The organism is Kaistia geumhonensis (assembly GCF_030815145.1).
Classification (GTDB): Bacteria; Pseudomonadota; Alphaproteobacteria; order Rhizobiales; family Kaistiaceae; genus Kaistia; species Kaistia geumhonensis.
Genome location: NZ_JAUSWJ010000001.1, coordinates 4,335,325 through 4,391,791, shown reverse-complemented (window position 1 = coordinate 4,391,791; position 56,467 = coordinate 4,335,325). Strand labels below are relative to the sequence as shown.

The 56,467-nt window shown below is 68.0% G+C and carries 50 protein-coding genes and 1 other RNA gene (2 of these 51 running past the window's edge); 15 read left to right on the top strand and 36 right to left on the bottom strand.

Going from position 1 to position 56,467, the window contains the following annotated elements; genetic code table 11:
* From ilvC to miaA, 6 genes are all read right to left on the bottom strand, one after another.
* A protein-coding gene (gene ilvC / locus QO015_RS20825) for a ketol-acid reductoisomerase (protein ID WP_266284075.1) crosses the window boundary here: on the bottom strand, positions 1-868 show its 5' portion. 152 nt of this gene lie to the left of the window's left edge; only the first 868 of its 1,020 coding nucleotides appear in the window; the start codon lies at positions 866-868; the stop codon falls past the left edge of the window.
* A 20-nt stretch (positions 869-888) separates the two neighbouring features.
* Positions 889-1,578, bottom strand: coding sequence for a TetR/AcrR family transcriptional regulator C-terminal domain-containing protein (locus tag QO015_RS20820; protein WP_370877477.1), 690 nt, complete (start codon positions 1,576-1,578; stop codon positions 889-891).
* Between the two features lie 302 nt (positions 1,579-1,880).
* The gene (gene ilvN / locus QO015_RS20815) at positions 1,881-2,420 is read right to left on the bottom strand and encodes an acetolactate synthase small subunit (RefSeq protein ID WP_370877440.1); all 540 of its coding nucleotides are present in this window, start codon (positions 2,418-2,420) and stop codon (positions 1,881-1,883) included.
* Between the two features lie 87 nt (positions 2,421-2,507).
* Entirely contained in the window at positions 2,508-4,274 is a 1,767-nt protein-coding gene (locus tag QO015_RS20810; protein WP_266284071.1) for an acetolactate synthase 3 large subunit, read from the bottom strand.
* Between the two features lie 355 nt (positions 4,275-4,629).
* Positions 4,630-4,899: a hypothetical protein gene (locus QO015_RS20805; RefSeq protein ID WP_266284070.1), complete on the bottom strand. Its 270-nt coding sequence runs from the start codon at positions 4,897-4,899 to the stop codon at positions 4,630-4,632.
* 107 nt (positions 4,900-5,006) lie between these two features.
* A complete protein-coding gene (gene miaA, locus QO015_RS20800; protein ID WP_266284069.1) occupies positions 5,007-5,921 on the bottom strand; it encodes a tRNA (adenosine(37)-N6)-dimethylallyltransferase MiaA in 915 nt (304 codons plus the stop codon).
* On the opposite strand from miaA, the gene serB reads away from it, so the two are divergent.
* Together serB and QO015_RS20790 are read left to right on the top strand one after the other, a co-directional pair.
* Positions 5,920-6,819, top strand: coding sequence for a phosphoserine phosphatase SerB (gene serB, locus QO015_RS20795; RefSeq protein WP_266284068.1), 900 nt, complete (start codon positions 5,920-5,922; stop codon positions 6,817-6,819). The two genes, miaA and serB, sit on opposite strands and share 2 nt — an antisense overlap.
* Positions 6,816-7,358 carry a GNAT family N-acetyltransferase gene (locus QO015_RS20790; RefSeq protein WP_266284067.1) on the top strand — a complete coding sequence of 181 codons (543 nt, stop codon included), beginning with the start codon at positions 6,816-6,818 and terminating at the stop codon, positions 7,356-7,358. The genes serB and QO015_RS20790 overlap by 4 nt, the downstream gene beginning before the upstream one ends.
* A gap of 34 nt (positions 7,359-7,392) precedes the next feature.
* On the opposite strand, the gene solA is transcribed toward QO015_RS20790, so the two are convergent.
* The 8 genes from solA to QO015_RS20750 all read right to left on the bottom strand — a co-directional run bounded on the left by solA (position 7,393) and on the right by QO015_RS20750 (position 15,124).
* Entirely contained in the window at positions 7,393-8,514 is a 1,122-nt protein-coding gene (gene solA, locus QO015_RS20785; RefSeq protein WP_266284066.1) for an N-methyl-L-tryptophan oxidase, read from the bottom strand.
* Positions 8,515-8,540: 26 nt separating this feature from the next.
* On the bottom strand, positions 8,541-10,061 hold the full coding sequence (locus QO015_RS20780) for a DegQ family serine endoprotease (RefSeq protein ID WP_266284065.1): 1,521 nt from the start codon (positions 10,059-10,061) through the stop codon (positions 8,541-8,543).
* Between the two features lie 90 nt (positions 10,062-10,151).
* Positions 10,152-10,337 carry a DUF2065 domain-containing protein gene (locus QO015_RS20775; RefSeq protein WP_266284064.1) on the bottom strand — a complete coding sequence of 62 codons (186 nt, stop codon included), beginning with the start codon at positions 10,335-10,337 and terminating at the stop codon, positions 10,152-10,154.
* Positions 10,338-10,351: 14 nt separating this feature from the next.
* Complete coding sequence (hflC, locus tag QO015_RS20770) at positions 10,352-11,338, bottom strand: protease modulator HflC (RefSeq protein WP_266284063.1); 987 nt, start codon at positions 11,336-11,338, stop codon at positions 10,352-10,354.
* Positions 11,338-12,495: an FtsH protease activity modulator HflK gene (gene hflK, locus QO015_RS20765; protein WP_266284062.1), complete on the bottom strand. Its 1,158-nt coding sequence runs from the start codon at positions 12,493-12,495 to the stop codon at positions 11,338-11,340. Before hflK ends, hflC begins: the two co-directional genes overlap by 1 nt.
* Positions 12,496-12,633: 138 nt before the next feature.
* Positions 12,634-13,182, bottom strand: coding sequence for a dihydrofolate reductase (locus QO015_RS20760; RefSeq protein WP_266284061.1), 549 nt, complete (start codon positions 13,180-13,182; stop codon positions 12,634-12,636).
* Positions 13,169-13,705 (bottom strand): TIGR00645 family protein, encoded by a 537-nt coding sequence (locus QO015_RS20755; protein ID WP_266284060.1) that lies wholly within the window; start codon positions 13,703-13,705, stop codon positions 13,169-13,171. The genes QO015_RS20760 and QO015_RS20755 overlap by 14 nt, the downstream gene beginning before the upstream one ends.
* Positions 13,706-13,777: 72 nt before the next feature.
* On the bottom strand, positions 13,778-15,124 hold the full coding sequence (locus QO015_RS20750) for an APC family permease (RefSeq protein ID WP_266284059.1): 1,347 nt from the start codon (positions 15,122-15,124) through the stop codon (positions 13,778-13,780).
* Positions 15,125-15,338: 214 nt separating this feature from the next.
* Between QO015_RS20750 and QO015_RS20745 the strand changes: the two genes are divergently transcribed.
* The gene (locus QO015_RS20745; RefSeq protein WP_266284058.1) at positions 15,339-16,181 is read left to right on the top strand and encodes a COG3904 family protein; all 843 of its coding nucleotides are present in this window, start codon (positions 15,339-15,341) and stop codon (positions 16,179-16,181) included.
* 5 nt (positions 16,182-16,186) lie between these two features.
* Here the strand turns inward: QO015_RS20745 and QO015_RS20740 are convergent, their stop codons facing one another.
* The 6 genes from QO015_RS20740 to QO015_RS20715 form a co-directional block, all read right to left on the bottom strand.
* Positions 16,187-16,600, bottom strand: a complete 414-nt coding sequence (locus tag QO015_RS20740) for a DUF1398 domain-containing protein (RefSeq protein WP_266284056.1) — start codon at positions 16,598-16,600, stop codon at positions 16,187-16,189.
* 44 nt (positions 16,601-16,644) lie between these two features.
* Complete coding sequence (locus QO015_RS20735; RefSeq protein ID WP_266284054.1) at positions 16,645-17,103, bottom strand: MarR family winged helix-turn-helix transcriptional regulator; 459 nt, start codon at positions 17,101-17,103, stop codon at positions 16,645-16,647.
* 97 nt (positions 17,104-17,200) lie between these two features.
* On the bottom strand, positions 17,201-17,686 hold the full coding sequence (locus QO015_RS20730; RefSeq protein WP_266284053.1) for a GNAT family N-acetyltransferase: 486 nt from the start codon (positions 17,684-17,686) through the stop codon (positions 17,201-17,203).
* A gap of 9 nt (positions 17,687-17,695) precedes the next feature.
* Positions 17,696-18,700, bottom strand: coding sequence for a DUF4424 domain-containing protein (locus tag QO015_RS20725; RefSeq protein WP_266284051.1), 1,005 nt, complete (start codon positions 18,698-18,700; stop codon positions 17,696-17,698).
* 23 nt (positions 18,701-18,723) lie between these two features.
* Positions 18,724-19,518, bottom strand: a complete 795-nt coding sequence (locus QO015_RS20720; protein WP_266284050.1) for a thymidylate synthase — start codon at positions 19,516-19,518, stop codon at positions 18,724-18,726.
* Between the two features lie 155 nt (positions 19,519-19,673).
* Positions 19,674-20,879, bottom strand: a complete 1,206-nt coding sequence (locus QO015_RS20715) for a multidrug effflux MFS transporter (RefSeq protein WP_266284048.1) — start codon at positions 20,877-20,879, stop codon at positions 19,674-19,676.
* 254 nt (positions 20,880-21,133) lie between these two features.
* Here QO015_RS20715 and ssrA point away from each other — a divergent pair.
* The 6 genes from ssrA (at position 21,134) to QO015_RS20685 (ending at position 26,000) form a co-directional block, all read left to right on the top strand.
* Positions 21,134-21,501, top strand: a transfer-messenger RNA (tmRNA) gene (ssrA, locus tag QO015_RS20710).
* Between the two features lie 46 nt (positions 21,502-21,547).
* Positions 21,548-22,057: an SspB family protein gene (locus QO015_RS20705; RefSeq protein WP_266284046.1), complete on the top strand. Its 510-nt coding sequence runs from the start codon at positions 21,548-21,550 to the stop codon at positions 22,055-22,057.
* A gap of 230 nt (positions 22,058-22,287) precedes the next feature.
* Positions 22,288-23,961 carry a Na/Pi symporter gene (locus tag QO015_RS20700; RefSeq protein ID WP_266284044.1) on the top strand — a complete coding sequence of 558 codons (1,674 nt, stop codon included), beginning with the start codon at positions 22,288-22,290 and terminating at the stop codon, positions 23,959-23,961.
* A gap of 161 nt (positions 23,962-24,122) precedes the next feature.
* Positions 24,123-25,511 (top strand): class II fumarate hydratase, encoded by a 1,389-nt coding sequence (gene fumC, locus QO015_RS20695; RefSeq protein ID WP_266284042.1) that lies wholly within the window; start codon positions 24,123-24,125, stop codon positions 25,509-25,511.
* A gap of 79 nt (positions 25,512-25,590) precedes the next feature.
* Positions 25,591-25,785 (top strand): DUF4169 family protein, encoded by a 195-nt coding sequence (locus QO015_RS20690; protein ID WP_266284040.1) that lies wholly within the window; start codon positions 25,591-25,593, stop codon positions 25,783-25,785.
* Positions 25,782-26,000, top strand: coding sequence for a ribbon-helix-helix domain-containing protein (locus QO015_RS20685; protein WP_266284038.1), 219 nt, complete (start codon positions 25,782-25,784; stop codon positions 25,998-26,000). Before QO015_RS20690 ends, QO015_RS20685 begins: the two co-directional genes overlap by 4 nt.
* A gap of 14 nt (positions 26,001-26,014) precedes the next feature.
* On the opposite strand, the gene QO015_RS20680 is transcribed toward QO015_RS20685, so the two are convergent.
* On the bottom strand, positions 26,015-29,974 hold the full coding sequence (locus tag QO015_RS20680; RefSeq protein WP_266284328.1) for an AsmA family protein: 3,960 nt from the start codon (positions 29,972-29,974) through the stop codon (positions 26,015-26,017).
* Between the two features lie 51 nt (positions 29,975-30,025).
* The gene (locus QO015_RS20675; protein ID WP_266284036.1) at positions 30,026-31,423 is read right to left on the bottom strand and encodes an FAD-binding oxidoreductase; all 1,398 of its coding nucleotides are present in this window, start codon (positions 31,421-31,423) and stop codon (positions 30,026-30,028) included.
* A 209-nt stretch (positions 31,424-31,632) separates the two neighbouring features.
* Here QO015_RS20675 and QO015_RS20670 point away from each other — a divergent pair, with 209 nt between their 5' ends.
* Positions 31,633-33,996: an ATP-dependent helicase gene (locus QO015_RS20670; protein ID WP_266284034.1), complete on the top strand. Its 2,364-nt coding sequence runs from the start codon at positions 31,633-31,635 to the stop codon at positions 33,994-33,996.
* 5 nt (positions 33,997-34,001) lie between these two features.
* On the opposite strand, the gene QO015_RS20665 is transcribed toward QO015_RS20670, so the two are convergent.
* Positions 34,002-34,400 carry a GNAT family N-acetyltransferase gene (locus QO015_RS20665; protein WP_266284033.1) on the bottom strand — a complete coding sequence of 133 codons (399 nt, stop codon included), beginning with the start codon at positions 34,398-34,400 and terminating at the stop codon, positions 34,002-34,004.
* A gap of 71 nt (positions 34,401-34,471) precedes the next feature.
* Between QO015_RS20665 and QO015_RS20660 the strand changes: the two genes are divergently transcribed.
* Positions 34,472-35,338: a 50S ribosomal protein L11 methyltransferase gene (locus tag QO015_RS20660; protein ID WP_266284032.1), complete on the top strand. Its 867-nt coding sequence runs from the start codon at positions 34,472-34,474 to the stop codon at positions 35,336-35,338.
* Between the two features lie 104 nt (positions 35,339-35,442).
* Here the strand turns inward: QO015_RS20660 and QO015_RS20655 are convergent, their stop codons facing one another.
* A complete protein-coding gene (locus tag QO015_RS20655; RefSeq protein ID WP_266284031.1) occupies positions 35,443-35,658 on the bottom strand; it encodes a hypothetical protein in 216 nt (71 codons plus the stop codon).
* A gap of 231 nt (positions 35,659-35,889) precedes the next feature.
* Between QO015_RS20655 and QO015_RS20650 the strand changes: the two genes are divergently transcribed.
* Complete coding sequence (locus QO015_RS20650) at positions 35,890-37,725, top strand: aminopeptidase P family protein (protein WP_266284030.1); 1,836 nt, start codon at positions 35,890-35,892, stop codon at positions 37,723-37,725.
* 127 nt (positions 37,726-37,852) lie between these two features.
* Positions 37,853-38,428, top strand: a complete 576-nt coding sequence (locus QO015_RS20645) for a PRC-barrel domain-containing protein (RefSeq protein WP_266284029.1) — start codon at positions 37,853-37,855, stop codon at positions 38,426-38,428.
* Between the two features lie 73 nt (positions 38,429-38,501).
* On the opposite strand, the gene ligA is transcribed toward QO015_RS20645, so the two are convergent.
* From ligA to aceA, 3 genes are all read right to left on the bottom strand, one after another.
* Positions 38,502-40,955, bottom strand: a complete 2,454-nt coding sequence (gene ligA, locus QO015_RS20640; protein ID WP_266284028.1) for an NAD-dependent DNA ligase LigA — start codon at positions 40,953-40,955, stop codon at positions 38,502-38,504.
* A gap of 108 nt (positions 40,956-41,063) precedes the next feature.
* Positions 41,064-41,252 (bottom strand): DUF4170 domain-containing protein, encoded by a 189-nt coding sequence (locus QO015_RS20635; protein ID WP_266284026.1) that lies wholly within the window; start codon positions 41,250-41,252, stop codon positions 41,064-41,066.
* A 15-nt stretch (positions 41,253-41,267) separates the two neighbouring features.
* The gene (gene aceA, locus QO015_RS20630; RefSeq protein ID WP_266284023.1) at positions 41,268-42,557 is read right to left on the bottom strand and encodes an isocitrate lyase; all 1,290 of its coding nucleotides are present in this window, start codon (positions 42,555-42,557) and stop codon (positions 41,268-41,270) included.
* 161 nt (positions 42,558-42,718) lie between these two features.
* Between aceA and QO015_RS20625 the strand changes: the two genes are divergently transcribed.
* Positions 42,719-44,149 (top strand): helix-turn-helix domain-containing protein, encoded by a 1,431-nt coding sequence (locus QO015_RS20625; RefSeq protein ID WP_266284021.1) that lies wholly within the window; start codon positions 42,719-42,721, stop codon positions 44,147-44,149.
* 9 nt (positions 44,150-44,158) lie between these two features.
* Here QO015_RS20625 and QO015_RS20620 read toward each other — a convergent pair whose 3' ends face one another.
* Positions 44,159-45,445: a multidrug effflux MFS transporter gene (locus QO015_RS20620; RefSeq protein ID WP_266284019.1), complete on the bottom strand. Its 1,287-nt coding sequence runs from the start codon at positions 45,443-45,445 to the stop codon at positions 44,159-44,161.
* Positions 45,446-45,764: 319 nt separating this feature from the next.
* Between QO015_RS20620 and QO015_RS20615 the strand changes: the two genes are divergently transcribed.
* On the top strand, positions 45,765-46,514 hold the full coding sequence (locus QO015_RS20615) for a class I SAM-dependent methyltransferase (RefSeq protein WP_266284017.1): 750 nt from the start codon (positions 45,765-45,767) through the stop codon (positions 46,512-46,514).
* A 4-nt stretch (positions 46,515-46,518) separates the two neighbouring features.
* Here QO015_RS20615 and recN read toward each other — a convergent pair whose 3' ends face one another.
* From recN to murB, 8 genes are all read right to left on the bottom strand, one after another.
* Positions 46,519-48,201 carry a DNA repair protein RecN gene (gene recN, locus QO015_RS20610; protein WP_266284015.1) on the bottom strand — a complete coding sequence of 561 codons (1,683 nt, stop codon included), beginning with the start codon at positions 48,199-48,201 and terminating at the stop codon, positions 46,519-46,521.
* A gap of 18 nt (positions 48,202-48,219) precedes the next feature.
* A complete protein-coding gene (locus QO015_RS20605; RefSeq protein WP_266284327.1) occupies positions 48,220-49,068 on the bottom strand; it encodes an outer membrane protein assembly factor BamD in 849 nt (282 codons plus the stop codon).
* 228 nt (positions 49,069-49,296) lie between these two features.
* Positions 49,297-50,253: a UDP-3-O-acyl-N-acetylglucosamine deacetylase gene (gene lpxC / locus QO015_RS20600; RefSeq protein ID WP_266284013.1), complete on the bottom strand. Its 957-nt coding sequence runs from the start codon at positions 50,251-50,253 to the stop codon at positions 49,297-49,299.
* A 276-nt stretch (positions 50,254-50,529) separates the two neighbouring features.
* Positions 50,530-52,251, bottom strand: a complete 1,722-nt coding sequence (ftsZ, locus tag QO015_RS20595; protein WP_266284011.1) for a cell division protein FtsZ — start codon at positions 52,249-52,251, stop codon at positions 50,530-50,532.
* A gap of 100 nt (positions 52,252-52,351) precedes the next feature.
* Positions 52,352-53,674 carry a cell division protein FtsA gene (ftsA, locus tag QO015_RS20590; protein ID WP_266284326.1) on the bottom strand — a complete coding sequence of 441 codons (1,323 nt, stop codon included), beginning with the start codon at positions 53,672-53,674 and terminating at the stop codon, positions 52,352-52,354.
* Entirely contained in the window at positions 53,674-54,591 is a 918-nt protein-coding gene (locus QO015_RS20585; protein ID WP_266284009.1) for a cell division protein FtsQ/DivIB, read from the bottom strand. Before QO015_RS20585 ends, ftsA begins: the two co-directional genes overlap by 1 nt.
* Positions 54,579-55,502 carry a D-alanine--D-alanine ligase gene (locus tag QO015_RS20580; RefSeq protein WP_266284007.1) on the bottom strand — a complete coding sequence of 308 codons (924 nt, stop codon included), beginning with the start codon at positions 55,500-55,502 and terminating at the stop codon, positions 54,579-54,581. Before QO015_RS20580 ends, QO015_RS20585 begins: the two co-directional genes overlap by 13 nt.
* A gap of 271 nt (positions 55,503-55,773) precedes the next feature.
* A protein-coding gene (murB, locus tag QO015_RS20575; protein WP_266284325.1) for a UDP-N-acetylmuramate dehydrogenase crosses the window boundary here: on the bottom strand, positions 55,774-56,467 show its 3' portion. 245 nt of this gene lie beyond the right edge of the window; the window shows 694 of its 939 coding nt (coding positions 246-939); its start codon lies off the right edge, out of view; the stop codon is at positions 55,774-55,776.

Here is a 56,467-nt window from a genome sequence, read left to right as displayed (position 1 = left end):
CCGAGGTGAACTTGCCGGTCTGGATGTCGGACAGGACCTTCTTCATCTCCGCCTTGGTCTCGGGGGTGATGATGCGCGGACCCGAGACATACTCGCCCCACTCGGCGGTGTTCGAGATCGAGTAGTTCATGTTGGCGATGCCGCCCTCATAGATGAGGTCGACGATCAGCTTCACTTCGTGCAGGCACTCGAAATAGGCCATCTCCGGCGCGTAGCCGGCCTCGACCAGCGTCTCGAAGCCGGCGCGGATCAGCTCGACGAGACCGCCGCAAAGGACGACCTGCTCGCCGAAGAGATCGGTCTCGCACTCCTCCTGGAACGTCGTCTCGATGATGCCGGACCGGCCGCCGCCGACGCCCGAGGCGTAGGAGAGCGCGATGTCGAGCGCATTGCCAGAAGCGTCCTGCGCGACAGCGACGAGGCACGGCACGCCGCCGCCCTTCTGGTATTCGCCGCGAACCGTGTGGCCGGGGCCCTTCGGGGCGATCATGATGACGTCGACGGTCTTCTTCGGCTCGATGAGCGAGAAGTGGACGTTGAGGCCGTGGGCGAAGGCGATCGCGGCGCCGTCGCGGATGTTCGGGGCGATCTCGTTCTTGTAGATATCGGCCTGAAGCTCGTCCGGGGTCGCCATCATCATGAGGTCGGCCCAGGCGGCAGCCTCGGCCACCGACATGACCTTGAAGCCGTCAGCCTCGGCCTTGAGCGCCGTGGTCGAGCCGGGACGCAGCGCGATGGCGACGTTCGGAACGCCCGAATCCTTCAGATTCAGCGCATGGGCGCGGCCCTGGCTGCCATAGCCGATGACGGCGACCTTCTTGCCCTTGACGAGGTTGAGATCGGCATCGCGATCGTAATAGACGCGCATCGTCTGTATCCTTTCCATCCCTATGGGGTGTTTGGAGCGTTGTTCGGTGAACCGGAACCGGTGCGCTCCCGCGCCGGACCGGTGGTTTCCTCCGCGCCGAAGAGGCGCAGGAACTGGTCGACCGCCTGCTCGGCCCGCGCAGCGGGCGAGAAGGGCTGCTTCGGCTCGCCGAGCAGCAGGCGGACATGCATGTCGCGCACGACGAGGCCGTAGAGTGTCGCATAGGCCTCGCGCGTGTCGTCGAAGGCGATGAGCCCGGCGTCGCGCCCGGCCTCAAGCAGGGCCGAAAGACGCGTCTCGATGGGGCGGCGGCCGTGATCGAGCACAAGCTGGCCGAGATCGGCGGCGTCGCGATGCGCCTTGCCGATGGCCAGACGATTGAGCGCGATCGAGACGTCGCCGGCGAGCACCCTCAGTAGATTGGTCGCGATTCCGACGAGCTGCGCGCGCAGAGCGGGCAGCCCCCTGGCGCCGACCGGCTGCGGCTCGGCACGCACCTTCGAGGCCTGGAAGGTGATCATCGCCGCGAGCAGCCCGTCGCGATCACCGAACCACTTGTAGAGGCTTTCCTTGGAGCAGTTGGCGGCGCGGGCGACGCCGGCCGTGGTCAGCGCGCGCTCCCCGCCCTCGACGAGCAGCGCGAGCGCGCTTTCGAGCACGGCATTGCGCCGCGCCGAATGGCCCTCTCCCTGCGTCTCGCTCGTCGCGATGAGATTCAAACGCCCACTCCCCGCCCCGCCCGCTGCCCTGAAGGCCACGCCGGAGCACCAATGCTGCGTTGCAGCGTACCGTACCGTACGGTTCGCGTCTTGGTATCGAGTTGCGGCCGCAAGGTCAAGTTTGACCGATCGGCCTTTGCTTCGCGCTCCTGTCGTGCGACGGAAACGGCGAGATGTGCGGGATTCTGGTGAAGGGGAACGACGGATTGGCCGTCCAGCCGGGCGAGCCCGACGATCCCCCGCGGATTTCGGCTAGAAATCCGAAGGGGACCAGATTCAGAACATAGGCGCTGTCAGGTCGCCTCGGGGCCGCGGGCGATGGCGGCGATGCCGGTGCGCGACACCTCCACGAGGCCAAGCGGCTGCATAAGCACGATGAACTGGTCGAGCTTGTCGGTCTTGCCGGTGAGCTCGAACACGAAGCTCTCCGTCGTCGCATCGATGACGCGCGCCCGGAAAGCCTCGGCGAGGCGCAGCGCTTCGGAGCGATGATCGCCCGAGCCGCGTACCTTGATGAGCATCAGCTCACGCTCGATAGCCTTGCCGTCGACCGTCAGGTCGATGACGCGGTGTACCGGGACGAGGCGGCCGAGCTGCGCCTTGATCTGGTCGATCACCTGCGCCGAGCCGGTCGTGACGATCGTGATGCGCGAGCGGTGCTTCTGGTGCTCCGTCTCGGAGACCGTGAGGCTCTCGATATTGTAGCCGCGGCCCGAGAAAAGGCCGATGACACGCGCCAGCACGCCCGGCTCGTTGTCGACCAGGATCGACAGCGTGTGCTGCTCCACGGCGTCCTTGCCCTCCTTGATCGCGTAGACGGATCCGGGCTGCATCGTCATTGCTCCTTTGCGTTCAATCCTCGGCCGGAAGGCCATCGCCCCTACCCTCTCCCGGAGGAGAAGGCAGAGCGACGAACTTCCTCAGACCAGGGCCTTGCCTTCCTCGTCGATCGCGGTGGCGATCGCCTCGTCGGTGGCATCCTCGGACAGCAGCATCTCGTTATGCGCCTTGCCCGAGGGGATCATCGGGAAGCAGTTGGCGAGATTGGCGACGCGGCAATCGAACAGCACCGGCCGCTTGACCGAGATCATCTCGTCGATCGCACCATCGAGATCGGAGACCTTCTCCGCCCGGATGCCGACCGCGCCATAGGCCTCGGCGAGCTTCACGAAATCGGGCAGCGCATCCGTATAGGAATGCGACAGCCGGTTGCCGTGCAGCAGCTGCTGCCACTGGCGCACCATGCCCATATACTGGTTGTTGAGGATGAAGGCCTTGACCGGCAGCTCGTGCTGGATGGCCGTCGACAGCTCCTGCATGTTCATGAGGATCGAGGCGTCGCCAGCGATGTCGATGACCAGCGCGTCGCGATGGGCGACCTGGACGCCGAGCGCCGCCGGCAGGCCATAGCCCATGGTGCCGAGACCGCCCGAGGTCATCCAGCGGTTCGGCTCCTCGAAGCCGAAATACTGCGCCGCCCACATCTGGTGCTGGCCGACCTCGGTCGTGATGTAGACGTCGCGGCCGAGCGTCTTCTTGTAGAGCTGCTCGATCGCATATTGCGGCATGATGGTCTGGCCGCTCTGGCGATAGCCGAGGCTCCGCCGGCCACGCCAGCGCTCGATCTCGCCCCACCAGGTCTTGAGCGCCGCCTGCTCGGCCGCGTGCTTGCCGGCCCGCCAGGCCGTCAGCATCTCCCCGAGCACGCTGGCGACATCGCCGATGATGCCGATATCGACATGCACGTTTTTGTTGATTGAAGATGGGTCGATGTCGATATGGATCTTCTTCGAGCCCGGCGAGAAGGCGTCGAGGCGGCCGGTGATGCGGTCGTCAAACCGCGCGCCGACGGCGATCATGACATCGCAATCATGCATCGCATTGTTGGCCTCGAAGGTGCCGTGCATGCCGAGCATGCCGAGCCACTGCCGGTCGGAGGCCGGGTAGGCGCCGAGGCCCATCAGCGTCGAGGTGATCGGGAAGCCGGTCTCGCGGACGAATTCGCGCAGCAGCCGCGTCGCGTCGGGGCCGGAATTGATGACGCCGCCACCGGTATAGAAGATCGGCCGCTTCGCCTTGGCGATCATCTCGACCGCGGCCCGGATGGCTCGATCGTCGCCCTTGGTCTGCGGATGATACGTCTTGTGCGCGACGCGGGCCGGACCCTCATAGGTGCCGGTCGCGAACTGGACGTCCTTGGGGATGTCGACGACGACCGGGCCGGGACGGCCGGAGCGCGCGACATAGAAGGCCTCGTGCAGGATGCGCGAGAGGTCGTTGACGTCCTTGACCAGCCAGTTGTGCTTGGTGCAGGGCCGCGTGATGCCGACCGTATCGGCCTCCTGGAAGGCGTCCGAGCCGATGAGATGGGTCGCGACCTGGCCGGTGATGCAGACCATCGGGATGGAGTCCATCAGCGCGTCGGTCAGCGGCGTCACCATGTTGGTGGCGCCGGGGCCGGAGGTCACCAGCGCGACGCCGACCTTGCCGGTCGAGCGCGCATAGCCCTCGGCCGCATGGCCGGCCGCCTGCTCGTGGCGGACGAGGATGTGCTCGAGCTTGTCCTGCTGGAAGATCTCGTCATAGATCGGGAGTACGGCGCCGCCCGGATAGCCGAAAAGATGCTCGACGCCCTGGTCGATCAGCGCCTGGACGACCATTTCCGCGCCCGTCATCTGCCGTGTCATCTCGTTTGCTCCGTGCCGGACCGCGTCTCGATCGGGTCCGTTTCTAGGGTCTTCTGGTGTTCATTCGGCCAATAAAAAAGGCCCCGAAAGGGCCCCGATTTCGCGCACTCGCTATCGTGACGGCTTTCAGGCCATCAGCAAGTGCGCTCCATAAGTACTACGATGCTGGCGCGGATCATGTCCGGCGGTCTCCCATTCGAAGTTCGTGACGATTACGCGCATCCGCCGCCGCCGTCAAGCGGGCGCGAGAAAGGAAATTGCGCGAAAGCCCGGCAGGCTTGCGGTTTGTTGTCTGACGACGCCATAGCGGTCCGCGAGATCGCGGTTGCTACCCGCGCAAATGTGCGGGCGTGGTCTATCGCTCTTCCCGCGAGCGAATGACGAGCCGGTCGACGGTCAGCGTTCCGACAGAAAGGGAATCGATCCGCGCGGCGCGGATCCGCAGCCGCCCTATGGCGAGCGCCCCGATGGCAACGGCCCCGATCGCCAGCGCGCCAATCGCGAATGCCCCCAGCGCGGAGGCACCAATGGCGGCGGAACCGACAGCCGTGGCGCCTGTCGCCTTGGCACCCAAGGCTTTGGCGCCTGTGGCGGATGCGAGGCGTGTGTGTGTCAGCGATTTCATTGCGTTATGCTCCCAAGGCCAGCGTTCCCGTTAAGCGTAACGTCGCGATGGTCAGCCACCAGAACAAGATGGACGAGCGCAGATTGGCACCGACATTTCAGTGCCCGTCAGCCGCCCCGCCCCCATCCTCCCATCTGGTTCCTGAACCACGTCCCCTGACGCTTGGCGTAACGCCGCGACTCCATTTTGGCCCTGGCGATCGCGTCTTCGAGCGAGAGCGTGCCTTCTAGATAGGCGGAGAATTCGCGGATTCCGATCGCCTTCATCGCGGGAAGCGACGGGTCGAGGCCGCGGGCGATGAGCGCGCGGGTCTCCTCCAGGGCGCCGGTGGCGACCATGAGGTCGAAGCGGCGGTCGATGCGGGCATAGAGTTCGGCGCGATCCGGCTCGAGGACGATAGCGCGCGCCTCGGCGAGATCGATCACCGGCGGCGAGCCGGCGTCCCTCTGCCAGTCGGCAAGCGGCCGCCCGGTCGCCTCGATCACTTCCAGCGCGCGGAGAACACGCGTCGTGTCATTTGGCGAGAGGCGCGTAGCAGCTTCTGCATCCAGCAGCGCAAGGCGGGCATGCAGCGCAGGGATGCCGCTCTCCGCCGCTTCCGCCGCGAGGCGGGTCCGCAACTCATCGGGAATCGGCGGGACGGCGGCGATACCTTCGGTCAGCGCCTTGAAATAGAGCCCGGTGCCACCGACGACGATCGGCACCCGCTCTTCCGCCCGCGCCGCCGCGATCGCCACCGTCGCGTCGGCAAGCCAGCGCGCCACCGTATAGCGCTCGGAGGGCGGCACATGGCCATAGAGGCGATGAGGCGCACGCGCCTCTTCTTCCGGAGTCGGCCGCGCGGAGAGGATCCTGAGCCCGTCATAGACCTGCATGGAATCGGCGTTGATGATCGTGCCCTCGAGCTCTTCCGCGAGCGCAAGGGCCAGCGCCGACTTGCCGCTCGCGGTCGGCCCCGCTATCAGGACGGCGCGCCGGCCGCCGCCGGTTTCCGCCCCTTCAGCGATGCCAAGGTCCTGCATGAGCGCTCCCGTCGCCTCCGATCCGCTGGTCGCCACGTTCATAGCACGGCCGGAAGCGGGCGCAGCCCTCGCCGCCCTCGTCGCCGAGGCGTCGCGCCTTCCCGGCGCCGGCTGGCCGGACTGGCTCGCCGAGGGTGAAGCCGCCGACGTCTCGTTCCCGCCCGAGCCGGGCCTCGCGGCGCGACTGGAGGCGATGGCCGGCGACCGGCCGGTCGACATCGTCGTGCAGCCGGCGGCCTACCGCCGCAAGCGGCTGATTGTCGCCGACATGGATTCGACCATGATCGGCCAGGAATGCATCGACGAGCTCGCCGACATGGTGGGGCTCAAGCCGCATGTCGCCGCGATCACCGAGCGGGCAATGCGCGGCGAGATCGAATTCGAGCCGGCCCTGCGCGAGCGCGTCGCGCTGCTGAAGGGCCTGCCGCTCTCGGTGATCGACGAGGTGCTGGCGACACGCATTCGCCTGACGCCGGGCGGGCAGGCGCTGATCCGCACCATGCGCGCACATGGCGGGTATGGCGCGCTCGTCTCTGGCGGCTTCACGCTCTTCACGGGCCCGGTCGCGGCCATGATCGGCTTCGACGAGAACCGCGCCAACCGCCTCGTCGCAGAGGACGGCGTGCTGACCGGCCGCGTCGAGGAGCCGATCCTCGGCCAGGAGGCGAAGCTCTCCGCGCTGATGGAACTCGCCCGCCGTCTGAAGCTCGAGCGTCACGAGACGCTGGCGATCGGCGACGGCGCCAACGATCTCGCGATGATCCGCGCCGCCGGGCTCGGAGTCGCCTATCATGCGAAGCCGAAGGTCGCGGCCGAGGCCGACGCGCGCATCAACCATACGGACCTGACCGCGCTTCTGTTTGCGCAGGGGTATCGCAAAGCGGAGTTCGCAGCATGAGAGCCGAAACGGACCGGCTGATCCTCCGCCCTTGGGAGGCGCGCGATCTCGAACCCTTCGCGGCACTCAACGCCGACCCCGAGGTAATGCGCTTTTTTCCGGCGCGGTTCACGCGGGAGGAAACGGCAGCCTATATCGAGCGCGTCGCGGCGATGGCCGATACCGGGTTCGGCTTCCAGGCGGTGGAGGAAAAGGCCAGCGGCGATCTGGTCGGCGTGGTCGGCATGGCGCCGGTGAAGCCGGAATATCCATCCGCGCCAGCGGTCGAAGTCGGCTGGCGGCTCGCGAAGAACCATTGGGGCAAGGGCTATGCGCAGGAAGCCGCGCGCGGCTGGCTGGCCTATGGCTTCGGCACGTTGGCGCTGACCGAGATCGTCGCCTTCACCTATGTGAACAACATCCCTTCGCGCCGCGTCATGGAGCGGCTCGGCATGACCTACGACGCGTCGGGCGACTTCGAGCATCCGGGCCTCGCCGAAGGCCATCCGCTCCGCCCGCATGAGCTCTACCGCCTGAAGACCGAGGATTTCCGGGCTTAGGTCTCCCCTCGCGACGTGTGAGACAGAGTGAGCCCTACAGCCGGTCGAGCGAGAACAGCGAGAGATCGAAGGGCGGCGTCTTGCCGGTCGCGATGTCGGCAAGGATCTCGCCGACGACCGAAGCGAATTTGAAGCCGTGGCCGGAACAGGGCGAGGCGACGATGACCTCCTCGGCACCCGGGGCCGTGTCGATCACGAAATGCTCGTCCTCGACATTGGTGAAGAGGCAGACGCCGAGCCGCAGCAGCGGACCGTCGGCCTCGGGGAAATAGCGCCCGACGACCGAGCGGAGCAGCGCCTCGTCGCGTGCCGTTGGCTCGCGCGAGAGAGCGTCGGCGTGACCGCTCTCGTGGAGATGGTGATAAACGCCGATCTTGAAGCCGGGAATGCCCCAGATCGGGAACTGGTAGAGGTGTCCTTCCTCGGCGAGGAGGTTCGAGACCGGGAAGCGGTCCGGCATGAAGAGCTCCGGCCGCTTGGGCTGGAACCAGCCCAGCACCTGCCGCTCGGGCACCGCTTTGCCGGCCAGCGCCGGAACGAGATCGGCGATCCAGGCGCCGGCCGAGACAATGACGCGGCCCGCCTCGTATCGCGCCTGGTCGGTCACGACCGCGACGCCGCCGGCGCGCGGCTCGATGGCGATCACCCGCTCGCGGGCATGAAGCTCCGCGCCGGCCGCCGACGCCATCTGCAGATGGGCAAGGATCGCGCGCTCCGAAGCGACGAAGCCGCCGTCGCCCTGGTACACGGCGGAAAAGCCCGGCGGCAAACGATAGCCGGGGAAGCGCGTGTGGACGGTTCCGGCGTCGAGCAAGGCATGCTCGAGGCCATGTTCGGCGCACGACGCCAGCGAGCCCTCGACGACGCGCGAGCCCTCCGGACCGATATCGAGCGAGCCGGTGACGAAGAGAAGCTGCTCGCCGGAGAGCTGTTCCGCCTCACGCCACAACGAATAGGCGCGCCTCAGCAGCGGCACATAGGCGGGGTGCTCGAAATAGGCGAGGCGGATGATCCGGTTGAGCCCATGTGATGAGCCCATCTGGTGACCGATGTCGAAGCGCTCGATGCCGAGCACGCGGACATCCCGCCGGGCCAGTTGCCAGCAGGCGGCGGAGCCCATGCCGCCCAGCCCGACCACGATGACGTCATGCGCCACGCTCGCCCTCACCCGACGCGCTGCCGTCAGGGATCGATCGACAGCGAGACGAAGCGCAGCTCGCCGGCCGAATTCGCGATCAGGAATTGCGCGACCTTGCGCCCGTCCTTCCTCAGCGCATCGAGCCGCGCGGTGACATCCTCGGGCTTCGCGACCGGCTCCTGCGCCACCTCGACGATGACCTCTCCCGCGAGCACACCCTTGTCGGCCGCGTTGCTGCCGGGCGTAACAGCGGTGATCACGACGCCGCCCACATCCTTGCCGATCGTGTACTGGCTGCGGAGCGCGTCGGTGATCTCGGAGAGGGACAGGCCGAGCACGGGCGCCTCGGGCGCAGCCGGGGCCGCGGGCGGCGCCTCCTTCCCGGCTTCCTCCTCGGCGGCAGCCGCCGCTTCCTCCGCCTCGGCGAGCCGGCCGACCTTGATCTTCAGCGTCAGCTCGGCGCCCTTGCGGACCACGACGACATCGACGGTCTGATCGATCGAGGTGTCCGCCACGAGACGCGGCAGGTCGCGCATCTCGGTGATCGGCTTGCCGTTGAACGACACGATGACGTCGCCGGGCTCGATCTTCGCCTCGGCGGCAGGTCCCTTTTCAGTGACGCCCGCGACCAGCGCGCCGCGCGCCGGGCCCATGGAAAGGCTCTCGGCGATCTCGTCCGTCACCTGCTGGATGCGCACGCCGATCCAGCCGCGACGCGTCTCGCCGAACTGCCGCAGCTGGTCGATGACATGCATCGCCGCATCGGAGGGGATGGCGAAGCCGATGCCGATCGAGCCGCCGGAGGGCGAGATGATCGCCGTGTTGATGCCGATGACCTCGCCGTCCATGTTGAACAGCGGGCCGCCCGAATTGCCGCGATTGATGGCGGCGTCGGTCTGGATGAAGTTGTCGTAGGGGCCGGAATTGATGTCGCGATTGCGGGCCGAGACGATGCCGATCGTTACGGTTCCGCCGAGGCCGAACGGGTTGCCGATCGCCATCACCCAGTCGCCGACCCGCATCTTGTCGGAATCGCCGAAGCGCAGCGCCTTGAGCGGCTTGGACGGGTTCGGCTTGACCTGCAGGACGGCGATATCGGTCTTCTCGTCCTTGCCGATCAACGTCGCGGTCAACTTCGAGCCGTCGGAGAAGTTCGCGACGATTTCGTCGGCGTCCTCGATGACGTGGTTGTTTGTGATGATGATGCCGGAAGCATCGATCACGAAGCCTGAGCCGAGCGACTGCACGCGCCGCTTGGGGGGCTCGCTGTCGGCGCCGCCCTTCGGCTTCTTGAAGAAATCGTTGAAGAATTCCTGGAACGGCAGTCCGTCCGGCGTCGACGGCGCAGGCAGGCCGCGTGTCCCTTCGACAGTCTGCGAAGTCGAGATGTTGACGACGGAATCGAGCAGGCCCTCGGCAAGGTCGGCGACCGAGTCCGGACCGTTGGCGCGCGCGGGAAGTGCGCCGAGCGGCGCCGCGACCACCAGAAGGCCGAGCGCCAGGCGCGCGGCGAAGCCGATCACTCGATGCCGCCGGGCCTTTGCCGGATGGCGCTCATGTTCCATCGTCCCGGTCTCCCTGTCGGACCGCCGGCGCGCCGGAAGCCACAGCTCCATATGAGCCGCGTGCGCTGCGGCCCGCAACTCCCGCGGCGATCACGTCCGGGCGAGCCAGACGATGCCGACGCCCGCCGCGAGCAGAAAGAGTCCGAGCGCCCGCAACTGTCCGTCGGGGGCTTCGATCCCCCGTTTCATCATCGCCTTGGCCAGCGGGGGCGCGCTCGCATAGAGCACGCCCTCGATGACGAGCACGAGACCGAGGGCGGCCACGAGATCATCCATGGCCGCCCCGCCCGTTACGGCTGGGCCGGCTGCGGAGCGGCGGCCGGCGCCGCCGGAGCGGGCGGCGGAGGCGCGACCGAGGCAGCAGGCGCCGCCGCAGGCGCGGGAACAACCGCTCCGCCCAATCCGCTCGCCACAGGCGATTGCGTGAGGTAGCGGAAGAACGGCATATCCGGCGAAATCACGATGCGCGTGTTCTCACCCTTCAGGCCCTCCCGATACGCCTCCATCGAGCGGAAGAAGGCGAAGAAGTCGGGATCGCGATTGAAGGCCGTGGCGAAGATGCCGTTGGCCTGCGCCTCGCCCTCGCCGCGCAGCTCGTCGGCCTGACGGTTCGCTTCGGCGACGATGACGGTCGCCTGGCGGTCGGCCTGAGCGCGGATGGTGCGTGCCTCCTGCTCGCCGCGCGAACGGATATCCGTCGCCTCGCGCTGACGCTCGGTCTGCATGCGCTGGAACACCGCCTGGCTGTTTTCGGCCGGCAGGTCGGCGCGGCGGATCCGGACGTCGATGACGTCGACGCCGAGCTGGCGCCCTTCGGCGTTGACCTGCCGCGTGATGGACTCCATCAGCCCGGCGCGCCCCTCGCGCACGATATTGGCGAACTCCATCTGGCCGACCGCGCCGCGGATGGCCGAATTGAGGATCACCGAAAGGCGCGATTCCGCCGCTTCGATCGAGCCAGCGGCCTGGAAGAACAGCAGCGGATCGGTGATGCGATAGCGCCCGAACGCGTCGACCACCAGACGCTTCTGATCACGCGCGATGACCTCGATCGGCGGCGCGTCGATATCGAGCACGCGCTTGTCGATCATCACGACATTGTCGATCAGAGGCGCCTTCACATAGAGACCGGGCTCCGTGATCACGTTGATTGGGTTGCCGAAGCGCAGCACCAGAGCCTGCTGGGTCTGGCTGACGACGAACAGGCTCGACCAGGCGATGACCGCGAGGACGACGAGGATGACGAGGCCGAGGCCACCGAAGAAACCGCTTCTCATCACTGCGCCCCCTGGCCGCTCTGTCCGGTCTGGTTGGCCGCCGGAGCCGCGCCACTGAGCGCGGGCAACGGCAGATAGGGCACGACACCGCCTGATTTCTGGTCGATCACCACCTTGTCGGTGCTGCCGAAGATGTCCGCGAGCGTGTCGAGATAGATGCGCTCGCGCGTCACGGCGGGCGCCGCGGCGTAGGAGTCGTAGACCTTGGAGAAGCGGGCCGCCTGGCCCTGCGCCTCTGCGACGGTCTGGTCGCGATAGGCTGTCGCCGCCTGCACAACCTGCGCAGCCTGGCCGCGGGCATTCGGGATCACGCGGTTGGCATAGGTCTCGGCTTCGTTGCGCAGACGTTCCTGGTCCTGCGCAGCGGCCTGAACGTCGCGGAAGGCGTCGATGACTTCAGGCGGCGGTGCCACCGTCAGAAGCTGGACCTGCGTCACCTGGATGCCGGACTTGTACTGGTTCAGCTTCTCCTGCATCAGCGACTGCACCGTGTTCTGGATGCTGAGGCGGTCCTCGGTGAGGACGCGCTGGATATCGGAGCGGCCGATCACCTCGCGCATGGCGCTTTCGGCCACGGCGCGGACGGTCCCCTCAGGATTCTGGATGTTGAAGAGATAGTCGCGGGCATTGTTGATCACCCAGAACACCGCGAAATCGATATCCACGATGTTCTCGTCCCCGGTGAGCATGAGGCTCTCCTGCGGGATGGTCCGGCCGGCATTGGAGCCTTCCTGCGCCGAACCGATCGTGATGCGGTTCACGCGCGTGACCTGCGGGGTGTAGACGGTCTCGATCGGATACGGCCAGCGAAGGTTGAGGCCGGGGCGCGCATCGCGGACATATTTGCCGAAGCGCAGCACCACGCCCTGCTCGTCGGGTTCGACGCGGAAGGTGAAGAAGTTGTAGCCGACGAAGGCGACCACCAGCGCGGCCGCGATCAGCACCAGCACGGGATTGAAGGAACCGGATCCGGACCCGCCGCCCCTGCCTCCGCCGCCGGGGAGAACGCGACGAAGCTTGTCCTGGCTGCGGCGAAGGAGTTCCTCGAGATCAGGCGGATTGGGGCCGTTGCCGCGGGGACCCTGCCCCCATGGCCCGCCATTGTTGTTGTTGTTGCTCCCCCTCCATCCGCCGCCCGTCTGGTTGCTCCAGGGCATATCAGCTCCTTCGTCCATGGTTGAGCGGCAGGCATCGGCCGGCCGGGAGGGGCGTCGCGTGCGAAGCGAGCGGCAAGTCTGCCGCCGCGGTCCGCACGGCCACGCCGCCGCCAGAAGTGGGGTCAAGCACCAGCGCTGTCAACGTGAAGCTGCCGCGGGATCGGTGCGTTCGTAAACGACGAAACGCGTTGCCGCGCTGTCGGAAGGGCCCGCGGCGACCGCTTCCGACGACACTTCGTGCCATCTCGACGGATCGATCGCCGGAAAGGTCACGTCGCCTGCGGGCTCCAGGTCGACATGGGTGATGTAGAGCCGCTCCGCCCGAGGCAGCAGCGCGCGATAGATTTCACCGCCGCCGATGACGATCGCCTCGACCACGTCGGAAGCCGCCGCAGCAGCGATCGCAGCCGAAAGCGCCGCATCGAGCGTCGGCACGACGACAGCGCCCGGCGCCGCGAAACCAGGCTCGCGCGTCACGACAATGTTGACGCGCTGGGGCAGCGGCCGGCCGATCGACTGCCAGGTCCGCCGGCCCATGATGACGGGCTTGCCGGTGGTGATCGAGCGAAAGCGCTTGAGGTCGGTGGAAAGCTTCCACGGCATCGCGCCGTCATTGCCGATCACGCCGTTGCGGGCGACGGCGGCGATGAGCGAAAGGCGGAAGGGGTCGCCGTCAGGGCTGGCCATAGGCACCGCTCTTGCCGCCCTTGGCGGGATCGCTCTTGGCGGTGATCCGGTCGAGAACGCCGAGCAGAAGTGCCGATACGACGAAAGCCATGTGCATGATCGTGTACCACATGATCTTCATGTTGTCGTACTGGTTGGCATTCAGGAAGATCTGCAGCAGGTGGATCGACGAAATGGCGACGATGGACGACGCCACCTTGATCTTGAGACTGCCGGAATCGAGCTTGCCGAGCCATGAAAGCTGCACGTCGACATTGTCGAGGCGGCTGACATAGTTTTCGTAGCTCGAGATCATCACCATCACGAGCAGGCTGGCAACCAGCGCGGCGTCGATGAGGCCGAGCATGGCGAGGATCATGTCGCCGTCGTCGAGGGTGGTGACGCTGCCGACCAGCTTCGCGAACTTGTAGATGAACGCGAAGGCGTAGAGGACGAGAGCGGCCGCAAGGCCCAGATTGAACACGACGAGAACCCATCGACTCGCGAGAATCACGCGCTCGATGAAGCTTTCGAGGGATCGCAAGAACGGGCCTCCATCTCTCCGGCGGCGCCGACGCCGCACACCCCGCAATATAGGAAAGCGTCAGCGGCGCGGCTAGGGCTCGCTGCGACCGATCCCCGGTCTTGCGACCAGCAACGCCGCCCCGAGCGCGATCCAGCCGAGCACGATGTAGGGCCAGAGGTTGGCGGGGAATGCCGGCACCGGAAAGACAGCGTTGTAAAGCGGCCAGGCCATCGCGAGCGTGCCCAGGACGCCGAGCGCCAGCCAGAGCCGGCTGCCGCTGCGAAGAGCCTGGAGAGCCGCCGCGGCGGTGACGCCCATATAGGCGACGATCAGGGCCAGGACGCCGATCGTGCCGACGCTGTCGTAATAGTCGGTCGGCCCGATCAGCGGCGCCCAGCAAAGCAGCCCCGCCAGCATCAGCACGCCGACGATCCCGACCGAGACGGACGGCGTTCCGTGCACCGGGCTCACCGTGGCGGCGCGGGCGGAAAGTCCGGCCCGGCCCAGCACGAACAGCATGCGCGCTCCGGCCGAGACCGTGCCGATGACGCAGGAGAGCGCCGACACCGAGGTCGCGATATCAAGGGCCGTCGCCATCCTGAGCGTGCCGAACTTCAGCGCCAGCGTGTTGAGGGGCGCCTCGCTCGCGACGAGTGCCTTCACATTGTCGAGCCCGAAGCCGACGACCTGGATATAGGAGGCGAAGACGAAGAACACGCCGGCCAGCACCACCGACCCGACCAGCGCCAGCGGGATCGCCCGGCCGGGCAGCCGGGTCTCCTCGGCCAGGGTGGTGGCAGCTTCGAAACCGGCGAAGGACAGCACCGCGAACACTACGGCATAGCCGATGCCCCACCAGCCGATGCTCGGATCCGGCCGGAACGGTGCCGCGCTCAGCCCCTCGGCACCGCCCACGGCGATCAGGATGCGGATGCCGAGATAGACGATGACCGTGATCGAGGAGAGTTCCAGGATCAGCATCAGCCGGCTGGCGACGCTCATGTCGCGCCAGCCGAACAGAGTGGCGAGGCCCAGCGCGCCGACGCCGAGTGCGAGCCACCAGCCGCCGATGTCGACGCCATGATCCGCCAAAGCCGCGCGGAGGAAACTGCCGAACAGCGCCGCGCTTCCGGAGCCCCCGGCGATATAGAGCAGCAGCATGCACCAGCCGGCGATGAAGCCGGCCCGGGGACCGAATGTCTCGCCGATATAGGCATAGCTGGAGCCGGCGCTGGTGATGCGGCTGGAGAAGAAGACGAAGGAGAGGCCGACCACCGCGACGACAACCGTTCCGACCGCGAAGCCGAGCGGCGCCGCTGTGCCCGCAGCCCCGGCGGCGAGCGTGACGTTGAGCGCCATCCCCATCGTCGGGGCCATCACCGAGAGCGACAGGCCGATGGCCTCGATCGCGCCGAGATTCCGCTTGAGCTTGGCCATCCCCGTCCCCATGCCGCCTTGCCGCGGCCCTTATCGGGCCGACCGGACCGGCCCGCAATGGCGGAAATTTGCTACATGGCGCGGCTCGTGCTGGAATATGGCGACTTCGGGCGCCAAGCCTCCCGCCGGACCGCCGCCATGGCCGGACTGAGCCGTGACGAACCTTGTGGACAATCGCCTCCGGGTGCATTCTGCGGCCGCAGAGGGAAGGGCCATGGCGCGGCGGAAGACGAGACTGATCGGCCTGATCGCGTGTGCGCTGTGCATCGGACCCGGGTTGGCCCAGCCCGCGAGCCGGACATACGGCCCCTTCATCATTCAGGACGGCGCGACCGCGATCATCTTGCTCGACGGCGAGATCACGACCCGCTCCGCGCTCGATTTCCGGCGCGTGCTGGCCGCCGCGCCGAATGCGAAGACCCTTGCGCTGAACAGCCCCGGCGGCGACACGACGACGGCGCTGCTCATCGCGGACGACATCTACAACCGTTCGATGAAGACCATCATTCCGGCGGGGGCCGAGTGTCATTCGGCCTGCGCGTACATCTTCATGGCGGGTGCCGAACGGTCGGCCCTCGGCGAACTCGGCGTGCATCAGATCAGCGGCCCGGAAGACGACATGGCGTCCGCCCAGACGGCGATCGCCGATGTCATCGACTTCCTCGTCCGCTTCGGTACTCCGCCCGAAGTCATGTCGATCATGTTCAGGACGCCGCCGGACGACATGCACGCCTTCTCGGCCGATGAGATTGCGCGGCTTGGGATCGAACGCACAGGCGACAAGCAGGCGTCATCGCTGCGCGATCAGCCCTCCCCGGACGACGGAGCGGCGGCCGAGACAGCCGCCGAGGCCAAGGCAAGAGCAAGCGCCGAAGCCGAGGCGGCAGCGGAAGCAAGGCGGGCGGCAACTGATGTGGCGCCGCGCGCCGCTGCAGATGCCAAGGCCAACCGGGCGGCAAGATCAGCAGCCGAGGCTGAGGCGAGAGCGAATGCCGAGGCCATCAGGCGAGCCCAGGAGGTGCTGAAACTCTCTCCCGAGCATATCCAGGGGCAGTAGAGCCCTCAATCCACCTTCGCCGCGCCCGGAAACAGCTCGGTATGCGTCTCGGCGGTGCGGCCGAAGTAAAGCACGCGGCGGCCGGGGAAGGAAACGAGATAGCCGGCGCATCCCGCCTGCGCGACCTTGGCGCAGAAGCCGCGATAGGTGTATCCGGCCACGCCCGATTGCGCTTCGCGGATCGCCTCGCGGACGGTGGCGGCGTCGAAGCGCTCGGCGACGGGCTGCGTAGGCTCCGCCGCGAGTTCGAAGGTCTCGCCGTCGGGCCGGTAGTAGGTGCGGACGGAGCGGCGGAAATCGACGGTGTAGCCATCGAATCCGGCCTTGATGAGCAGCTTCACGCCTTCCGGGAAGCTCATGCTGTCGGTTTCGGAGCCCTCCAGCGCGGAGCGGGCAACAGTCTTCCAGTCGGCGCTCATGCGAGCCCTCCTCGTCTTCCATCAATGATCGGAATGTTCCGGCGCTAATCGACCGGAACGCGTGTCAGACCGCGCCGCTCGACGATCCCGCGCAGGATGCGGGTGATCGCGGCGCGTTCCTCAGGGGGCAGAGCCCCGAAGAACTCGTCGTCATTCGCGTCGGCGAGCGCAGCGAGCTCGGGCACCAGCGCCCTCCCCGCCGGCGTCAGCGCCAGCGTCTGGGCCCGGCCGTCGGCCGGATCGTCGGCGCGCGCCACGAGATCCTTGGCGATCAGCCGGTCGGCCAGCTTGGTGATCGCACCGCGCGTCATGCCGATACGCTCCGCCAGCCGGCTCGGCGCCATGGCCTCGATATCGAAAAGGTCGCGCATCACGACCCATTCCGCCACCGTGACGCCGCGCGCCTCGACCTTGCGCGCGAAGGCCTGCGATACATGATTGGAGACGAAGCGCAGCCAGTAGCCGAGATGCGCGGTCAGTTTTGATGCCTGGTCGTCGGACATGCGAGGCCTCTTTGTTGACTAGGAAACTAGTTCAGTCTTGTTTCCTAGTCAACAAGTTTGTCGCCCGAGCTGGCTGCGGCCCATACCGATTGGTCGTTCAGGTTCCGAGTGACCGGAGCGCCTCGCCGTCGACGCGGCAGCGCAGCCATTCGCGCATCACCGTCGCGCCCTGCGCCTCGTAGAAAGCGATCGAGGGCGCATTCCAGTCGAGGACCGACCACTCGAAGCGGGCGAGCCCGTCCTCGATGCAGCGGCGCGCGAGGTGCTTGAGCAGCGCCTTGCCGATGCCGCGCCCGCGGGCCTCGGGCAGCACGAAGAGATCTTCGAGATAGATGCCGTGCCGGCCCCGGAAGGTGGAGAAAGTGTGGAACCAGAGCGCGAAGCCGACCGGCTCGCCGTCCCATTTCGCGATCTCGCAGAACACACGCGGGCTCTCGCCGAACAGCGCGGTGTCGAAATCCGCGACGGTGGCTTCGGCCTCGTGCGACAGCTTCTCATAGGCGGCGAGCGCCGCGACGAAGCGATGGATCAGCGCCGCGTCGCCCGGCCGCGCGGCCCGAATCTGGCAGCGATCCTCACTCATCCGCGCGCCTCACTTCGTACTCTTGGCGCCCGCGAGAATCAGGATGTCGAGGTCGCGCTCGGGATAGAAATTCTCGGCGCTCATTTCGAAGGTGGTCGGCCCCGTCTTCTTGACGCCGGTCCCGCAGAAACTGATGAGATTGCCGGGCTTGCCCTTGTCGATCGTCACGTGAAAGCGATCGATCCCGCCGGCCCAGTTCGCCGCCGTCTTGAGGATATATTCGATGCGGAACTCCATCAGATAGTCGTCCTCGGCGCGGCCGGCCGCTGCCTTCCTGGCGCCCTTGATGAAGCTGTCCTCGATGCAGAAGCGGTCCTTGTATTGCTTGTCCCAATCGCTCGTACCGAACTGCGGCTGGGTGACCGACGTGCCGGCCGTCGTGCCGACGCTCGGGTGATAGCTGTGCTCGACGATCACCGTCTTTCCGGCCGGAAAGACCTGCTCCCAGTAGAAGGCGGTCGAAAGCATCCAGTTCGGCGCCAGGTGTTTTTCCCAGCCCTTGCCGGCGTCGAACTCGTCGGGAATCGCGAGGCCCCGGTCGATCAGGCCTTGCCACTGGTCCTGCGGCAGCTTGTCGAGCGCCGCGCGCGTCGCGTCGAGCTGGGGAGCAAGCGGAATGCCGAGCGCGGTGAGGAACGCGGTCTGGTCGATGCCGAGCGCCGAAGCCCGCTGCTGTACCTTTGCCTCGACCGGCTTGCCGTCGACCGTCGTCCGGAAGCCGAGGAAGTTCACCGGATCGTCGACCGGCACCGCCTCGATGAAATCGAGCGCGCCCTTGATGTCCGGCATCGGAAAGGCGACGAGCGTCGTCACGTCGCGGTCCGACTTGTTCTCGAAGGTGTAGCGGACGCGAACCTCGTCCATCGAGATGAAAAGATCCTCCGAGGTCATGGCGATCGCCTCGGTCGTCACATAGACGAGGCCGCCGGCCCCGAGTTCTGCGGTCGAATCGTTGGCGAGCGCGGGGCCCGCGGCCACCGCCAGCATGATGAACAGCAGTCCCCCGCGACGCATGGCCCCTCCCCCTCTCCCCGAAACTAGACCGCGACCGGCGCGCGGATGGCGGCGTCGGGCGCGTAGCCGACGAGCTCGAAATCCTCGTAGCGGAAGTCCTCGAGCCGCCTGACCGCCGGATTGAGCTTCATGACCGGAAGCGGCTTCGGCGTGCGCTCCAGCTGTTGCCGCGCCTGTTCCAGATGGTTCGAATAGAGATGCGCGTCGCCGAGCGTGTGTACGAAATCGCCGGGCACGAGATCCGTCACCTGCGCCACCATCATCGTCAGCAGCGCATAGGAGGCGATGTTGAACGGCACGCCGAGGAAGATATCGGCCGAGCGCTGGTAGAGCTGGCAGGAGAGACGCCCGTCGGCGACATAGAACTGGAACATCATGTGGCATGGCGGCAGCGCCATCGCCTCGATCTCTGCCGGGTTCCAGGCCGAGACGACGAGGCGACGCGAATCCGGCGTGCGGCGGATCATCTCGACCACCTTGCCGAGCTGGTCGATCGTGCTCCCATCCGGTGCCGGCCAGGAGCGCCACTGCTTGCCGTAGACGGGGCCGAGATCGCCGTTCTCGTCAGCCCACTCATCCCAGATCGTGACGCCGTTCTCGTTGAGATAGCGGATGTTGGTGTCGCCGGAGATGAACCACAGCAGCTCGTGGATGATCGAGCGCACATGCAACTTCTTGGTCGTCAGCAGCGGGAAGCCGTCGGCCAGATCGAAGCGCATCTGATGGCCGAACACGGACAGCGTGCCGGTGCCGGTCCGGTCGGTCTTGACCGCGCCCGTCGCGAGGACGAGCCGCATCAGGTCATGATATTGGCGCATCGCAACATCCCCTGTCAGCCAGCCCAGCGGCGTCGGGTATAGGACAGACCGGCACCGGCGCGCGACTCATCGTCCGGCGCCGATGTCGATTCGCACAGCTTATGCTGGCATCCTCGACCGCCGTCGGCCAGCCTTCGCCGAGCCGGAAGCCCGCCTTATTCGGCGGGCGCCCCGGCCAGCGCGGGCGACCGCTGCGGCGTCAGGAAGGCGAGCGCCAGCGCGATCACAGAGCAGGCGGCGATGCCAGCGAGCATCGGAACGGCTGTTCCGTCGAGGAACAGGCCCACCACCGCCATCATGACGATGCCGGCGCCGAACTGCAGCGTGCCCATCAACGCCGAGGCCGTGCCGGCGATGGCGCCGTGATCGTCGAGCGCGATGACGGCCGAACTCGGCACCACGAGACCGAGGAAGCCATAAGCGATGAAAAGCAGCACGATCATGACGGAGAGCTGGTCGAAGCCGGCGAGGAACAGCGCGACGAGCAGCACCATCGACGCTGCGTAGCCGGTAACGGCGAAGCGCATCAGCCGCATGAGCCCGAAGCGCGAGCCGAGCACGCCGTTCAATTGGGCGACGCCGAAGAAGGACACGGCGTTCACCGAGAAGGCGATGCTGTACTGCGTCGGCGTCAGTCCATAGTGGTCGATCAGCACGAAGGACGAATTCGCGAGATAGACGAAGAAGCTCGAGACACCGAACGCGCCGAGGAAGCAGAGCGCCAGGAAGCGCCGGTCGCGCAGCAGCAGCCCATAGGCGGCGAAGGCGCCGGCGATGCTGCTTTCGCGCCGCTCCTTGACCGGCCGCGTCTCCGGGAGCGCAAGCGCCAGAAGGATGAGTCCCAGCGCCGCGGCGACCAGCACCACCCAGAACACCGCGCGCCAGCCGCCGAGCGCGATCACGCCGCTTCCGGCGAGCGGGGCGAGGATCGGCGAGATGCTGAAGACGAGCATCAGCAGCGACATGAGCTTCGCCGCTTCGGGTCCGGTATGGAGGTCGCGCACGACGGCGCGCGGCACCACCGTGCCCGCGCAGGCGCCGAGCCCCTGGACGAAGCGGAAGGCGATGAGCGTCTCGATCGAGGGCGCCAGCGCGCAGCCGACGCTGCCGATCATGAACAGCACGAGGCCGATATAGAGCGGCAGCTTGCGGCCGAACATGTCCGAGAACGGACCATAGACGAGCTGGCCGGCGCCGAGCGCCACGAAGAAAACCATGAGGCTCATCTGCACCTGGCCGATGCCGGCGCCGAAGTCAGCGCCGATCGTCGGCAGGGCCGGAAGATACATGTCGATGGCAAAGGGGCCGATCGCGCTGAGCAAGCCCAGCACGACCGCGAAGCGGACGAGCGACGAGTTCATGGCCGAAAACTCTTGAATGCGAAAACCGCCGCTGACGTCAGGCGGTTCGGGAAACGGGTCTATGTGTGTGGAAGCTCCGCCGGCCCGCAGCAGGCGGACGGATGCGTTGATTGAATCGAATTTCCCCCTGCAACGCGCGTCGGTCAAGCCGGTTCATGCTGCATCTGCGAGATGACAGATTTCTGTGGCGATCCGGCATCATCGGCAAGGCGGACGTGGATAGCGCACGTCGCGGCGCTCGCCATCGGCCCCGCCACCTTCACAGCGCGGAGGCGATCCCCTATATCTTCATCGCCGGTGAAAGCCGGCTATGGCGATAAATGGTCATCGTAATAAACCCATCGGACCCGGGGGCGGTACCCGGCGCCTCCACCCAAGTCCATCGGCCAGCGCATCGCGCGGGTGGCCTTCGGCGGGGGCGAAATAGGATCGACGAGGGCGTAAAGGGTGCACTTTCGCTCGGCATGGTACCGCCGATATCGGACCAAACCTATAGTTGCGAATGACAACTATGCTCCGGTGGCCGTCGCCGCGTAATGCGGTGCTGGTACCGAAATCAAAGTCCTTGCGGGTAGCACTGTAAGGCGGGGTCCGGAGGCACCTGGCAACAGAAGCCTCCACTTTCATTCTCCCGTCCGGAAGCGGCCGGGATGCAAGGAACGGTGGGAATGCCTGAGGATCTGATCCGCTACGATATCCTTGCCCAGGACGCGCTCCGGGGCGTCGTGAGGAAGGTCCTTTCCGAGGTCGCGAAGACCGGGCTTCCCGGCGAGCATCACTTCTACATCACCTTCGAGACCCGCGCGCCCGGCGTGCGCATCTCGAGCCGCATGCTCGCGCAGTACCCGGAAGAGATGACGATCGTCCTCCAGCATCAGTTCTGGGACCTCACGGTCACCGAACATGCGTTCGAGGTCGGCCTTTCCTTCAATGGCGTTCCCGAGCGCCTGCTCGTCCCCTTCGCAGCCATCAAGGGCTTCGTCGACCCGTCCGTGCAGTTCGGCCTCCAGTTCGAGACGGCTCCGGCCGACGCGGGCGTCGAAGAGGCGAGCCGCGAGATGGACGAGGTCGAGGCCTCGGCGCTCGTGTTCGACCCGCCGGCCGCCGATGCCGCCGAGCCGGAGAAGACGGGCGAGGCGCAGGTCGTCCGCCTCGACGCATTCCGCAAGAAGACCTGACCACCTCGGCCACCTGACGGCACCCTGTATCGACCCCACACCGAGGCACACGTTCCGGTGCCCCGGTCGAGCGAGCCTGACGGTCAGCCTTGCAATGCGCTGCTGTCACACGCCTGTCATGTGGATCGCCGAAGCACGCTCGATGCGCCGCCCCGGCTGCGCTGCCGCTTCGCCGGGACAGGTCGACCGGCAGGCGGGCGCACTGCCTCGTGACCTCCGGATGGCGTGACGTGACGAGCCTTGGCGAACTGCTGGCCGGTCTCGGGCTGCTCTTTGTCGGACTGAAGCTGTTGTCCGCCAATCTGCAGCAGGCGCTCGGTGGCCGGCTCCGCGAGTTGCTCCAGCGCTCGACCGCCTCGCCGCTCGCCGGCTTCCTGGTCGGCTGTGTCGCCGGAATCGTCACGCAGTCCAGCAACGCGGTCGCGGTCATCTCGGGCAATCTAGTGCGCGGCCGCGCACTGACGACCCGCGACGCGATCCCGATCGTCGCCGGCGGCAATGTCGGCACCGCGGCGCTCGTCGTCATGGCCGCCATCGACTTCCACCTCGCGGCGCTGATGCTCGTCGGCTTCGTCGGTCTCGGCTATCAGGCCGGCCTCGACCGCAAGGGACGGCTGCGCGACTGGATGGGCGTCCTGCTCGGCCTCGCCCTGCTCTTTCTCGGCATCGACTTCATCAAGGCCGCGCCGCGGACTGTCGATATCGATGCGCTGGCCGCTTTCGCCGACACGCTGCCGCCCCTCGTCAGCCTCGCCATCGGCGTCGCGGTGGCGCTCGTGACGCAATCCTCGTCGACCGCCGCCATCCTGGCTCTCGCGGGCCTCCGCGCCGGCTTCGTCGAGCTGGACGACTGCTTCTTTCTCGTCGTGGGCGCCAATCTCGGCTCGGGCATCGCCAGCCTCGTCGCCGCCGGCGGTCTTTCCGGCGTCGGACGCCAGCTCTGCTATGTCCACATCCTGGTCAAGGCGATCGGCTCCGGTCTCCTGCTGTTGCTCTGGTACGCAGTGCCGGCCTTCGGGCTCGATCCCTCGCTGCTCTTCGTCGAGGCCGGAGCGGGCGAGGCGCCGGCCTCGGTCTCGATGCTGTTCCTCGTCCTGCAGCTCGCCGGGGCGCTGCCGGTGACGATGTTTCGGGACCTTGCGGAACGGTTCGCCGACCGCTTCAGCCCGCCCTCGCTGGAAGACAGCGTCTCGCGGCCGCGGTTCATCGATCCCGCCGCGACGGCCGATCCCGCCGGCGCGCTCGATCTTTCGTCGCGCGAGATCGGAGACCTCGTTGCCAGGCTCGGCGCGCTGTTGCCGGATCTCGACGTGGCTGATGTCGCAAGCCCGGCCGACATCCGCCTGCTGTGGCGCGGCGGCTCGGCCGTGGCAGCGACGACCGACGCCTTCCTCGTCCAGCTGATCGGCCGCGGGCTGTCGGGGGCGGATCTCGAAGCCGCGCTCGGCCAGCAGGCGCGGCTCGAAGGCGTGCGCTCGCTGCAGGATGCGCTCGCCGATTTCTCCGACGTGATCCTGTCCTTCGCCACGCTGCCGCGCCTCGCCTTCGATCTCTCCGAGAGCCTGCGCCTGATGGTCCTGCAACTCGCGGAAACCGGTGCAGCCGACGACGGCGACTACGAGTTCCTGATCGCCCTCACGGCCGACCGCAGCGAGCATCTGAACGCGCTGCGCGGATCGCTCGCAACGACCGCGCTGGGCGCAGAGCACGACGCGCAGCGCCTTCTTCTCGCGACGAGCCTGTTCGAGCGCGCGGTCTGGCTCATCCACCGCCTGGCCGTCGCGCTCCGTGCGGTCGAAACTCCGCTCGGCGCGCCGGTCTCGCGGCAGGCGGACGAACCAGCGCCGGCCGAGCGCGCCGGGCTCGGGGCGGGATTGGAGAGTGCCGGCCGGCAGACCGGCTGAACTCGATGCCGCATTGCGGCAGCAGCGCCGTCACGTCGCCTTGGCAGCCGGGAAAAGCGCATGCTAGACAGCCGCCATCCCCCGCCCGGCCGGGCCATCCTGCCTGCGGCGACGCCATTCGAGCCATGAAAGCGGCCAGCGCGTCTGGCCAGGAGCGCAGCATGACGACCCGGATCGAGACAGATACGTTCGGCCCCATCGAGGTTGCCTCGGACCGCTACTGGGGCGCGCAGGCGCAGCGCTCGCTCGGCAATTTCAAGATCGGCATCGAGAAGCAGCCGAAGCCGGTCGTCCGCGCCCTCGGCGTCGTCAAGCGCGCCGCGGCCGAGGTCAACATGGCGCTCGGCCGGCTCGATCCTGCGATCGGCACGGTCATCGTCGCCGCGGCGCAGGAAGTAATCGACGGCAAGCTCGACGATCATTTCCCGCTCGCGGTCTGGCAGACCGGTTCCGGCACGCAGTCGAACATGAACGCCAACGAGGTCATCTCGAACCGCGCGATCGAGATGCTTGGCGGCGTCATGGGATCGAAGAAGCCGGTCCATCCCAACGACCACGTCAATATGAGCCAGTCGTCGAACGATACCTATCCGACGGCGATGCATGTTGCGGCTGCCGAGGAAATCGTCGCGACGCTCATTCCGGCGCTGAAGCACCTCCACGCCGCCCTCGACGCCAAGGCGAAAGCCTGGTCGGATATCGTCAAGATCGGCCGCACCCATACGCAGGACGCCACCCCGCTGACGCTCGGCCAGGAATTCTCTGGCTATGCCAAGCAGGTCGAGAACGGCATCGCCCGGATCGAGCTGACGCTGCCGGCGCTGATGGAACTCGCCCAGGGCGGCACCGCGGTCGGCACGGGCCTCAACGCGCCGGTCGGCTTCGCCGAGCAGGTCGCCGACCGCATCGCCGCGATCACAGGACTCCCTTTCACGAGCGCGCCCAACAAGTTCGAGGCGCTCGCCGCCCATGACGCGATGGTGTTCAGCCATGGCGCGCTCAACACCGTCGCCGCTTCGCTGTTCAAGATCGCCAACGATATCCGCCTGCTCGGCTCCGGCCCGCGCGCCGGCCTCGGCGAGCTGTCGCTGCCCGAGAACGAACCCGGTTCGTCGATCATGCCCGGCAAGGTGAACCCGACGCAGTGCGAGGCGCTGACCCAGGTCTGCGTGCAGGTGTTCGGCAACAACGCCGCCCTCACCTTCGCCGACAGCCAGGGCCATTTCGAGCTCAACGTCTACAACCCGTTGATGGCGTACAACTTCCTGCAGTCCGTCCGCCTGCTCGCCGACGGCGCCGTCTCCTTCACCGACAACTGCGTCGTCGGAATCGAGCCTCGCCTCGACAATATCCGCCACGGAGTCGAGCGCTCGCTGATGCTCGTCACCGCGCTGGCGCCGAAGATCGGCTACGACAACGCCGCCAAGATCGCCAAGACCGCGCACAAGAACGGCACCACGCTGCGCGAGGAAGCCGTCGGCGGCGGCTATGTCACCGCAACAGAATTCGACACAATCGTGCGTCCAGAGGACATGATCGGACCAAAATGAACATTCGGAGGTTCGAGGCGACGACGACTGTGCCGATCACACGTGAGCGTGGCGATCGGCAACGCTTCGGCTTTTGACCATGCCCGACCCGATCAACCTGAACCGCTTCCGCAAGCAGAAGGCCCGCGCCGAGAAGGAGGCGCAGGCTGCCGAGAACCGTGTCCGCTTCGGCCGCACGAAGGCGGAGAAGGAAGCCGAAGCCGAGGAGGCTGCCCGCAAGGCGAGGCTGCTCGACGGCCATCGCCGTGACGGTGACGAGCCGGACCGATCATGAGGAAGCGCTCGATCGCGATCGCCGGACACCGGACTTCGATCTCGATCGAGGACCCCTTCTGGGAAGCGCTCGGCGAGATCGCCGCGGCGCGCGGTCTCTCCGTCGCTGCCCTCGTCGCCGAGATCGACGGCGCGCGAGCGCCCGGCGTCAACCTGTCATCCGCCCTTCGCCTCGCGGCGCTGGACTGGTTTCGCTCAGGTAGAGCCTCCGCCTGAACCCCGCCGCAGGATTACTGCCCCTGCAGATGTTCCGGCGAGAGCTTCAACACTTCCTGTGCCCGCCGGATCGCATCGGCATTGGCCTTGGCCTCCGCTTCGGCCGCGGCCTTGGCTGCTTCGGCATCCGCCTTGGCGGCATCGATGACCTTGGCGTCGGCGTCGCCCTGCTTCTTGGTCGCAGCCGACGCGGCGGCCGCGTCCTTCGCGCCCTGCGCTTTCTCCTTCACGAGGGCGTCGGCGGCAGCCTTCTTCTTCGCCGCATCCTCCGCCCGCGCCTTCGCCTCGGCCGCGGCCTTCTCGGCCGCTTCCGCCGCGATCCGCGCCTCTTCCGCCTTTCGCCGCGCTTCGTCGGCGGCCTGAGCCTCCTCCGCGGCCCGCGCCTCCGCCTGACGCTGAGCCTCGGCAGCGGCCTGCCGCTCGGCCTCGGCTCTCGCAAGCCGTTCCGCCTCCGCACGCACGGCCTCTTCCTCGGCGGCCTTGCGCTCCGCCTCTGCGGCAGCGGCGGCTGCCTCGGCGGCGCGCTTCTCTGCCTCGGCCTTTCGGCGATCCTCGTCGCGGCCGGCGCGCAGCAGGCGACCGAGCTTCTCCTTCTCGAGGATTTCGCTCTGCAGCTTCTCGATCCGCTGCATCTCGCGCTGCGCCGCCCGAAGCTGCAGGAAATTCTGCAACGGTGACACGTCGAGCGAGCGCTCGGGCGCCGAAAGCGGCCCGTCATAGGCGATCGAGACCTGTGGCAGCGCTCCGGTCGCCTCGTCGGCGCCCGAGACCGCCGCCAGCGTCCAGCGGCTGGCCAGCGACAGATCGTTCAAGTCGATCGTCAGGCCTCCGGCGACGGTGGCGCCGTCGGCCGTGATGTCGAGATTGGGCGCGCGAACGATGCCGGCAACGATCGAGAAGGCTCCGTCGACACGGCTGAAGGCCAACGGCGCGGCATCGAGGAAACCGGAGAACATCTTGCCGAGCGCAGCCTCGTCGAGATCGCGGCCGCTCTCGGCCGCGGCGACGGTGGCGGCGAAGGCGCCAGGATCGGTCTCGGCAGCGCTGCCGGCGCCGATGCCGATCGAGCCGCCGCCCGAGAGCGTCGCGACGACACCAGCCAGCGACCGGCCGCTGCCCTCGAACTGCGCCGAAAGGTCGAGCGGCCCCGAAAGCACCGGCTTGCCACCCGTCTGCCAGACGAAATCGCCAAGACGGCCACCCTTGATCGCGAACTGGCCCGAGATACCCGCGGCTCCGTCGGCGGGTGTGATCGACAACGCGCCGGTCGCCGCGCCGCCGGCGATCGTTCCGGCGGCCAGCGAAAGATCGAGGCGGCCATCGGACCGGTTGAGATTGCCGATGGCGTTCTCGACCGCGATGCCGCTTGCGATGGTCAGCGTCGCGGCCTTGAGCCCGATCGCCGCATCGAGGCCCGAAACAGCGGGGCTCGCGAAGGGCGCATCGGACCAGCCGCCGGCGACAGCTTCCGGAACGAGGCCGAGGCCGAAACCTGCGAGCGCGCCGAGATCGAGCGAAGCGAGGGTGAGATCGCCGTCGACACCCCAACGCTCGCCTGCCTTCGCCAGCACCAGCGATCCGGTCGCCTCGCCTGCGCCGAGCCGCCCCTTCTCCAGCGTGAGGGCAAGGCGCGTCGGCACGATGTCGAGCGGACCTCCGATCTCCAGGGCCGCGGGAGCACCGAGGCCCGGAACGGGGCCGGCGACCAACGCCACCAGCGTGGCCGCGTCGGCACCCGAGAGCGCGACTGTGCCGGCGAAGCGCGGCGTCTCGTCCTCCGCGACCGCGAACCGCCCCTCGAGATCGTAGTCGACACCGGCGATCGCGCCCTTGATGCTCAGCGGAACGCCCGAGGCGAGCGGACCGCCGCCTTCCACCGTCAGGCGTAGCGGACCCGGCGCATCGACGTCGCGCGCGGCGAAGCCCGCCTGGCGCAGCGCGACGCCTGCGTCCGGATTCTCGACCGCCGCCGAGAGCTTCACCGCGCCGTTGCGCCAGTCCGACACGGCGCCGGTGAGCCCGAGCGCGACATCGACCGAGCTGCCGCCCGCGATGCCGTTCAGAGTGATGTTCGCGTTCGTCCGCTCGTCGGTCGCCGCCGCATTGGCCACGGCGGTGAGCTTCGTGTCCCGCAGCGCCGGCGCGGCTGCAGACAGCCAGGCCGACAATGAACTTTCTGGCAGGACGCGCTCGACGACGGAGGCGAGCCCGGACATGTCACGGGCGTCGATGGTCGCCGAAAGCTGGCCGCTCGGCAGCGTTCCGAGATCCGCCAGCTTTCCGCTGGCCGAGATCGCTGCGCCGGCGAGATCGCCGACATGGAAGCGGTTGGCGACAAGCACGCCCTCGGCATAGGAGCCATCGGCCGAGACATCGGCGAGCGTGGTGTCGCCGATCACGAAGCTGCCCGCGGCGAGCTTCACCTTGAAACTGTCGGCAAGGCCGCCATTCTCGGTGACCGAGCGGCCGGCGAACAGCTCTGTCAGCGAGGCCGCCTGATCGTAGTCGAAGCGGTCGGCCTTGAGATCGATCGAGAAATCGCGGCGGCCGGATGCATCGCGCCGCCAGTCGAGCCCGCCGCGGATGTTCGATTCGTCCATCCGCGCCGTCATGCCGCTGATGCGGATCTCCTCGGGCGCGACATCGAGCTGTCCCGACATGTCGAAGGGTTGCAGCGGCAGCCGCGTCCCCGTCGGCGCGCCACGCCACCAGGCCGCGAAGATCGATGGCTGGTCGGAACGCAGGCGCACGCCGCCGACGAAACGGACGGTCGGTGTCGTCGTGACCGTGCCGTCGGCCGAAAGCCGCGTGCGCCCCGGCAGATCGGCGGCCAGTTCCTCGATCCGCCAGCCGTCGCGATCGGTGGCGGCATCGAACTGGAGGTTCTGCACCACCGAGCCACCCACCACGATGCCCGGCACATCGAAGCCGACTCGGCCCGGGATCGGCGGGCGCGGAAGCTGCGACAGAGCCGTCACGAGCGCGGCGCCCGCTGCGTTGACGTCGACCGGCTCGTTCGGCCCCTTTCCGAGCGAACGATCGAGATCGACCTGCCGCGACTTCAACACCGCGTCGAAGCGCATGTCGGCACCGAGCGCGATCGTCGCGGCCCCGGTCAGGCTGAACGGGCGGTCTTCCGGCCCCTCGGCGAGCGTCAGCTCGGGCAGGCGCAGCAGGTCCGGCCGCAGCTCGAAACTGCCGAGCGCCCGCCAGCCCGGCGGCGGCACCGGCTTGCCCTCCTCCGTCGGCGGGAGGACTTCGGCGAGGGTGAACGTGCCGCCCCAGAGCGGCCCTCTGCCGTCCTGGTTGAAGACGCCGTCGGCGCTGGCCGTGATGGGCAGCGACGTCGGGTAAAGGTCGAGCTTAGCGCGGATCGAGCCATCCGCCTCCTGCGTGCCGGTGGCGAGGCGGAAACCGGTCGGCTGGCCCTCGACGGCAAGATTGCCCTCGACCTTCCACGGGCCGAGCAGCGAGCGCGCATCGATCCCCGCCTCGATCGAGGTGAACGCCAGCACACGCCCCGAACGGCTGTCGAGATAGGAGACCGCGCCGTTGCGGACGGTGACATGCTGCAGCGTCACGGCCGCGGGGTCTAGGCTCTGCGACGCGGCGCTCCGCTTCAGCCAGTCGATCGCGCCGGTCTCGTCCACCGTCACCGCCGCCACCGGCCGGTCGATGGTCATCTCGGCGACGCGGATATCGCCGGTGAGCAGCGGGATGAGCTCGACCCTGGTGGAGAACCGCGCGATCTCGAGCATCGGCTGGTCGGCCGAGCCACCGACCCGGATATCCGTCACCTCGAGAAACGGCATCGGCAGGATGCGCAGCGTGACGTCGCCATCGACATGGACCGTCTGGCCCAGCACCTTTTCCGCTTCGCGCTCGAAGGTGGGGCGGAACGCGTTCCAGTCGATCACGAGCGGCACCACCAGCGCCGCGAACAGCACGGCGATGATCAAGCCACCGACGAACAGGTAGAGCCTGCTCAGGTCCGCCTCCCTCTCGTTCGACGCGCCATCGTCCCGTCAATCGGGCAGGATCTTGCCCGGATTGAGGATGCCCAGCGGGTCGAGCGCCGCCTTGATCGCCCGCATCGGCGCCAGCGCCGGGCCGTGCTCGAGCTCGAGATATCTGCGCTTGCCCTGGCCGACGCCATGCTCGCCCGTGCAGGTCCCTTCCATGCCGATCGCGCGCTTCGAAAGGCGCGCGAGGAAGCCCTCCGCGGCGCGGATCTCCTCGGCATTGTCGGTGTCGATCATGACCTGCACATGGAAGTTGCCGTCGCCCACATGGCCGACGATGGGCGCGATCAACCCGGTCTCGGCGATGTCCGCGATCGTCTCGTGCACGCATTCGGCGAGCCGCGAGATCGGCACGCAGGCGTCCGTCGCGATCACCTGCGCGCCGGGACGGAGGCCCCGCGCCGCGAAATAGGCGTCGTGGCGGGCCTGCCAGAGCTTGGTCCGCTCCTCCGGCCGGGTCGTCGACTGGTAGCCGCCGCCGCCGAACGAGGCGGCGATCTCGCCGAACAGCGCCGCCTGCTCCTCGACCGAAGCGGCCGAGCCGTGGAACTCGACGAAGAGATGTGGCGTCTCGGGCAGGCCGAGGCCGGCAAAGGCGTTGGTGGCACGGATCATCAGCGTGTCGAGCAGTTCGATGCGCGCGATCGGAATGCCGCTCTGGATGGTGAGGATCGTGGCGTTGCAGGCGTCGTCGACACTCGGGAAGGCGCAGACGCCCGCCGACATCGCCTCGGGAATGCCGGCAAGGCGCAGCGTGACCTCGGTGATGATGCCGAGCGTCCCCTCCGAGCCGACGAGAAGGCGCGTCAGGTCGTAGCCGGCCGAGGACTTGCGGGCACGGCTGGCCGTGCGGATGACGGAGCCGTCGGCCATGACGGCGGTGAGGTTGACGACATTGTCGCGCATCGTGCCGTAGCGCACGGCATTGGTGCCGGAGGCGCGCGTCGCGGCCATGCCGCCGAGGCTCGCATCGGCGCCGGGATCGATCGGGAAGAACAGGCCCTGGTCGCGCAGGTGCTCGTTGAGCTGGCGGCGCGTGACGCCGGCCTCGACGGTGCAGTCGAGGTCCTCCGGGCGAACGGCGACGATGCGGTTCATCTGCGAGAGATCGACCGAGATGCCGCCGAACGGCGCGTTCACATGACCTTCAAGCCCGGTGCCTGTGCCGAACGGGATCAGCGGCACGTGGTGCGCGACAGCGACGCGCACGATCTCCGCGACCTCTTCGGTCGACGTCACGAAGATCACGGCATCGGGCGGCTGATTCGCCATCCAGTTGACGGTGTTGGCATGCTGGCGCCGGATTTCGGCGCCGCGGCTGAAGCGGCTGCCGAAGCGGGCCGCCAAAATGTCCAGCGCCGCTGCGCGATCGCTCTCCATGCGCAACGCCGATACCGTCATTCCTGCCTCGCTCCTCACCCGTCGCATTCCCGCCGCAGCGCGGCTGGCGGCACCGTAGCAAAATGATGCTGCCGCGCCAAAGACTTCCTCGGAAAGTCGCCACCGCCGGCCCGCCGAGGCGCCCGATCCCCCTCCTTGCTGGAAAGGCGGGGCCCGAGGCGCCATATTCGCGCTATGTTCCAGTTTCCGAATCGCAGCCGGTTTCCGGCATGACCGAGCGTCCCGACCGCCATCCCGAACCCGCGCCGCCCGCCCCGCGCCCCGGCGGCATCGCCGCGCGCGCGCTCGGCGCCCGCCCCGTTCCGGACTATCTCGTCCGCCTCAACCCCGAGCAGCGGCTGGCGGTCGAGACGACTGAGGGGCCGGTCCTGGTGCTCGCCGGCGCGGGCACGGGCAAGACACGCGTGCTGACGACACGCATCGCCCATCTCCTCGCGACCGGCCGCGCCTATCCGAGCCAGATCCTCGCCGTCACCTTCACCAACAAGGCGGCACGCGAGATGCGCCATCGCATCGGCGACCTGATCGGGCCATCGGTCGAGGGCATGGCCTGGCTCGGCACGTTCCATTCGATCGGCGTGCGCATCCTGCGCCGCCATGCCGAACTGGTCGGCCTCAAGTCGAACTTCACCGTGCTCGACGCCGACGATGCCGTCCGCCTGATGAAGCAGCTGATCCAGGCCGAGGGCATCGACGAGAAGCGCTGGCCGGGCAAGCAGCTGGCGCTCTTGATCGACGGCTGGAAGAACCGCGGCCTGACGCCCAAGGACGTCCCGCCGGGGGAAGGCGGCGCCTTCGCCGGCGGCAAGGGCGTCAAGCTCTACACCGCCTACCAGGAGCGGCTGAAGGTTCTCAACGCCTGCGACTTCGGCGATCTGCTGCTCGAGACGATCCGCCTCTTCCGCGAGAATCCCGACGTGCTCGCCGAATACCAGCAGCGCTTCCAGTACATGCTGGTCGACGAGTACCAGGATACCAATGTCGCCCAGTATCTCTGGCTGCGCCTGCTCGCGCAGGGTCGGCGCAACATCTGCTGCGTCGGCGACGACGACCAGTCGATCTATGGCTGGCGCGGCGCCGAGGTCGACAACATCCTGCGCTTCGAGAAGGACTTTCCGGGCGCGGTCGTGATCCGCCTCGAGCGCAACTACCGCTCGACCAGCCACATCCTCGGCGCGGCCTCGCATCTCATCACCCATAACGAGGGCCGGCTCGGCAAGACGCTCTTCACCGACATCGCCGATCCAGAGGCCGCCAAGGTCCAGGTGGCCTCGTCCTGGGATTCGGAGGAGGAAGCACGGGCGATCGGCGAGGAGATCGAGGCGCTGCAGCGCCAGGGCCACAGCCTCGACGAGATGGCGATCCTGGTGCGCGCCTCGTTCCAGATGCGCTCCTTCGAGGAGCGCTTCATCCAGCTCGGCCTTTCCTACCGGGTGATCGGCGGTCCCCGCTTCTACGAGCGGGCCGAAATCCGCGACGCCCTCGCCTATCTGCGCGTCGTGATGCAGCCGGCCGACGACCTCGCCTTCGAGCGCATCGTCAACACGCCGCGCCGCGGCATCGGCGAGACCACGATCCGCCTCCTGCACGACCATGCCCGCGCCCGCCGAATCCCGATGATGGCGGCGGCCGAGGAACTCGTCCAGACGAGCGAGATCGGCGCCAAGGCGCGCACGGCGCTGCGCGATCTCGTCGCCGCCTTCGCCCGCTGGCGCGGACGGCTCGACGCCGTCAAGCATACCGAACTCGCCGAGATCATCCTCGACGAGAGCGGCTATACCGAGATGTGGCAGCAGGACCGTTCGGCCGATGCCCCCGGCCGGCTCGACAACCTCAAGGAGCTGATCCGCTCCATGGAGGAATTCGAGTCGCTCGAAGGATTCCTGGAGCACATCGCACTCGTCATGGACCGCGACAGCGCCGACACGACCGAGGCGGTGTCGATCATGACGCTGCATTCGGCGAAGGGGCTGGAATTCGAGACGGTCTTCCTGCCCGGCTGGGAGGAAGGCCTCTTCCCGAGCCAGCGCACGCTCGACGAGAGCGGCCGCGCCGGCCTCGAGGAGGAGCGGCGGCTCGCCTATGTCGGCATCACCCGCGCCAAGCGGCGGGCTCTCATCTGGTTCGCCTCCAACCGCCGCATCCACGGCCTTTGGCAATCGACCGTCCCGTCGCGCTTCCTCGACGAACTGCCGGAGAAGCATGTCGACGTGGTCGAGCAGACGTCGAGCTATGGCGGCTACAATGTCGGCGGCATCGGCAATTACGGCGCCAGCCGCTTCGACCGCGCCGATCCGTTCTCCAACACCTATTCGACGCCGGGCTGGCAGCGCGCCCAGAAGAACCGAGCCGCCAGCGCCGACAAGCCGACGGCGCGGCCGACCATGCGCGTCATCGAGGGCGAGCTCGTCGCGAAATCGACCGGCTCCGCCTCGGCCTATGCCATCGGCGAGCGGGTCTTCCACCAGAAATTCGGCTATGGCACCGTCTCGGCCATCGAAGGCAACAAGCTGACGGTCGACTTCACGACAGGCCCGAAGAAAGTCGTCGACAGCTTCGTCACGCGGGGGTGAGCCGCTCAGCCGTCGTCGCGAAGCCGCATCAGCCCGGCCCTGGTCGGGCGAAATCCGCAGCCGGCGTAGAAGCCTTCGAGATGCGGCTCGTAGTCGACATGGAGCCATTCGGCGCCGCGCTCGCCGGCGAGGCGGGCGGCTTCCCTGACGAGGCGCGAGCCGAGGCCTTCGCGGCGATGGTCGGGATGGACCGTCGGATCGAGCAGGAAGGCATGGACGCCGCCATCGGTGGCGACATTCACGAAGCCGACCAGCGTGCCGGTTTCGTCATAGGCGCCGAGATGGACGAGGCTGCGCGAAAGCACCGTTCCGATGTCGGTGCCGGGCGGCCCGCCCCAGGCAGCCTCCCAGAGCCGCGCGAAGGCCCCGGCGGGCGGAAAGGGATCGATGCGGAGTTCGGTCATGGAAAGCCGGCCTTTGCCTGATGCTCGGGCCGGCGCTATGAAGCCTTTCCCTCTTCCGTGCAAGGCGCCGCATGACCCTCATCGCTTCCCTTCCCGTCGCGACCGAAGAGCTGGCCGGAGCCCTCGTCGAGGCCCTCGGCGCCAGCGAGGAACTCGATTTCCCCACCGCGGCCACGACCGAGCAGCCCGACAAGAGCTGGGTGGTCGACATCTATTTCGAGGAGCAGCCGGACGAAGCGACGCTCGCGCGGCTGGTACGCGACGTGATGGGCGACGCAACGCCGCCGATCCTCGTCGCGCCGCTTCCCGACGAGGACTGGGTGGCCAAATCCCTGGAAGGGTTGAAGCCGGTGCGCGCCGGGCGCTTCATGGTGCATGGCAGCCATGACCGGTCCAAGGTGCAGCCGGACGACGTCGCGATCGAGATCGAGGCCGGAGAGGCGTTCGGCACCGGCCATCACGGCACCACGGCCGGCTGCCTCGCCGAAATCGACCGCCTGTGCAGCGCGCGGGAGTTCGGTTCGATCCTCGATCTCGGCACCGGCACCGGCGTTCTGGCGATCGCCATCGCCAAGGCCTTCGGCAAGCGGGTGCTCGCCACCGACATCGATCCGGTCGCGACCCGGGTGACGCATGAGAATGCCGTCCTCAACGGGGTCGGTGCGCTGATCGATGCGGAAACGGCGGAAGGGTTCGGCAATCCGGTCTTCGCGGCGCATGCGCCCTTCGACCTCATCATCGCCAATATCCTCGCGGGACCTCTGATCGCGCTCGCCGGCGATATCGTCCGTCACCTCGCGCCCGATGGCGTCGTCGTCCTCTCCGGACTGCTGACGGCGCAAGGCCCCGCCGTCATCGCCGCCTACGAGGCCGAGGGGCTTCGTCTGGAACGCTCCGGCGAGATGGAAGGCTGGCTGACCCTCACTCTTTCGCGCTGACGCATTCTTGCGCGCTGGCGCCAGAATCGAAACGGCCGGCAGGTGCTTCCGCATCCTGCCGGCCGTTCCAGAATTCCGGCGGGCTCAACGCCCGCGTGCCCTGATCAGAGCGGGGCGCTGAACGCAGCCCGCTCGAAGGTTTCGCGGTCGAACCCGAAGGTCGCCAGCGACGCGTCGTCGAGCGCCAGCTGGTAGCCGTTCACGTAACGCGGCATCTGGCGCTCGCGCACATGGTTCATCCGCGCGACCGCACGCCGGACGACGCCATGTCCGCGGCTTGCCGCCGCGGCGATGCCGATCTCTCCATAAGCTGCAGCCATAATATCCAATCCTTGTCTGAATCGCCGGATGGCGCTTCGGTCGACACGGAACATAGTGGTGATCGCCACGCGAAAGAACCGCCGCAACGGAATGACAGACATGCGGTTTTTGCATCGCACAAACTTCCGACACAATGATGTCGCGATGCAAACACCACCGTGAACGTGGTTGCCGCCCGCGACCGGCCTCGCTACGCTCCGTTAACCTCACCCGCCTGAACGAGCCCTCCCATGTTCCAGACTTTCGATGCCCCGTCGCGATCCGGGCCGATCGGCGCACGTCTCGCCGCATTGCGGGCAGTGCTGAAGAAGGCGGGGCTGTCCGGTTTCGTCGTGCCGCACGCCGACGAATATCAGGGCGAATACATCCCCGCCGCCGCCGAGCGCCTGGCTTATCTGACGGGCTTCACCGGCTCCGCCGGCGCTGCGGTCGTCCTTACGGAGGAAGCCGCCGTCTTCGTCGATGGCCGTTATACCCTGCAGGTTCGTGACCAGGTCGACGGGGCCGACTTCACCTATGAGCATCTCGTCGAGAACCCGCCGCACCAGTGGCTGAAGTCCCGCCTGAAGCGGGGCGACCGGCTCGGTTATGATCCGCGGTTGATGACGCTCGCCGAGGTGCGGCGGCTCGAGGCGGTCGCCAAGGCGGCCGGGGCAACCCTTGTCCCGGTCGAGGAGAATCCGGTCGATGCGATCTGGCACGACCGTCCGGCTCCGCCTCTCGCCGCGGTCTCGCTGCAGGCCGAGCCGCTGGCCGGCGAGGCTGCCGAGGCCAAGATCGATCGCCTCCGCGCCATTCTGGGGGAGAAGGACGTCGATGCCGCGATCATCGCACAGACCGACTCCATCGCCTGGACCTTCAACATCCGCGGCGGAGACGTTCCGCACAACCCCGTGCCGCTGTCCTTCGCGATCCTGCGCCGGGAAGGCGCCCCTTCTCTCTACATGGACGGGCGCAAGCTCTCCAACGCCGTCCGCGACCGGCTGGCCGGCCTTGCCGATATCAAGGAAGAGACGGCGCTGGCGGCCGACCTCGGCGCGCTCGGCGCCTCCGGCGCCAAGGTGCTCATCGATCCGAACCTGACGCCGGAAGCGCTCGCCCGCGCGGTCAGCGCAGCCGGCGGCAACCTCGTCGAAGGCGCCGATCCGGTGTCGTTGCCCAAGGCGCGCAAGAACGAAGCCGAACTCGCGGGCATGCGCCGCGCCCACCGCCGCGACGGCGTGGCGATGACGCGCTTCCTTGCCTGGCTGGCCGCGACGGCGCCTTCGGGCGGGCTCACCGAGATCGCCGCGGCGAAGAAGCTGGAAGCCTTCCGCGCCGAGACGGGCGAGGAGGATGGCCAGCCGCTCCTCGAAATCTCCTTCGACACGATCTCGGGTGCCGGCCCGAACGGCGCCATCGTCCATTACCGTGTCACCGAGGCGACCGACCGCGCGATCGAGCCGGGCCAGCTCTATCTGGTCGATTCCGGCGCACAGTATCGCGACGGCACCACGGACATCACCCGCACCATCGCCATCGGCGCGCCAACCGCGGAGATGCGCGACCGCTTCACCCGCGTTCTCAAGGGCCATATCGCGCTCTCGACGGCGCGCTTCCCGAAGGGCACGACCGGCGCGCAGCTCGATACGCTCGCCCGGCTCGCGCTCTGGCAGGCCGGGCTCGACTACGACCACGGCACCGGCCATGGCGTCGGCGTGTTCCTTCAGGTGCACGAAGGCCCGGCCCGCATTTCCAAGGCCGGCACGGTGCCGCTCGAGCCGGGCATGATCCTTTCCAACGAGCCGGGCTACTACAAGACCGGCGCCTTCGGCATCCGCATCGAGAATCTCATCATCGTGGAACCGCCCTCGGAGATTGCCGGCGGTGACCGGCCGATGCACTCCTTCGAGACGCTGACGCTCGCGCCGATCGATCGCAGCCTGATCGAGCCCGCGCTGATGAGCGCCGACGAGATCGCCTGGCTCGATGCCTATCACGCCCGTGTCCGCGCCACGCTCCAGCCATCGCTCGAGAGCGAGGCGCTCGAATTCCTGATCGCGGCAACACAACCGCTGCTGGCATGATACGACCGACACGGCCGGATGCCGGCCGTGTCCAATTTTGCAATTTTCTTCGGAACAGATCGGGGTCAGCTTCGTTGGACTGCTGAGCAAACGCTCTAATAATCTCGCAGAAACACGGAGTTAGACCATGACGAAGCTCTTCGCGGCCACCGCTTTGGCCGGCATGCTGGCGGTTGCGCCGGCCTTCGCCCAGGACGCGACCCCGGCCCCCGCGACGCCGCCGGCTGCAACCGGCGATGCAACCGCCACGACCCCGAGCGCGACCGGTCGCTTCATTCCCGCGCCGTCGCAGGACGATTGGGTCGCCTCCCGCCTGATGGGTTCGACCGTCTACAGCCCGGCCAATGAAACGCTGGGCGAAATCAACGACGTGGTCGCCAGCCAGGACGGTCAGGTCAAGGCACTCGTGATCGGCGTTGGCGGCTTCCTCGGCATCGGCCAGAAGAACGTCGCCGTGGCCCCTTCGGAGCTGCAGCGGGTCGCCGACGGCGACAGCTGGCGCTACCAGCTCAACACGACCAAGGAAGAGCTGAACGCCGCCGCCGAGTTCAAGGTCCCCGAGCCGCCGACTCCGGCCACCACCGGCACCACGTCGACCTCGACGCCGTCGACCGACATGACGCCTCCGGCCGCGGACGGCACCACGACGACCGATCCGGCGACGCCGATGGCTCCGGCCGCGCCTTCGACGACCACGCCGTAACGGCGAAGGATCGTCACGATCGAGCCCCGCTTCGGCGGGGCTTTTTCGTGCGCCCGTGGCTGGGACGCCGGCTTCAGACGATCATCGCCAGCCAGTCATCCTCGGAGATGACCTTGACGCCGAGCCGCGTCGCATCGGCGAGCTTCGAGCCCGCGCCCGGCCCGGCTACCACAAGATCGGTCTTGGCCGAGACGGAGCCCGAAACCTTGGCGCCGAGTCGCTCGGCCGTCGCCTTGGCCTCGTTCCGGGTCATCTTCTCGAGATTGCCGGTGAAGACGACGATCTTGCCCGAGAGCGCGCCGCCGCCGCGCACCGGCTCGACATCGCTGACGCTCACCTCTCGCAGCAAACCGGCCACCACCTGCTCGTTGTGCGGCTCGGCGAAGAAATCGGCGATCGAGGTCGCAGCCACCTCCCCGACATCGCCGAGACCGGCGAGCTCCTGAAAGCCCTCGCCCGGCCGTTCGCCGGCGGCGCGGCGCGCACCGTCGAGAACGCCCGCAGCGCTGCCGAAATGGGCCAGAAGATTGTCGCGCGCCGGCTTGTTGAGCCCCGCACGGTTCAGCGCCGTTTCGGCATCGAGATCGGCGAGCGTGCCTTCCGGGGCTTCGGAAGCCACCGCGACCAGCCGGTCGCGCGAACCGGGACCGACGCGCGGGATCTCGGTCAGCGCCTGCCATGTCTCGCCGGGCAGGCCCTCGACGGCCCGATTCACGGCATCGCGGAAGGCGTCGATGCCGACATAGCGCTTCGCCAGCGCCTTGGCGGTCGCCTCGCCGACATTGCGGATGCCGAGCGCGTAGATGAAGCGGTCGAGCGGGATGCTCCGCCGCTCGTCGATGGAGTCGAAGAGCTTTTCCAGCCCCTTGAATGAGCGGTCGGCTTCCTTCCCCTTCTTTGCCTTCGTCTCCGTCGCCCCCTGAAGCGCGCGCCGCTCTTCCTGCTGGCGGATGCGCTGCCCGGTGAGCGCCGCTTGCGCCGCCTCTCGATGATCCTTGAGGCGGAAGATGTCGACCGGGCTTTTCAGGATCCCGGCTTCGAAGAAGAGCTGAACATTCTCGTCGCCCAGCCCCTCGATGTCGAAGGCGAGCCGCGAGACGAAATGGCGGATGCGCTCCACAGCTTGCGCCGGGCAGATCAACCCGCCCGTACAGCGCCGGACCGCCTCGCCCTCCTCGCGCACCGCATGGCTGCCGCAGGCGGGACAGCGGGTCGGGAAGCCATAGGGGGCGGTATTCGGCGGCCGCTTGTCGAGACGCACGCCGACCACCTGCGGGATGACGTCGCCGGCGCGCTGGATGACCAGCGTGTCGCCGATCCGGATGTCGACCGCTCCCTCGACAGGCGCGCCCTCGGCATCGATCCCGCGCGCGAGCGGGGCGCCATTCGCGTCGAAGCCCTTGATGTAGTCCTCGTTGTGCAGCGAAGCGTTGGAGACGACCACGCCGCCGACGGTCACGGGCTCGAGCTTCGCGACCGGCGTCAGGGCGCCCGTGCGGCCGACCTGGATGTCGATGCCGTTGAGGATCGTGAAGGCGCGCTCGGCCGGGAACTTGTGCGCGATCGCCCAGCGCGGGCTGCGCGAGACGAAGCCGAGGCGGTTCTGCAGCGCGAGGTCGTTGACCTTGTAGACGACCCCATCGATGTCGTAGCCGAGGCTCGCCCGCTCCGCCTCGATGCCGTGATAGAAGGCGAGCGCCCCCTCGACGCCCTCGCACAGCACCAAGCGCGGATTGACCGGCAGCCCCCAGTCGCGGAAGGCCTCGACCATGCCCATCTGTGTCGTGGCCGGCATGGCGCTCATCTCGCCCCAGGCATAGGCAAAGAAGCGCAGCGGCCGCGCGCGCGTGATCTCAGGATCGAGCTGGCGCAGCGAGCCGGCGGCCGCGTTGCGCGGGTTGGCGAAGAGCCGGCCGCCCGCCGCCGCGACACGCTCGTTGATGGCGCGGAAATCCTCATGCGCCATGTAGCACTCGCCGCGGACCTCGACGATCGCGGGCACGCCATCCGGCAGCGCCTCGGGAATATCGCCGATGGTGCGCGCATTGGCGGTGACGTTCTCGCCCTCGAAGCCGTCGCCGCGCGTCGCCGCCGTCACCAGCCGGCCGCCCTCGTAGCGCAGCGAAAGCGACAGGCCGTCGATCTTGGGCTCGGCGGTGAAGGCGAGCGGCCCCTCGTGGCGGAGAAACCGGCGGGCCCGCTCGATGAACTCCGCGACGTCGGAATCGGCGAAGGCGTTATCGAGCGACAGCATCGGCACGACATGCCGCACCTTGGCGAACTTCGACGAGGGCGCGGCGCCGACCGCGACGCTCGCCTCCGAGGACAAGCCCGGAAAGCGGGCCTCGATCGCGTTGAGCCTCCGGCGCATCGCGTCATAGGCGGCGTCCGTGATGAGTGGCGCGTCCTCCTGATGATAGTGGACGTCGGCCTCGCGGATCTCCGCCGTCAGCCGCGCATGCTCGGCAGCCGCCTCGGCCTCGGAAAGCGCATCGATCGCGGCGGGGGCGGACGGGTCGGTCGACATGGGCGGCTCCTCCTCGACGAGGAAGAAGCTATGCCGCCGCCGATCCGTTCCCGCAAGAACCCCGTCCCGACCCTCCCCCGCTTCAGCGGGAGAGGGCGGGCCGATGTGCTATTCCGCCGCGATGGTGAAGCGGACGCAGGCCTGGCTGCGGCTCGCCTCGGCGAGGCGGCGCCAGGCGGCCTCGGCGGTGCGGCGGTCGGCATAGGGGCCGATCACCTTTTCGCTGCCCTCGATCAGCTTTTCGAAGGCGGTGGTGGCGTATTCGCCGCCGACGATCCAGAAGCGCGATGTCTGCATGATGCCGTCCTCTCGTCATTCGGCAGCGGTCAGGAACTGCTCGGTCTCGGTCGATTCCGCCATGGCGGTGGTCGAGGCGCGGCCGGCGGTGATGGCGAGCGACACCGCGTCGAAATAGCCGGTGCCGACCTCGCGCTGGTGGCGCGTCGCGGTGTAGCCGCCCTCCTCCGCCGCGAATTCGGCCTGCTGCAATTCGCTGTAGGCACCCATGCCGCGATCGCGATAGCCGCTCGCGAGCTGGTACATCGAGTGGTTCAGCGCGTGGAAGCCGGCCAGCGTCACGAACTGGAACCTGTAGCCCATGGCGCCGAGCTCGCGCTGGAAGGTCTCGATCGTCTCCGGGTCGAGCTTGGCCCGCCAGTTGAACGAGGGCGAGCAGTTATAGGCCAGCATCTTGCCCGGATAGACGGCGTGGATCGCTTCTGCGAAGGCGCGCGCGTCGTCGAGGTCGGGATGCGACGTCTCCCACCACAGAAGATCGGCATAGGGCGCGAAGGCGAGGCCGCGCGCGATGCAGTGTTCGAGGCCCGTGCCCTCCTTGAGGCGATGGAAGCCCTCCGCGGTCCGCTCGCCCTCCTCGATGAACGGCCGGTCGCGCTCGTCGATATCGGAGGTGATCAGCCGCGCCGATTCCGCGTCGGTGCGGGCGACGATCAGCGTCGCGACGCCCATGACGTCGGCGGCGAGGCGCGCGGCGATGAGGTTGCGCTCGTGCTGCGCGGTCGGGATCAGCACCTTGCCGCCGAGATGGCCGCATTTCTTCTCCGAGGCGAGCTGGTCCTCGAAATGGACCGCCGCCGCGCCGGCTTCGATATAGGCCTTCATGATCTCGAAGGCGTTGAGCGGTCCGCCGAACCCGGCCTCGGCATCGGCGACGATCGGCACGAACCAGTCGCGCGTGACCTTGGCTTCGCTCGACTCGATCTGGTCGGCGCGAGCGAGCGTCCGGTTGATCCGCCGGCAGAGCTCCGGCCCGGCATTGGCCGGATAGAGACTCTGGTCGGGATACATGGCGCCGGCGGTGTTGGCGTCGGCGGCGACCTGCCAGCCGGACAGATAGATCGCCTCGAGCCCGGCGCGGACCATCTGCATCGCCTGGTTGCCGGTGACGGCGCCGAGCGCGTGGACATAGGGCCTCTCGATCAACTGCCGCCAGAGACGCGCCGCGCCGCGCTCGGCCAGCGTGTGCGCGACCGGCACCGATCCTGCGAGCCGCGCCACATCGGCCGCGCCATAGGGGCGGCGGATGCCGTCGAAACGGCCCTTGGGCTGGCTGGCGAGAAAAGCGGTGAAATCGCGTGACATGATCAGCTCCATTGACAAGTCATGACATCGGCTGCACATCGTTCAGTAACAGCGATGACTTGATCAAGGTGCCGAATAAGCCTCGACGTTTCAAAGGCTTTGTAGGAAATTCGGGTTGAGCTGTCACAGCATGACGGATGAATGGGTCAATTTGTAAAATTATGACAATCGAAACGACCCGGAAACTGTTCATCGGCGGCAAGCTCCGCCGCCTGCGGCTCGAGCTCGGCCTCAGCCAGACGAAGATGGCGGAGGATCTCGGCATCTCGCCGAGCTATGCCAATCTGATGGAGCGCAACCAGCGCCCGGTCTCGGCGCAAATCCTCATCCGCCTGGCCGAGGCCTATGACCTCGACATCGCCGCGCTCGCCTCTTCCGACGACGATCGCAGCCTCGCCGAGGTCACGGAGTTGATGGCCGATCCGCTGTTCCGCGATCTCGCCGTGCCGGCGCAGGAACTGCGCGATCTCGTCGAGACCTGCCCTTCCGTCGCCGACGCGCTGCGGCGGCTCTACCAGACCTATCAGCAGACGCAGCGCCAGCCCGGCGCCGCGGCAGGTGCCGAGAGCCTGCCCTTCGATCCGGTCGACGCCGTGCGCGGCGCGATCGAGGCCGCGAAGAACCACTTTCCGGGTCTCGAAGCGGCAGCCGAGGAACTGGCCGCGGAATGCGGCGAGACGGGCCCCGGGCTCCTCGCCGCCCTCGCCGCGCGCCTGCAATCGGGCCACGGCATCCGCCTGCGCATCCTGCCGGCCGATGTCATGGCGGGCACGCTGCGCCGCTTCGACCGCCATCGCCGCCAGTTGCAGATTTCCGAGCTTGTGTCGGGGCCGGGCCGCGCCTTCCAGGCCGCGTTCCAGATTGCGACCATCGAACAGGGCGCGCTGCTCGACGCGGCGGTCGAGGAGGCGGCGCTCGCCGATCCCACGGCGCGGCGCATGTTCCGCATCGTGCTCGCCAACGCCTTCGCCGGCGCGGTGATGATGCCCTATGGCCGCTTCTTCGCGGCCGCCGAGGCCTGCCGCTACGACATCGAACTGCTCGCGCATCGCTTCGAGGCGAGCCTCGAACAGGTCTGCCACCGCCTGACCAGTCTCCAGCGTCCCGGCGCGCGGGGTGTGCCGTTCTTCATGATCCGGGTCGACGATGCCGGAAACGTCTCGAAACGCCACGCCCCGGGGCGCTTCCATCTCTCGCGCTATGGCGGGACCTGCCCGCTCTGGAACCTGCACGAGACCTTTCGCAGCCCCGGCGCGATCCTCACCCAGCGGCTCGAGATGCCCGACGGCAGCGCGTTCTTCTCGATCGCGGCGACCGTGAGCGGCGCGCCGCAGCCGTTTCCGCGCCGCGCCGCCCGCTTTGCCATCGGGCTCGTCTGCGAGATGAAGTATGCGCAGCGCCTCGTCTATGCCGATGCGACGGGCGAGGCGCCGGCGCGGATCGGCACCACCTGCCGGCTCTGCGAACGGGCGGATTGCCCGCAGCGCGCCGAGCCGCCGCAGGCCCGGCCGCTCATCATCGACGAGACCCTGCGGGGCGCCGTCCCCTTCCCCTTCGTGCCGGCCCGCGAACGGGACGGCAAGGCCGAATGACCGCGCGGCTCAGTGGCCGCCGAAATCGGCGAGCGCACCCGGCAGCGGATCGGCATGCTGCGGGTGGAACAGGCGGCCGCGCTCGGTGACGAGCACCGTCGCAAGCGCGACGACGCCGACGACCACGAAGCCGAGCGCCAGCGGCAGCACGGTGCCGTCGAAGTTCTGGCTGATCACGAGGCCGACGACGGTGCCGAGGATCGTGGTGTAGAAGCCGATCAGCGACGAGGCCGTGCCGGCGATGTCGCCGAGCGGCTCCATCGCCATGGTGTTGAAGTTCGGCATCGTCAGGCTGAACAGGAACTGGCAACCCGCCAGCGCGACGGCGAAGAGCAGCAGCGGCGGCTTGCCGTCATAGGCGATGGCGAGGCCGACCATCAGAACGGCGAAGGCGAGATAGCCGCAGATGCCCGCATGCGACAGGCGGCGCATGCCGAGCCGGCGCACCAGCTTCGAATTGACGAAGGACGCGACGCCCATCACCGCTGCAAGCGAGCCGAACACGACCGGGAAGATCGCGCCGAGGCCGTAGACCTCGGTCTCGAAAATCTGCTGCGTCGATCCGAGATAGCCCATCAGTGCGCCGAACATGAGCCCCATGGCCGTGGCATAGCCGACCGTGACACGCAGCGAGACGCAGCGCCGGGCGCCATCGGCGATGCGGCGCATCGAAAACGGCATGCGATATTCGGGATGCAGCGTCTCCGGCATGCGGCGGCCGAACCAGACGGCCAGCAGCGCGGCGAGCACGAGCATCGAGACGAAGATCGTGTGCCAGCTGCCGACCAGAAGGAACAGGCTGCCGATCGAGGGCGCGAAGATCGGCACGATGATGAAGACCATCATGGTGAGCGACATCACGCGCGCCATCTCGCGGCCCTGGAAGCGGTCGCGCACGATGGCGACGGAAAGGATGCGCGTGGCGGCGGCGCCCATGCCCTGGATGAAGCGGGCGGCGAGCAGCATCTCGAAGCTCGTCGAATAGAGCGCGATGACGCTGCCGATCGCGAAGACGACGAGGCCGACCATGAGCGTCGGCTTGCGGCCGACGATGTCGGAAGCCGGGCCATAGACCAACTGCATGATCGCGAAGCCGATCATGTAGGCCGAAAGGATCAGTTGGACTTCATTGGTGCTGGAAAGGCCGAAATCGGAGCGGATGACGTCGAAGGCGGGCAGCAGATTGTCGATCGACATCGATCCGAGCGCCATCATGAAGGCGATGATGACGACGAATTCGAGGAAGGACGGAGCGGACGCCTCGCGCGTCGCGGGCATCGTGGACATGACGGACATTGCATTTCTCTTGGCGGCGGTCGCACAGGAGGGAGGTCCTGCGCGGAAGGCGGCGGGCGTTGGCGCGCTCCAAAGGGGAAAGCGACGGGAACGTCAGCCGCGAAAGCCTAATAGACCGCCTTTTGTGGCGGCGCGGTGACGAGGATCACATATCATGCTTCAAATAATGTTCCCTTACGAAATGGAAGTCGAGTTCGCCGCTTAACGACCGGCCCAGCGGGACGCTCCCGCGACAGATTGGCCGCCGGCCGCGCACGACACGCTCGCGTCGCGATCGCGCGCGAGAGAGAGCCGGCAGCGCGACGACAGGAGGACTTCCATGGGACGCTTCGAAACCACCGCCGCGACCTATGAACGCTTCCGAGAGCCTTATCCGGCCGCTTTCTTCGCGAAGGTGGCCGAGCGCCTCGGGCTCGCGGGAAGCGAAAGGCTGATCGATCTCGGCACGGGCCCCGGCATCCTCGCGCTCGGCTTCGCGCCCTATGTCGGCTCGGTGCTCGGCGTCGATCCGGAGGCGGAGATGATCGCCGTCGCACGCGACAACGCCGCGCGCGACGGCCTGGCGTTGCCGCTGATCCACGGGCGGACGGAGGACCTTTCCGCCGATCTCGGGACGTTCGATCTCGTGACCATCGGCCGCGCCCTGCACTGGATGGAGCGCGCGCCCACCGTCGCGGTGCTGGACAGGCTGCTTGCCCAGGAGGGCGTCATCCTGACGACGGGCTCAGCGCCGGCGAAGGACGATCGCAATCCCTGGCTCGAGACGATGGAGCGCGTCAGCCACAGCTGGGCGCCGCATGACGAGCGTGTCCTGTCGGTCTATCGCACATGGTTCGAAGCGACGCCCTTCGCCGAGGTCGAAGACATCACCTATGTCTTCGCAGCGCCGGTGACGCCCGAGCATCTGTTCGCCCGGCTGCTGACCCGTTCGAGCACCTCGCCAGCCATTCTCGGCGACCGCATCGCCGCCTGCCGCGCGGAGCTTCTCGGAGAACTGGCACCTTTCTTTCCGGACGGCGAACGGGAGGAGACGCTTGTTGCCCGCGCCACCGTGATCCGGCGGCGCTGACGGCTCAGACGCGGCCGTGCTCTGCGGCCATCAGTTGCGCGGCCGCGGCCCGCGCCTCGTTGGTGATGACGCTGCCGGCGAGCATGCGCGCGATCTCCTCGCGGCGCTCGGGACCACCGAGCGGCGTCACACCCGTCGCCACCCGCTCCTCGGCGCCTGCGACCAGCGACTTGGCGATCAGCAGGTGGCTTCCAGCGCGCGCAGCGACCTGCGGCGCATGGGTGACCGAGAGGACCTGAACGCGCTCGGCGAGCCGCGCCAGCCGCCTTCCAATGGCCTCGGCGACGGCGCCGCCGACGCCGGTGTCGATCTCGTCGAAGACGAGCGTCGGAGCCGAACCGCGGTCGGCGAGCGCCACCTTGATCGCGAGCAGGAACCGCGACAGCTCGCCGCCCGAAGCCACCTTCATCAGCGGTCCCGGCCGGGTCCCCGGATTGGTGCGCACGACGAAGGAAACCTGATCAATCCCTGTCTCCGCGCGCTCCTCGCCGTCGCTGTCGATGCCGACGATGAAGGCCGCGCGCTCCAGCTTCAGCGCCGGCAGCTCGGCCGCGACGGCGACTTCAAGTGCGTCGGCGGCGGCGCGGCGGCGGGCGGAGAGCGCGGCGGCCCGGGTATCGAAGGCCCGCATCGCCTGCTGCGCGGCGGCCTCCAGCGCGGCGAGCCGCTCCTCTCCCGAATCGAGCGCCGCCAGATCGGCCTCCATGCGCTCGCGCAGCCCGGCCAGACCCTCGACGGGCGTGTCGAACTTGCGGGCCGCGGCGCGGAGCGCGAACAACCGCTCCTCGGTGCGCTCGAGATCCCTGGGATCGAAGGCGGCGGCGCGGATGCTGGTGTCGAGCAGGCCCTCGGCCTCCTCCAGCGCGTCGATGGCGCGATCGATCGCCTCGACGACGCCGTCGAGAAGCCCGCCGGCCTGCTCGCGCTTGCGCTCAAGCCGGCGGGCGAGGCTCGCCAGCGTCGGCACCGGGGAGCCCTGCCCCGCCAGCGTGTCGTGAGCGTCGGAAAGGTCCGTGGCGATCTTCTCGATCGCCATCATGCGATGGCGCTGTTCGGCAAGTTCGGTTTCCTCGCCCGGCTGCGGCGCGAGGCGCTGTAGTTCGTCGACGGAGGCCCGCAGATAATCGCCCTCGCTGCGCGCCGAAGCGATGCGGCGGCGCAGCAGCGCCACCTCGCTCTCCGCCGAACGCCAGCCGCGAAAGGCGGCGGCGACGTCGCCGGCCTCGATCTCGAGCCCGCCGAAGGCATCGAGCAGCCGCCGATGCTCGGCCGGATCGACCAGCGCGCGGTCGTCATGCTGGCCATGGATCTCGACGAGCCGCGCGCCGACATCACGCAGGAGCGCGACGCCGACCGGCTGGTCGTTGACGAAGGCGCGGGTGCGGCCGTCGGCGGTCTGCACGCGCCGCAGGATCACCTCGCCGTCATGGTCGATGGCATTCTCGGCGAGCAGCGCCCGTGCCGGATGATCACGGGGCACGTCGAAGACGGCGATCACCTGCCCCTGAGTCGAGCCATGACGGACGAGAGCGCCGTCACCCCGGCCGCCGAGAGCCAGCGCCAGCGCGTCGAGCAGGATCGACTTGCCGGCACCCGTCTCGCCGGTCAGCACCGTCATGCCGGGCGCGAAGTCGATTTCGAGCCGGTCGATGAGGACGATGTCGCGGATGGCGAGGGCGGCGAGCATCGCGGCTCTCGTTCCCCGTCAGGCGCCGCCGCCGAGGCCCGTCACCGTCTGGAACGCCTTGCTGATCCAGGAACTCTTGTTCTCGGACGGCGAGAGGCCCTTCGACTCCAGCAGCGTGTAGGCGTCCTTGTACCAGGTCGAGTCGGGGAAGTTGTGGCCCAGCACGGCGGCCGCGGTCTGCGCCTCGTTGACGACGCCGATCGCGTAATAGGCCGAGGTCAGGCGATAGAGCGCCTCTTCCACCTGCCGCGTGTTGCCATACTGCGTCACGACCGTCTTGAAGCGGTTGATCGCCGCCGTGTATTCGCGCCGCTCCAGATAGTAGCGGCCGATCTGCATCTCCTTGCCGGCGAGCTGGTCGCGGGCGAAGATGATCGCCTTCTGCGCATCGTCGACATATTCCGACGTCGGATACCGTTCGACGACTTCCTGCATCGCCGCGATCGCGCGCTGCGTCGATTCCTGGTCGCGCGTCACGTCGGGGATCTGCTTGAAGTAGGACTGGCCGATCATGTACTGCGCGTAGGCGGCGTCGGGGCTCGCCGGATAGAGAGCGACATAGCGCTTCGCCGATTCGATGCAGTCGTCGAACTTGCCGAGGCGGTAGTTCGTGAAGGCCTGCATGATGAGCGCCTTGCGGGCCCATTCCGTATAGGGGTGCTGCTTGTCGACCTCGCCGAAGCGCGTGTTGGCCTGGCGAAGCTTGCCCTCCGACATCAGCTTCAGGCCCTGATTGTAGAGCTCGCCGGCCGGAATGTCGGGCTCGTCCGAATCGCTCTCCTTGCCGAGGCAACCGGCCAGCGCGACCAGCGAGCAAAGAAGGGCGACACGCAGAGTGGCGGCGCCCATGCGTCCCAGCCGCTCCATCGCGGAGGACGCGGTCGCTTCGATATGGGTCATGCGGGGAATCGAGCCAGCGGAACCGGCCTCGCCTCTATCGACGGGTCAAAGCACTGCCGCTTCTCTATCCGAAACGACAGCAGGATGTCACCAGCCCTGCCAGCGCAATGGCGCATTTTCAAGGCAGGCCCTGACGATCGGAAGACGTCCATCGCGAGAAGAATCAGCGGCTTGGACGGCGACGCAGCGCGCCGCTCAGGCCTTCTGGGGGCCGAAAGCGGCGGCGGCGAGCCGAACCGGGACCTCGGCGCGGACCGGCTCGCGACGCGGAGCCGACGGGCCGTCGACGAAGGCGAAGGCTTCGGAATCGGCGAGAAGAGCCTCGACCATCCGCGCATTCAGCCTGTGGCCGCCGCGATAGGAGCGATAGGCACCGAGAATCGGTGCGCCCGCGAGGGCGAGATCACCCACGGCGTCGAGCGCCTTGTGGCGCACGAACTCGTCCGCGAAGCGCAGGCCCTCGGGGTTCAGGACGCGGTCGTCGCCGAGCACCACGGTGTTGTCGAGCGAGGAGCCGAGCGCGAGGCCGCGCGACCAGTAGGTCTCGACATCGCGCAGGAAGCCGAAGGTGCGGGCGCGCGCGAGATCGCGGCGGAAGGTCTGCGCGGTCAGGTCGATCACGAAGGCCTGGCGGCCGATCAGCGGCGAATCGAAGTCGATATCGATCTCGAAGCGGCGGCCGTCGAAGGGAAGCAGTTCGGCGAAGGCCGGGCCCTGCTCGATGCGGATCGGCTTCAGCACGCGGATGAAGCGGCGCGGCGCGGCGAGACGCTCGATGCCGGCCTCCTCGATCAGCGACACGAAGGCGCCAGCGCTGCCGTCCATCATCGGCACTTCGGCACCGTCGATCTCGACCGCCACATTATCGACGCCAAGACCGTTGAAGCTCGCCAGAAGATGTTCGATCGTCGCGATGGAAAGGCCCATCCGCGCGATGGTGGTGCAGGAATCGGTGGCGGACAGATTGTCGATGGAGGCGCGGATCGCGACCTGCTCGGCGGCGGGATCGTCGGTGCGGCGGAAGACGATGCCGGTGTCGGCGGCGGCCGGATGCAGCGTCATCGACACCTGCTTGCCGCTATGCACGCCGATGCCCGTCACGACGACGCGATTCCGCAACGTCGTCTGCGGTGTGCCAGCACGCTTAGCCATCGATGAGAACCTCTTGGAACCGCCAGGTTACGCGGCGTTCCTGTCGCGCTTCCTGATACTCCGCCGCCGCCGCGACGGCGTCTTCCGGAACGTCCGGGAGCGCGTCGCGCTGCAAAGCAGCAATTCGTATGAGGAAGATACGGCCCGCCCCTCGCGACAACAAATCACGGTTTCTAACCGGATGTTACGCGGCGCCCGCTCGAGGGGAATGCGCCGCCGCGCCTCGTGAAAAGACCCGGCGGAGGCCGCCGGGTCGCTTCGTCATGTTGCAGGTGCTCAGTTCGCCTGACGGCGCAGGAAGGCCGGAATCTCGAGCTGGTCGTCGTCATGGCGCTCGCGCGGGGCGACGCGGCCATGGGGGTCGAGCTCGGCCTGCTGGCGCTGGCGATAGGTCTCCGGGATCGGCTGCGCGCCGCGCGGAGCCTGCTGCGGACGCTGGGCCGGCGCCGGCTGCTGCAGGCGGGGCTGCTGCGGGGCGCGGGCCGGCTGCTGGGCGACCGGGTTGCCGCGCGGGGCCGGAGCCTGCGGCTCCTCCTCGCGGCGGCCGAGATGGGCGAGGCGGCGGAGCAGGCCCATCGGGCCGCGATCCTCCTCCTGCGTCTCCTCGGCACGCGAGGCCTGGATCTCGCGCTGGGCGACGGCCGGGAAGTCCTCGACCCGCGGCATGCGGCTCGAAGCCGGAGCCTCGGCGGCCGGCGGGATGAACGCCTGCTGCGGGGCATGGTCATGCGTGTCGGCCGGCGGCGGGGCCATGCCGAACTCGTGGTCGAGTTCCGCCTCGTCATAGGCGACGGGCGCCTGCGGCTGCTGCAGCGGGGCGATCGTCACGCCGGGATCGCGGGCGACGGGCTGGGCCGGAGCGGCATAGGTCTGGGCCGGCTGGCGACCGGCCGGCTGGGCCGGAGCGCGCAGCTCGGTGTTGACCTGCGGCGGACGGGCCGCCGGCTGCTGGACGGCCGCCTGGGCCGCCGCCTTCATGCGCTGGTTGAGCTCGGCCATGCGCACTTCGGTCGGCGTGGCGTCCTGCATCACCTCGCTGTCGATGCCGGTCGCGACGACCGACACGCGGATCACGCCCTCGAGGCTCTCCTCGAACGTGGCGCCGAGGATGATGTTGGCGTCCGGATCGACTTCCTCGCGGATGCGGGTCGCCGCCTCGTCCACCTCGAACAGCGTCAGGTCCTTGCCGCCGGTGATCGAGATCAGCAGGCCGCGGGCGCCGTGCATCGACGTCTCGTCGAGCAGCGGATTGGCGATCGCCGCCTCGGCGGCCATGATCGCGCGACGGTCGCCCGACGCCTCACCGGTGCCCATCATGGCCTTGCCCATCTCGCGCATCACCGAACGGACGTCGGCGAAGTCGAGATTGATGAGGCCTTCCTTGACCATGAGGTCGGTGATGCAGGCGACGCCCGAATAGAGCACCTGGTCGGCCATGGCGAAGGCGTCCGCGAAGGTCGTCTTCTCGTTGGCGATGCGGAACAGGTTCTGGTTCGGAATGACGATCAGCGTGTCGACGCATTCCTGCAGCTCGCGGATGCCGGCCTCGGCAACGCGCATGCGGCGGGCACCCTCGAACTGGAAGGGCTTCGTCACGACGCCGACGGTCAGGATGCCGTGCTCGCGGGCGGTGCGGGCGATGACCGGAGCAGCGCCGGTGCCGGTGCCGCCGCCCATGCCGGCGGTCACGAACACCATATGCGAGCCGGCGAGATGGTCATTGATCTCGTCGATGACCTCCTCGGCGGCGGCGCGGCCGATTTCGGGCATGGAGCCGGCACCGAGACCCTCGGTCACGGCGACGCCCATCTGGATGAGCCGCTCGGCGCGAGCCGACATCAGCGCCTGGCTGTCGGTATTGGCGCAGACGAACTCCACGCCTTCGAGGCCGGAGCGGATCATGTTGTTCACGGCGTTGCCGCCAGCGCCGCCAACGCCGAAGACGGTGATCTTGGGCTTGAGCTCGGTAATGTCCGGCATCTTCAGGTTGATCGTCATGGAGACCTCGTCGTCTAGACCCCTCGGGCCGGTGGCGTTGCCCGGCTCAGCTCAGTTTGAGTTGGGGCGCATCGCCGGCGCGCCCCGCCTTTCGGCGCTGTCAGAAACTCTCCCGCAGCCAGTGGCCGACCCGTGCGAGATAGCCGCCGGTTCCGGTCATCGACATACGGTGTCCGCGCATCGCCGCGACCTGTTCGATCTGGGCGACTTGCGGGTAGATCAGGAGGCCGACGGCCGCCGAGAAAGCCGGCCCCTTGGCCGCCTCCGGTAGGCCGGTCACCCCGAGCGGGCGTCCGAGGCGAACATTGCGCGCCAGGATGCGTCGCGCCGCCTCGTTGATTCCTGCGAGCTGGCTGCCGCCGCCCGTGAGCACGATCCGGCGGCCGACCATGGTCTGGAAGCCGGAACGGTTCAGGCGGTCGCGGACGAGTTCCAGCACCTCCTCGATGCGGGCGCGGATGATGCGGGTCAGGGCTGCGCGCGGCAGCTGGTTCGGCACGTCGCGGTCGTCGTCGCTGATCGGCAGAACCGAGAGCATGTCGCGCTCGTCGGAAACCGACGGCAGCGCGCTGCCATGCATGGTCTTCAGCCGCTCGGCGTCCTCGATTCGCGTCGAGAGGCCGCGGGCGATGTCGGTCGTGACGTGCTGGCCGCCGATGGCGATCGCGTCGGCATGGACGAACTGCCCGTCCATGAAGACGGAGATCGTCGTCGTGCCGCCGCCGAGATCGACGCAGGCGACGCCAAGCTCGGTCTCGTCGTCGACGAGCGCCGAAAGGCCGCTGGCATAGGGCGTCGCGACCATCGCCTCGACCGAGAGATGGCAGCGGGCGATGCAGAGCTCGAGATTGCGCAGCGGCGCCGACTCGCCGGTGACGATATGCATATCGACGCCGAGCTTCTCGCCGAGCATGCCGCGCGGATCGCGAATGCCGCCATTGCCGTCGAGAGCATAGCCGATCGGCAGCGAATGGATCGGGGTGCGCTCGGGCGTGATCGTGTGTTCACGGCCGGCGGCGAGTACGCGCTTGATGTCGTTCTCGACCACTTCATGGCCGGAGAGCGAGACCGAGGCGGAATAGACCTCGCTCGACAGGCGGCCGCAGGAGACGTTGACGATCAGCGATTCGACGGTCACGCCGGCCATCCGCTCGGCGGCGTCCACCGCAAGGCGGATCGCCTGCTCCGCCTTGTCGAGATCGACGACGACGCCCGACTTGATGCCGCGCGAGCGCTGATGGCCGATGCCGAGCACCTCGACCGCATGGGTGCGGCCCGGCAGCACGTCGCCGAGTTCGCGCGGCTTCAGCTTCGCGATGAGGCAGCAGATCTTGGACGAGCCGACGTCGAGGATCGAGACGATCGTGGCCTTCTTGGCCGGGAGCGGCCTGAGGCGGCTTTCGGAAGAGACGAACAGCGGCATCACGTGCTGGCTCCCTTCCGCTTGGCGGCCTTGGCCTGCGCCTTGAGATCGGCTTCGCGCTTGGCAGCGGCGTCGGGCGAGAGGCGAACGAACATGCGGTCTCCGAGCCTCAGATCGACGCTGACGATGTCGCGGTCGATCAGGTCGTCGGTCGCGTCGAGCGAGGCGATGCGCTTCAGCGCGGCAGCGGGGTCGTCCTGCGGCAGCATCAGGGTCACGCCGTTGTCGAGCACGAAATTCCAGCGCCGCTCGCCGACGAGGATCGCCGCCTTGAGCCGTGCGCGGATCTCCGGGACGGTACCGGCCAGCGCCAGCGCCTCGGTGGCGCGGCCCTGCACGCCGTCGCCGGCGACACGGACGAGGTCGCGATGCGCGTCGCTGGCGTCGCCGATCACGCGGCCCGTCTCGTCGAGGACGGAAAGCTGCTGGTCGTGCTGCCAGATGACATAGGGCTGGCGCTCGTCGATCGTGATCTTGAGCGTCGAGGGATAGACCTTGCGCAGCGAGGCGGTCTGAACCCAGGGCAGGCTCTCGATACGCTCGCGGGCGGCGGCAAGGTCGATGGACGGCAACGCGGCATCCGTGGGGAGCTGCAGCTTGGCCAGCACGGCGACCTCGGAGGTCTCCATCTGCCCGGTGATTCGCACTGATTCGACCGAGAGACCGGCGGCCTCGCTCAGCGAGGCGACGAAGGCATCGGTCCGGCCGGCGGCGGTCAGGCCGGCGATTCCCGTGACGATGAAAAGCAGAGCCGTCAGCTCGAGGCCGACATGCTTCGGGAGCTGCCGGTCGATCCGGTCGAGCGCCCGCATCCGGCGCGCCAGCCAGGACGGCATGCGCGGCGGGGACTGCTGCGCGCCGCTCGCGGCGCCGCGTCCTCCCTGCTCTTCCGCCTGTCCTTCGCTCAACGGCCGCACGACGCGTCCTCCACCATCCAGCTCACCAGTTCCGGAAAGCTCATTCCGGCATGTCTCGCCATATCCGGGACCAGCGACGTCGCCGTCATGCCCGGCTGGGTATTCACTTCGAGGCAGACGAGCGCACCCGTTCCCCCCGGCCCATCGTCGTATCGGAAGTCCGCCCGGCTGATGCCGCGACACCCGAGAGCCCGATGCGCCCGCACCGCCAGATTCCGTACATTTTGGTAAACATCTGGTAAAAGCGGCGCCGGGATCACGTGACGGGCGCCGTTGTCGGAATACTTGGCGTCGTAGTCGTACCAGCCGCCATCGGCGGTCACGAGCTCAATGATATCAAAGGCTTCGTCGCCCTTAACGCCGCAGGTGAGCTCCCGTCCGGCCACATATCGCTCCACCATGACGATGTCGCCGAAAGGCCACTCCTCCGCAAAGAGTTGCTGAGGGGGATGGGTCGCACCCTCGCGGACGATCAGCACGCCGAAGCTCGACCCCTCGGCGACCGGCTTCACGACATAGGGCGGCGCCATCGGATGCGCCTTCGCCGCGTCGAGGCGGTGGATGAGGATCGATTCCGCAACGGGAATGCCCGCCGCCTTCATGACGTCCTTGGCGCGCGCCTTGTTCATGGCCAGCGCGGAGGCGAGCACGCCGGAATGGGTGTAGGGAATGCCGAGCACTTCCAGAACGCCCTGGACGCAGCCGTCCTCGCCGAACGGGCCGTGCAGCGCATTGAAGGCGACGTCGGGTTTCAGCGCGGCGAGGACCTCCGCGATGTCGCGGCCGACATCGACCCGCGTCACGCGGTAGCCGGCCTCCTCGAGCGCATCGGCGCATCCCTTGCCCGAATTGAGCGAAACCGGCCTTTCCGACGACCATCCGCCCATCAACACAGCTACATGCTTCGCCAAAACCGACTTTCCTCGACACACGCGAACACGGGCAGCGACAGGGGCCGGAGGCGCGGTCTCTCCTCGTCGCGCGACACGCTCGGACCCTGGACGCTCAAATTGACAGCGAATGTGTAAGGAGGCGTTAACCAGGGACGCCGGAATCAGATCGGCGTCGCTTCAGCGCATCGCCACGGCAGCCTCGATGTCGGGTTGGAGGCGGCAGAACGCCGGCATCAGCCGGGTGAATTACCGGGGACGATCTTCAGGGCGGCCATCTCGGGACAAGCGGTCACCCGCCGAGAAACGGCTCGACTTCGCCGCCGGGCAGCGGCAGGCCGAGGCGCTTGATCTCCCATTCGAGACGGACACCGCTCGTCGCCAGCACGCGGGCGCGTACCGTCTCGCCGAGCAGCTCCAGATCGTGAGCGGTCGCCTCGCCGGTATTGATCAGGAAGTTGCAGTGCATCTCCGAGACCTGCGCACCGCCGACGCGAAGGCCACGGCATCCGGCCGCATCGACGAGCTTCCAGGCGGAATGACCGGGCGGGTTCTTGAAGGTCGAGCCTCCGGTTTTCTCGCGGATCGGCTGCGCCCGTTCGCGATGCTCCTCGACGGCATCCATCGCCGCGCGGATCGTCTCCTGCGGGGCCGGCTCGCCCTGGTAGACAGCCTCGGTGAAGATGAGATCGTCGGCAGCGTCTGTATGGCGATAGGAGAAGCCCATCTCGGCATTGGTGAGCCTCTTGACCCGCCCGGCCCGGTCGACCGCCGTGACCTCGACGAGCCGCTCGCGCGTCTCGCCGCCATTGGCGCCGGCGTTCATGCGCAGCGCGCCGCCGATTCCGCCGGGAATGCCGTGATAGAACGCGAAGCCGGCGAGACCTTGCTCATAGGCGAAGGCCGCGACCCGCTTGTCGGGCAAGGCGGCACCGACGCGAATCCTGTCGCCATCGAGCCGTTCCATGTGCCCGAAACCCTTGGCG

What these genes read in the sequence shown, in the direction of transcription:
- ilvN (WP_370877440.1), bottom strand. Translation starts at nt 2,420, where the DNA reads ATGCAGCCCGGATCCGTCTACGCGATCAAGGAGGGCAAGGACGCCGTG.
- QO015_RS20810 (WP_266284071.1), bottom strand. Translation starts at nt 4,274, where the DNA reads ATGACACGGCAGATGACGGGCGCGGAAATGGTCGTCCAGGCGCTGATC.
- QO015_RS20805 (WP_266284070.1), bottom strand. Translation starts at nt 4,899, where the DNA reads ATGAAATCGCTGACACACACACGCCTCGCATCCGCCACAGGCGCCAAA.
- serB (WP_266284068.1), top strand. Translation starts at nt 5,920, where the DNA reads ATGAGCGCTCCCGTCGCCTCCGATCCGCTGGTCGCCACGTTCATAGCA.
- miaA (WP_266284069.1), bottom strand. Translation starts at nt 5,921, where the DNA reads ATGCAGGACCTTGGCATCGCTGAAGGGGCGGAAACCGGCGGCGGCCGG.
- QO015_RS20790 (WP_266284067.1), top strand. Translation starts at nt 6,816, where the DNA reads ATGAGAGCCGAAACGGACCGGCTGATCCTCCGCCCTTGGGAGGCGCGC.
- QO015_RS20780 (WP_266284065.1), bottom strand. Translation starts at nt 10,061, where the DNA reads ATGGAACATGAGCGCCATCCGGCAAAGGCCCGGCGGCATCGAGTGATC.
- QO015_RS20775 (WP_266284064.1), bottom strand. Translation starts at nt 10,337, where the DNA reads ATGGATGATCTCGTGGCCGCCCTCGGTCTCGTGCTCGTCATCGAGGGC.
- hflC (WP_266284063.1), bottom strand. Translation starts at nt 11,338, where the DNA reads ATGAGAAGCGGTTTCTTCGGTGGCCTCGGCCTCGTCATCCTCGTCGTC.
- hflK (WP_266284062.1), bottom strand. Translation starts at nt 12,495, where the DNA reads ATGCCCTGGAGCAACCAGACGGGCGGCGGATGGAGGGGGAGCAACAAC.
- QO015_RS20760 (WP_266284061.1), bottom strand. Translation starts at nt 13,182, where the DNA reads ATGGCCAGCCCTGACGGCGACCCCTTCCGCCTTTCGCTCATCGCCGCC.
- QO015_RS20750 (WP_266284059.1), bottom strand. Translation starts at nt 15,124, where the DNA reads ATGGCCAAGCTCAAGCGGAATCTCGGCGCGATCGAGGCCATCGGCCTG.
- QO015_RS20745 (WP_266284058.1), top strand. Translation starts at nt 15,339, where the DNA reads ATGGCGCGGCGGAAGACGAGACTGATCGGCCTGATCGCGTGTGCGCTG.
- QO015_RS20740 (WP_266284056.1), bottom strand. Translation starts at nt 16,600, where the DNA reads ATGAGCGCCGACTGGAAGACTGTTGCCCGCTCCGCGCTGGAGGGCTCC.
- QO015_RS20735 (WP_266284054.1), bottom strand. Translation starts at nt 17,103, where the DNA reads ATGTCCGACGACCAGGCATCAAAACTGACCGCGCATCTCGGCTACTGG.
- QO015_RS20730 (WP_266284053.1), bottom strand. Translation starts at nt 17,686, where the DNA reads ATGAGTGAGGATCGCTGCCAGATTCGGGCCGCGCGGCCGGGCGACGCG.
- QO015_RS20725 (WP_266284051.1), bottom strand. Translation starts at nt 18,700, where the DNA reads ATGCGTCGCGGGGGACTGCTGTTCATCATGCTGGCGGTGGCCGCGGGC.
- QO015_RS20720 (WP_266284050.1), bottom strand. Translation starts at nt 19,518, where the DNA reads ATGCGCCAATATCATGACCTGATGCGGCTCGTCCTCGCGACGGGCGCG.
- QO015_RS20715 (WP_266284048.1), bottom strand. Translation starts at nt 20,879, where the DNA reads ATGAACTCGTCGCTCGTCCGCTTCGCGGTCGTGCTGGGCTTGCTCAGC.
- QO015_RS20705 (WP_266284046.1), top strand. Translation starts at nt 21,548, where the DNA reads ATGCCTGAGGATCTGATCCGCTACGATATCCTTGCCCAGGACGCGCTC.
- fumC (WP_266284042.1), top strand. Translation starts at nt 24,123, where the DNA reads ATGACGACCCGGATCGAGACAGATACGTTCGGCCCCATCGAGGTTGCC.
- QO015_RS20690 (WP_266284040.1), top strand. Translation starts at nt 25,591, where the DNA reads ATGCCCGACCCGATCAACCTGAACCGCTTCCGCAAGCAGAAGGCCCGC.
- QO015_RS20685 (WP_266284038.1), top strand. Translation starts at nt 25,782, where the DNA reads ATGAGGAAGCGCTCGATCGCGATCGCCGGACACCGGACTTCGATCTCG.
- QO015_RS20675 (WP_266284036.1), bottom strand. Translation starts at nt 31,423, where the DNA reads ATGACGGTATCGGCGTTGCGCATGGAGAGCGATCGCGCAGCGGCGCTG.
- QO015_RS20670 (WP_266284034.1), top strand. Translation starts at nt 31,633, where the DNA reads ATGACCGAGCGTCCCGACCGCCATCCCGAACCCGCGCCGCCCGCCCCG.
- QO015_RS20665 (WP_266284033.1), bottom strand. Translation starts at nt 34,400, where the DNA reads ATGACCGAACTCCGCATCGATCCCTTTCCGCCCGCCGGGGCCTTCGCG.
- QO015_RS20660 (WP_266284032.1), top strand. Translation starts at nt 34,472, where the DNA reads ATGACCCTCATCGCTTCCCTTCCCGTCGCGACCGAAGAGCTGGCCGGA.
- QO015_RS20655 (WP_266284031.1), bottom strand. Translation starts at nt 35,658, where the DNA reads ATGGCTGCAGCTTATGGAGAGATCGGCATCGCCGCGGCGGCAAGCCGC.
- QO015_RS20650 (WP_266284030.1), top strand. Translation starts at nt 35,890, where the DNA reads ATGTTCCAGACTTTCGATGCCCCGTCGCGATCCGGGCCGATCGGCGCA.
- QO015_RS20645 (WP_266284029.1), top strand. Translation starts at nt 37,853, where the DNA reads ATGACGAAGCTCTTCGCGGCCACCGCTTTGGCCGGCATGCTGGCGGTT.
- ligA (WP_266284028.1), bottom strand. Translation starts at nt 40,955, where the DNA reads ATGTCGACCGACCCGTCCGCCCCCGCCGCGATCGATGCGCTTTCCGAG.
- QO015_RS20635 (WP_266284026.1), bottom strand. Translation starts at nt 41,252, where the DNA reads ATGCAGACATCGCGCTTCTGGATCGTCGGCGGCGAATACGCCACCACC.
- aceA (WP_266284023.1), bottom strand. Translation starts at nt 42,557, where the DNA reads ATGTCACGCGATTTCACCGCTTTTCTCGCCAGCCAGCCCAAGGGCCGT.
- QO015_RS20625 (WP_266284021.1), top strand. Translation starts at nt 42,719, where the DNA reads ATGACAATCGAAACGACCCGGAAACTGTTCATCGGCGGCAAGCTCCGC.
- QO015_RS20620 (WP_266284019.1), bottom strand. Translation starts at nt 45,445, where the DNA reads ATGTCCGTCATGTCCACGATGCCCGCGACGCGCGAGGCGTCCGCTCCG.
- QO015_RS20615 (WP_266284017.1), top strand. Translation starts at nt 45,765, where the DNA reads ATGGGACGCTTCGAAACCACCGCCGCGACCTATGAACGCTTCCGAGAG.
- recN (WP_266284015.1), bottom strand. Translation starts at nt 48,201, where the DNA reads ATGCTCGCCGCCCTCGCCATCCGCGACATCGTCCTCATCGACCGGCTC.
- QO015_RS20605 (WP_266284327.1), bottom strand. Translation starts at nt 49,068, where the DNA reads ATGGAGCGGCTGGGACGCATGGGCGCCGCCACTCTGCGTGTCGCCCTT.
- lpxC (WP_266284013.1), bottom strand. Translation starts at nt 50,253, where the DNA reads ATGGCTAAGCGTGCTGGCACACCGCAGACGACGTTGCGGAATCGCGTC.
- ftsZ (WP_266284011.1), bottom strand. Translation starts at nt 52,251, where the DNA reads ATGACGATCAACCTGAAGATGCCGGACATTACCGAGCTCAAGCCCAAG.
- ftsA (WP_266284326.1), bottom strand. Translation starts at nt 53,674, where the DNA reads ATGCCGCTGTTCGTCTCTTCCGAAAGCCGCCTCAGGCCGCTCCCGGCC.